This window comes from Nitratireductor indicus C115 (genome assembly GCF_000300515.1).
Classification (GTDB): domain Bacteria; phylum Pseudomonadota; class Alphaproteobacteria; order Rhizobiales; family Rhizobiaceae; genus Nitratireductor; species Nitratireductor indicus.
Window position 1 is genome coordinate 53677 of sequence record NZ_AMSI01000017.1, and the last position, 54765, is coordinate 108441.

At 59.8% G+C, this 54765-nt stretch carries 55 protein-coding genes and 3 pseudogenes (1 of these 58 only partly in view); 37 read left to right on the forward strand and 21 right to left on the reverse strand.

The genetic code is table 11. The annotated features are described in order from the left end of the window. Both NA8A_RS20450 and msrA read left to right on the forward strand, forming a co-directional pair. On the forward strand, nt 1-176 hold the end of the coding sequence (locus NA8A_RS20450) for a succinate dehydrogenase iron-sulfur subunit (RefSeq protein WP_009452306.1). Its footprint begins 607 nt before the window's first position; 176 of the gene's 783 nt are visible here — the last part of the coding sequence; the start codon falls outside the window, past its left edge; its stop codon occupies nt 174-176. A 294-nt stretch (nt 177-470) separates the two neighbouring features. After that, nucleotides 471-1118, forward strand: coding sequence for a peptide-methionine (S)-S-oxide reductase MsrA (msrA, locus tag NA8A_RS20455; RefSeq protein WP_009452307.1), 648 nt, complete (start codon nt 471-473; stop codon nt 1116-1118). A 47-nt stretch (nt 1119-1165) separates the two neighbouring features. Here the strand turns inward: msrA and NA8A_RS20460 are convergent, their stop codons facing one another. From NA8A_RS20460 to NA8A_RS20470, 3 genes are all read right to left on the reverse strand, one after another. After that, nucleotides 1166-2287 carry a Glu/Leu/Phe/Val family dehydrogenase gene (locus NA8A_RS20460; protein WP_009452308.1) on the reverse strand — a complete coding sequence of 374 codons (1122 nt, stop codon included), beginning with the start codon at nt 2285-2287 and terminating at the stop codon, nt 1166-1168. A gap of 129 nt (nt 2288-2416) precedes the next feature. Then, a complete protein-coding gene (locus NA8A_RS20465; protein ID WP_009452309.1) occupies nt 2417-2854 on the reverse strand; it encodes an OsmC family protein in 438 nt (145 codons plus the stop codon). Between the two features lie 124 nt (nt 2855-2978). Next, a complete protein-coding gene (locus tag NA8A_RS20470) occupies nt 2979-4223 on the reverse strand; it encodes a ubiquinone biosynthesis hydroxylase (RefSeq protein ID WP_009452310.1) in 1245 nt (414 codons plus the stop codon). A 158-nt stretch (nt 4224-4381) separates the two neighbouring features. Between NA8A_RS20470 and tesB the strand changes: the two genes are divergently transcribed. From tesB to xth, 6 genes are all read left to right on the forward strand, one after another. Then, complete coding sequence (tesB, locus tag NA8A_RS20475) at nt 4382-5245, forward strand: acyl-CoA thioesterase II (RefSeq protein ID WP_009452312.1); 864 nt, start codon at nt 4382-4384, stop codon at nt 5243-5245. Between the two features lie 219 nt (nt 5246-5464). Beyond that, nucleotides 5465-5803 carry a P-II family nitrogen regulator gene (locus NA8A_RS20480; RefSeq protein WP_009452313.1) on the forward strand — a complete coding sequence of 113 codons (339 nt, stop codon included), beginning with the start codon at nt 5465-5467 and terminating at the stop codon, nt 5801-5803. Between the two features lie 28 nt (nt 5804-5831). After that, nucleotides 5832-7175, forward strand: a complete 1344-nt coding sequence (locus NA8A_RS20485; RefSeq protein ID WP_009452314.1) for an ammonium transporter — start codon at nt 5832-5834, stop codon at nt 7173-7175. Between the two features lie 232 nt (nt 7176-7407). Continuing rightward, nucleotides 7408-9981 (forward strand): DNA translocase FtsK, encoded by a 2574-nt coding sequence (locus NA8A_RS20490; RefSeq protein ID WP_009452315.1) that lies wholly within the window; start codon nt 7408-7410, stop codon nt 9979-9981. 94 nt (nt 9982-10075) lie between these two features. Further along, the gene (locus NA8A_RS20495) at nt 10076-10714 is read left to right on the forward strand and encodes an outer membrane lipoprotein carrier protein LolA (protein WP_009452316.1); all 639 of its coding nucleotides are present in this window, start codon (nt 10076-10078) and stop codon (nt 10712-10714) included. Between the two features lie 140 nt (nt 10715-10854). After that, complete coding sequence (xth, locus tag NA8A_RS20500) at nt 10855-11661, forward strand: exodeoxyribonuclease III (RefSeq protein ID WP_009452317.1); 807 nt, start codon at nt 10855-10857, stop codon at nt 11659-11661. A 41-nt stretch (nt 11662-11702) separates the two neighbouring features. Here xth and NA8A_RS20505 read toward each other — a convergent pair whose 3' ends face one another. Together NA8A_RS20505 and NA8A_RS20510 are read right to left on the reverse strand one after the other, a co-directional pair. Continuing rightward, a complete protein-coding gene (locus tag NA8A_RS20505; protein ID WP_009452318.1) occupies nt 11703-12158 on the reverse strand; it encodes a cyclic nucleotide-binding domain-containing protein in 456 nt (151 codons plus the stop codon). Between the two features lie 54 nt (nt 12159-12212). Next, entirely contained in the window at nt 12213-12896 is a 684-nt protein-coding gene (locus NA8A_RS20510; RefSeq protein WP_009452319.1) for a response regulator transcription factor, read from the reverse strand. A 155-nt stretch (nt 12897-13051) separates the two neighbouring features. Between NA8A_RS20510 and NA8A_RS20515 the strand changes: the two genes are divergently transcribed. Continuing rightward, the gene (locus NA8A_RS20515) at nt 13052-13600 is read left to right on the forward strand and encodes a L,D-transpeptidase family protein (RefSeq protein WP_009452320.1); all 549 of its coding nucleotides are present in this window, start codon (nt 13052-13054) and stop codon (nt 13598-13600) included. 18 nt (nt 13601-13618) lie between these two features. Here NA8A_RS20515 and NA8A_RS20520 read toward each other — a convergent pair whose 3' ends face one another. Then, on the reverse strand, nt 13619-14185 hold the full coding sequence (locus NA8A_RS20520) for a peroxidase-related enzyme (protein ID WP_009452321.1): 567 nt from the start codon (nt 14183-14185) through the stop codon (nt 13619-13621). A 124-nt stretch (nt 14186-14309) separates the two neighbouring features. Here NA8A_RS20520 and NA8A_RS20525 point away from each other — a divergent pair, with 124 nt between their 5' ends. Both NA8A_RS20525 and NA8A_RS20530 read left to right on the forward strand, forming a co-directional pair. Next, a complete protein-coding gene (locus NA8A_RS20525; RefSeq protein ID WP_009452322.1) occupies nt 14310-19106 on the forward strand; it encodes an NAD-glutamate dehydrogenase in 4797 nt (1598 codons plus the stop codon). A 155-nt stretch (nt 19107-19261) separates the two neighbouring features. Further along, nucleotides 19262-20704 carry an MFS transporter gene (locus tag NA8A_RS20530; protein WP_009452323.1) on the forward strand — a complete coding sequence of 481 codons (1443 nt, stop codon included), beginning with the start codon at nt 19262-19264 and terminating at the stop codon, nt 20702-20704. A 114-nt stretch (nt 20705-20818) separates the two neighbouring features. Here the strand turns inward: NA8A_RS20530 and NA8A_RS20535 are convergent, their stop codons facing one another. Then, on the reverse strand, nt 20819-22165 hold the full coding sequence (locus NA8A_RS20535) for a DUF2254 domain-containing protein (protein ID WP_009452324.1): 1347 nt from the start codon (nt 22163-22165) through the stop codon (nt 20819-20821). A gap of 164 nt (nt 22166-22329) precedes the next feature. Here NA8A_RS20535 and NA8A_RS20540 point away from each other — a divergent pair, with 164 nt between their 5' ends. Genes NA8A_RS20540 through NA8A_RS20550 form a run of 3 tightly spaced genes read left to right on the forward strand, consistent with a single transcriptional unit; the run spans nt 22330 to nt 23946 of the window. Next, the gene (locus tag NA8A_RS20540; protein WP_009452325.1) at nt 22330-22848 is read left to right on the forward strand and encodes a MarR family transcriptional regulator; all 519 of its coding nucleotides are present in this window, start codon (nt 22330-22332) and stop codon (nt 22846-22848) included. Continuing rightward, complete coding sequence (locus tag NA8A_RS20545; RefSeq protein WP_009452326.1) at nt 22845-23606, forward strand: DNA alkylation repair protein; 762 nt, start codon at nt 22845-22847, stop codon at nt 23604-23606. The genes NA8A_RS20540 and NA8A_RS20545 overlap by 4 nt, the downstream gene beginning before the upstream one ends. A gap of 1 nt (nt 23607) precedes the next feature. Then, complete coding sequence (locus tag NA8A_RS20550; RefSeq protein WP_009452328.1) at nt 23608-23946, forward strand: DUF6616 family protein; 339 nt, start codon at nt 23608-23610, stop codon at nt 23944-23946. Between the two features lie 5 nt (nt 23947-23951). Here NA8A_RS20550 and NA8A_RS20555 read toward each other — a convergent pair whose 3' ends face one another. After that, nucleotides 23952-24812, reverse strand: a complete 861-nt coding sequence (locus NA8A_RS20555) for a DMT family transporter (protein ID WP_009452329.1) — start codon at nt 24810-24812, stop codon at nt 23952-23954. A gap of 190 nt (nt 24813-25002) precedes the next feature. On the opposite strand from NA8A_RS20555, the gene NA8A_RS20560 reads away from it, so the two are divergent. After that, nucleotides 25003-26433: an aminotransferase-like domain-containing protein gene (locus NA8A_RS20560; protein WP_009452331.1), complete on the forward strand. Its 1431-nt coding sequence runs from the start codon at nt 25003-25005 to the stop codon at nt 26431-26433. Nucleotides 26434-26507: 74 nt separating this feature from the next. Here NA8A_RS20560 and NA8A_RS20565 read toward each other — a convergent pair whose 3' ends face one another. Then, nucleotides 26508-27095, reverse strand: coding sequence for a YdeI/OmpD-associated family protein (locus NA8A_RS20565; RefSeq protein ID WP_009452332.1), 588 nt, complete (start codon nt 27093-27095; stop codon nt 26508-26510). 192 nt (nt 27096-27287) lie between these two features. Between NA8A_RS20565 and NA8A_RS20570 the strand changes: the two genes are divergently transcribed. From NA8A_RS20570 to NA8A_RS20590, 5 genes are all read left to right on the forward strand, one after another. Continuing rightward, on the forward strand, nt 27288-27908 hold the full coding sequence (locus tag NA8A_RS20570; RefSeq protein ID WP_040673244.1) for a DsbA family oxidoreductase: 621 nt from the start codon (nt 27288-27290) through the stop codon (nt 27906-27908). A gap of 1 nt (nt 27909) precedes the next feature. Beyond that, nucleotides 27910-28230 (forward strand): DMT family transporter, encoded by a 321-nt coding sequence (locus tag NA8A_RS20575; protein WP_009452334.1) that lies wholly within the window; start codon nt 27910-27912, stop codon nt 28228-28230. A gap of 48 nt (nt 28231-28278) precedes the next feature. Further along, nucleotides 28279-28653, forward strand: coding sequence for a DMT family transporter (locus tag NA8A_RS20580; RefSeq protein WP_009452335.1), 375 nt, complete (start codon nt 28279-28281; stop codon nt 28651-28653). Beyond that, the gene (locus NA8A_RS20585; protein WP_009452336.1) at nt 28650-29165 is read left to right on the forward strand and encodes a nucleoside deaminase; all 516 of its coding nucleotides are present in this window, start codon (nt 28650-28652) and stop codon (nt 29163-29165) included. The genes NA8A_RS20580 and NA8A_RS20585 overlap by 4 nt, the downstream gene beginning before the upstream one ends. A 66-nt stretch (nt 29166-29231) precedes the next feature. Next, nucleotides 29232-29645, forward strand: coding sequence for a MarR family winged helix-turn-helix transcriptional regulator (locus NA8A_RS20590; RefSeq protein WP_177203387.1), 414 nt, complete (start codon nt 29232-29234; stop codon nt 29643-29645). A gap of 23 nt (nt 29646-29668) precedes the next feature. On the opposite strand, the gene NA8A_RS20595 is transcribed toward NA8A_RS20590, so the two are convergent. Continuing rightward, nucleotides 29669-30595 carry a DMT family transporter gene (locus tag NA8A_RS20595; protein ID WP_009452338.1) on the reverse strand — a complete coding sequence of 309 codons (927 nt, stop codon included), beginning with the start codon at nt 30593-30595 and terminating at the stop codon, nt 29669-29671. 241 nt (nt 30596-30836) lie between these two features. Between NA8A_RS20595 and NA8A_RS20600 the strand changes: the two genes are divergently transcribed. Then, a complete protein-coding gene (locus tag NA8A_RS20600) occupies nt 30837-31727 on the forward strand; it encodes a LysR family transcriptional regulator (RefSeq protein ID WP_177203386.1) in 891 nt (296 codons plus the stop codon). A 104-nt stretch (nt 31728-31831) separates the two neighbouring features. On the opposite strand, the gene NA8A_RS20605 is transcribed toward NA8A_RS20600, so the two are convergent. Then, nucleotides 31832-32605: a helix-turn-helix transcriptional regulator gene (locus NA8A_RS20605; RefSeq protein WP_009452340.1), complete on the reverse strand. Its 774-nt coding sequence runs from the start codon at nt 32603-32605 to the stop codon at nt 31832-31834. 84 nt (nt 32606-32689) lie between these two features. Between NA8A_RS20605 and NA8A_RS20610 the strand changes: the two genes are divergently transcribed. Then, a complete protein-coding gene (locus NA8A_RS20610) occupies nt 32690-33394 on the forward strand; it encodes an SAM-dependent methyltransferase (RefSeq protein WP_009452341.1) in 705 nt (234 codons plus the stop codon). Between the two features lie 49 nt (nt 33395-33443). Here the strand turns inward: NA8A_RS20610 and NA8A_RS20615 are convergent, their stop codons facing one another. Together NA8A_RS20615 and NA8A_RS20620 are read right to left on the reverse strand one after the other, a co-directional pair. Further along, a complete protein-coding gene (locus NA8A_RS20615) occupies nt 33444-33728 on the reverse strand; it encodes a YciI family protein (RefSeq protein WP_009452342.1) in 285 nt (94 codons plus the stop codon). A 10-nt stretch (nt 33729-33738) separates the two neighbouring features. Then, a complete protein-coding gene (locus NA8A_RS20620) occupies nt 33739-34338 on the reverse strand; it encodes a TetR/AcrR family transcriptional regulator (RefSeq protein ID WP_009452343.1) in 600 nt (199 codons plus the stop codon). Between the two features lie 243 nt (nt 34339-34581). Between NA8A_RS20620 and NA8A_RS20625 the strand changes: the two genes are divergently transcribed. Together NA8A_RS20625 and NA8A_RS20630 are read left to right on the forward strand one after the other, a co-directional pair. Then, nucleotides 34582-35367 carry a helix-turn-helix transcriptional regulator gene (locus tag NA8A_RS20625; protein WP_009452344.1) on the forward strand — a complete coding sequence of 262 codons (786 nt, stop codon included), beginning with the start codon at nt 34582-34584 and terminating at the stop codon, nt 35365-35367. Nucleotides 35368-35495: 128 nt separating this feature from the next. Continuing rightward, nucleotides 35496-36035 (forward strand): YbhB/YbcL family Raf kinase inhibitor-like protein, encoded by a 540-nt coding sequence (locus NA8A_RS20630; protein ID WP_009452345.1) that lies wholly within the window; start codon nt 35496-35498, stop codon nt 36033-36035. Between the two features lie 154 nt (nt 36036-36189). Here the strand turns inward: NA8A_RS20630 and NA8A_RS20635 are convergent, their stop codons facing one another. Continuing rightward, nucleotides 36190-37476: an MFS transporter gene (locus NA8A_RS20635; RefSeq protein WP_338086171.1), complete on the reverse strand. Its 1287-nt coding sequence runs from the start codon at nt 37474-37476 to the stop codon at nt 36190-36192. A gap of 41 nt (nt 37477-37517) precedes the next feature. Here NA8A_RS20635 and NA8A_RS20640 point away from each other — a divergent pair, with 41 nt between their 5' ends. The 11 genes and pseudogenes from NA8A_RS20640 (at nt 37518) to NA8A_RS25580 (ending at nt 44466) form a co-directional block, all read left to right on the forward strand. Further along, the gene (locus NA8A_RS20640; RefSeq protein ID WP_040673247.1) at nt 37518-37949 is read left to right on the forward strand and encodes a helix-turn-helix domain-containing protein; all 432 of its coding nucleotides are present in this window, start codon (nt 37518-37520) and stop codon (nt 37947-37949) included. Nucleotides 37950-38455: 506 nt separating this feature from the next. Further along, a pseudogene (locus NA8A_RS25725) lies at nt 38456-38644 on the forward strand (helix-turn-helix domain-containing protein); the annotation flags it as partial. A gap of 272 nt (nt 38645-38916) precedes the next feature. Continuing rightward, on the forward strand, nt 38917-39426 hold the full coding sequence (locus NA8A_RS25555; protein WP_240532830.1) for a hypothetical protein: 510 nt from the start codon (nt 38917-38919) through the stop codon (nt 39424-39426). A gap of 232 nt (nt 39427-39658) precedes the next feature. Beyond that, on the forward strand, nt 39659-40036 hold the full coding sequence (locus NA8A_RS20650) for a MobC family plasmid mobilization relaxosome protein (RefSeq protein ID WP_009452349.1): 378 nt from the start codon (nt 39659-39661) through the stop codon (nt 40034-40036). A gap of 278 nt (nt 40037-40314) precedes the next feature. Then, nucleotides 40315-40455, forward strand: a pseudogene (locus NA8A_RS25760) (hypothetical protein); the annotation flags it as partial. A 532-nt stretch (nt 40456-40987) separates the two neighbouring features. Then, nucleotides 40988-41281: a hypothetical protein gene (locus NA8A_RS25565; protein ID WP_009452351.1), complete on the forward strand. Its 294-nt coding sequence runs from the start codon at nt 40988-40990 to the stop codon at nt 41279-41281. A 51-nt stretch (nt 41282-41332) separates the two neighbouring features. Continuing rightward, on the forward strand, nt 41333-41692 hold the full coding sequence (locus NA8A_RS25570; protein WP_240532831.1) for a hypothetical protein: 360 nt from the start codon (nt 41333-41335) through the stop codon (nt 41690-41692). Between the two features lie 163 nt (nt 41693-41855). Then, entirely contained in the window at nt 41856-42422 is a 567-nt protein-coding gene (locus tag NA8A_RS25575) for a hypothetical protein (protein WP_009452353.1), read from the forward strand. Next, entirely contained in the window at nt 42359-43714 is a 1356-nt protein-coding gene (locus NA8A_RS20670) for a type IV secretory system conjugative DNA transfer family protein (protein WP_074896695.1), read from the forward strand. The genes NA8A_RS25575 and NA8A_RS20670 overlap by 64 nt, the downstream gene beginning before the upstream one ends. Before the next feature lie 96 nt (nt 43715-43810). Next, nucleotides 43811-44290: a hypothetical protein gene (locus tag NA8A_RS20675; RefSeq protein WP_009452355.1), complete on the forward strand. Its 480-nt coding sequence runs from the start codon at nt 43811-43813 to the stop codon at nt 44288-44290. Next, on the forward strand, nt 44287-44466 hold the full coding sequence (locus tag NA8A_RS25580; protein ID WP_009452356.1) for a type II toxin-antitoxin system RelE/ParE family toxin: 180 nt from the start codon (nt 44287-44289) through the stop codon (nt 44464-44466). Before NA8A_RS20675 ends, NA8A_RS25580 begins: the two co-directional genes overlap by 4 nt. 164 nt (nt 44467-44630) lie before the next feature. Here NA8A_RS25580 and NA8A_RS20685 read toward each other — a convergent pair whose 3' ends face one another. Genes NA8A_RS20685 through NA8A_RS20710 form a run of 6 tightly spaced genes read right to left on the reverse strand, consistent with a single transcriptional unit; the run spans nt 44631 to nt 52623 of the window. Next, on the reverse strand, nt 44631-46640 hold the full coding sequence (locus tag NA8A_RS20685) for a class I tRNA ligase family protein (RefSeq protein WP_074896692.1): 2010 nt from the start codon (nt 46638-46640) through the stop codon (nt 44631-44633). Beyond that, nucleotides 46633-47745, reverse strand: a complete 1113-nt coding sequence (locus NA8A_RS20690; RefSeq protein WP_009452358.1) for a saccharopine dehydrogenase family protein — start codon at nt 47743-47745, stop codon at nt 46633-46635. The genes NA8A_RS20685 and NA8A_RS20690 overlap by 8 nt, the downstream gene beginning before the upstream one ends. Beyond that, nucleotides 47742-48953 carry an MFS transporter gene (locus NA8A_RS20695; RefSeq protein WP_009452359.1) on the reverse strand — a complete coding sequence of 404 codons (1212 nt, stop codon included), beginning with the start codon at nt 48951-48953 and terminating at the stop codon, nt 47742-47744. Before NA8A_RS20695 ends, NA8A_RS20690 begins: the two co-directional genes overlap by 4 nt. Further along, the gene (locus NA8A_RS20700; RefSeq protein ID WP_051018043.1) at nt 48950-50266 is read right to left on the reverse strand and encodes a lysine N(6)-hydroxylase/L-ornithine N(5)-oxygenase family protein; all 1317 of its coding nucleotides are present in this window, start codon (nt 50264-50266) and stop codon (nt 48950-48952) included. The genes NA8A_RS20695 and NA8A_RS20700 overlap by 4 nt, the downstream gene beginning before the upstream one ends. 34 nt (nt 50267-50300) lie before the next feature. Continuing rightward, the gene (locus NA8A_RS20705; RefSeq protein ID WP_009452361.1) at nt 50301-51278 is read right to left on the reverse strand and encodes a Fe(II)-2OG oxygenase family protein; all 978 of its coding nucleotides are present in this window, start codon (nt 51276-51278) and stop codon (nt 50301-50303) included. Beyond that, nucleotides 51271-52623: a KamA family radical SAM protein gene (locus NA8A_RS20710; protein WP_009452362.1), complete on the reverse strand. Its 1353-nt coding sequence runs from the start codon at nt 52621-52623 to the stop codon at nt 51271-51273. Before NA8A_RS20710 ends, NA8A_RS20705 begins: the two co-directional genes overlap by 8 nt. 83 nt (nt 52624-52706) lie before the next feature. On the opposite strand from NA8A_RS20710, the gene pdxR reads away from it, so the two are divergent. Together pdxR and NA8A_RS25585 are read left to right on the forward strand one after the other, a co-directional pair. Then, entirely contained in the window at nt 52707-54239 is a 1533-nt protein-coding gene (gene pdxR, locus NA8A_RS24770) for a MocR-like pyridoxine biosynthesis transcription factor PdxR (protein ID WP_009452364.1), read from the forward strand. Next, a pseudogene (locus tag NA8A_RS25585) lies at nt 54139-54426 on the forward strand (hypothetical protein); the annotation flags it as partial. The gene pdxR and the pseudogene NA8A_RS25585, both read left to right, overlap by 101 nt. Before the next feature lie 24 nt (nt 54427-54450). Here the strand turns inward: NA8A_RS25585 and NA8A_RS20720 are convergent. Continuing rightward, nucleotides 54451-54714: a hypothetical protein gene (locus NA8A_RS20720; protein ID WP_009452366.1), complete on the reverse strand. Its 264-nt coding sequence runs from the start codon at nt 54712-54714 to the stop codon at nt 54451-54453. Nucleotides 54715-54765: the final 51 nt, after the last annotated feature.

Here is a 54765-nt window from a genome sequence, read left to right on the forward strand (position 1 = left end):
GGCTGATCGACTCCCGCGATGAGGCGACGGGCGAGCGGCTCGATAATCTGGAAGATCCCTTCCGGCTGTATCGCTGCCACACGATCATGAACTGCACGCAGGCATGTCCGAAGGGTCTGAACCCTGCCAAGGCAATCGCCAACATCAAGAAGATGATGGTCGAACGCCGCATCTAGAGCATTTTGCAGTCAGGTGGAATCACCTGACGTCTGCGTAAATGCGGAAAACAAAGAGATAGTTCGGTTCAGGGTTTTCCTGAAACGGTGAACCGATCTAGAATGGTGCTACCTGCCGCTCTTCACTGGGCGGCAGGTCCCGGTTCCATATCATGCCAACCATCCGCAGCCGGGCAGCCGGCTGCGCGGCCTTTCTCTCTGCTTCGACAAGTTCTCCTCACGCAAGCGTGTAGCGGCTTGATTTGAATTTGCCGACCGTCGCGGTAGGTCTTGCGAGCAACGGGAGAGACCTAAATGCGACGTATTATTTCCCCGGCCTTTCTGGCCGCCGCCTTTCTTGCCTTCGCAGGATTTCCGCAGTCCGCGTCTGCCGCCAAGCAGACGGCGATTTTCGCCGGCGGGTGCTTCTGGTGTGTCGAGGCGGATTTCGACAAGGTACCCGGCGTGCTTGACACGATCTCGGGCTATGCCGGTGGCAAGACGGAGAACCCCACCTACCGGAACTATTCTTCCGGAGGCCATCGGGAGGTGGTGAAGATCGATTTCGACGACACGAAGGTCAGCTACGACCGTCTGCTTGAAATCTTTTTCCGCTCGGTCGATCCCACGGATGCCGGCGGCCAATTCTGTGATCGCGGCGAATCCTACACCACGGCTGTCTACGCGCTCGACGACGCCCAGAAAGCAGCGGCTGAAAAGGCCAAGGTGGAGGCCAATGCAGCACTTGGCGGCAAGGTCGTGACACCGATCCTCGGCAAGGTGCCCTTCTGGCCGGCGGAGGATTACCATCAGAACTATTACAAGGGCGAGAATCGGACTCTCACCCGCTTTGGCTATGTAAAGCAGTCGGATGCCTATCATGGCTATCGCGAGGGCTGCGGGCGCGATGTGCGTGTGAAGCAGGTCTGGGGGAATGCTGCCTATACGGGCATCAATAAATAGTTTGTCCGGCCTCCCCCGTCCGGGAGAAGACCGGAGCATGCTTCGGATCAAGTAGTCCGTGCTGCGGCGATGCGCTCGTCGGCGATTTCAGCCGCAACGTCGTTGGTAGGGCGTCGGTCTGCCTCGGCTCGCTGAAAAATTCCGGTCAGCGTTTCGGGAATGCGGGCAACCTCCTCCATCGTCGCGGCGCGGTCGTAACCGCCGGGAGACAGTTCCGCCGCGACATTCAGCAGGCCGCCGGCATTGATCACATAGTCAGGCGCATAGAGAATGCCGCGCTCCATGAGAAGGCGGGCGTCCTCGTGGCGCGCGAGCTGGTTGTTGGCGGCGCCGGCCACGATCCCGGCATGCAGGGAGGGAATGGTTTCGGCGGAAAGTACGCCGCCCAGGGCGCATGGCGCGAAAACATCGGCAGGCGCCGACAGGATTTCACCGGGAGCGACGGAGGTGGCATGGAAGCTGCGGCATGCCTCTTCCACGCGAGCGGTGTCGATATCCGTCACGAAGAGCTTTGCGCCCTCGGCGTAGAGTTTCTCGCACAATGTCCAGCCGACGGACCCAAGGCCCTGAACGGCGATAGTCACACCTTCCAATGCGTTCACACCGCGATGACGGAGCGCCGCCTTGAGGCCGAGGAACACCCCGTGCGCGGTGACGGAGGAGGGATTGCCGCTGCCGCCCAGCGTGGTGCCGGTCACATTGTCGGTGCGTGCACGCAGGAAATCGGCGTCGGCGAGTGTGAAGCCGACATCCTCGGCCGTGTAATATTGACCGGAAAGCGCGGCCAGCATTTCCGCATAGGCCTCAAGCAGGGCGGGTGTTTTTTCTTTCTTGGCATCGCCGATGATGACCGCCTTGCCGCCGCCGAAATGCATGCCCGCGACGGCAGCCTTGTAGGTCATGCCGCGAGACAGGCGCAGGACGTCCGTCAAAGCCGCCTCGAAGCTCTCGTGCGGCCACATGCGCGTGCCACCGAGAGCGGGGCCAAGGGCGGTGTTGTGAATGGCGACGATGGCATTCAGCTCACGCGCTTCGTCGCGGCCGTGCCAGACATGTTCATGATGATCGAACGCTTCGAGGTGCGCCGCATCCGCCGTAATGTCGGTGATGGTCAGTGTTGAACCTTGCAGCGTGTCTTTGAGGATTCTCGGGGTGTGTGCGTGCAGCATGTCATTCCTCCCGAACGACTTGTTTCGTAAGGAGATTTTAGCCGCATCAACCGGTTTTTGGTTGCGAAGTGCATGCCTGGCGCGACCTTCCGTTGCGCCAGGCGCGGGCATTTCATCGCAAATCTGTCGTCAGCCGTATTTGGCGTCCAGCGTCACCTCGATGGCCCCCAGCGCCTTCGAGACGGGGCATGAGGCTTTCGCCTTCTCGGCGATCTCGATGAATTTCGCTTCGTCGAGGCCGGGAACATTGCCTACCAGGGTCAGGGCGCTTTTCGTGATCTCGAAGCCTCCGCCGGCTGCCGGCTGCAAGGTGACATCGGCGCGCACGTCGAGCTTTTCGGCCGGCGTGTCGTTTCCAGCGAGCATATGGGAAAGCTGCATGGCGAAGCAGCCCGCATGGGCGCCCGCGATCAGCTCCTCGGGATTGGTGCCGGTCTTTCCGCTCTCATCCTCGAAGCGGGCCTTGAAGCCGAGAGGCAGGCCCGAAAGAGCGCCGCTCTGGGTGTCGAGAGAGCCCGCGCCTTCGACCAGCGACCCCTTCCAGACAACATTCGCATGCCGTTTCATTGCCATGGTCTTCTCCTTCTGATGATCGAAATCCGTTTCTGGCGTGGCATGTGTTCTTCCGTCTGTCGTTCTGCCTTCCACATTGATGTGAAAGTCAGATGATGCCACCTGACTGCATCATGCTTCAGATCGCCTCGCCGCGCAGCAGGCGGGGTGTCCCAGCAGTCAGCCCCGAGGCCTGCTTGATGAAGTAACGTTTCATGGCCGGCATTCGTTCAACCAGACCCAGGCCAAAATCGCGGAGTGCGCGAACTGGTGTGATGTCGTTCGAGAACAGCCGGTTCAAAACATCGGTCGTCACGCCCATCTGCACCGTGTCGAAACGGCGCCAGCGCTCGTAGCGCTGCAACACGTTGAGCGCGCCTATATCCTCGCCCAGGCGGTCAGCCTCAACCAGCACCTCTGCAAGGGCTGCGGCATCGCGGAAGCCCAGATTGAGGCCTTGGCCCGCGATCGGGTGAATGCCGTGGGCGGCGTCGCCCGCCAGCGCGAAGCGCGGTTTCACGAAGTCGCGCGCCAGCGTCAGGCCGAGCGGCCAGGCCCGGCGGGGACCGTCGACGCGGATTTCGCCGAGCTTCAGGCCGAAGCGCAACTCCAGTTCCTGTTCGAAGATCAGATCGTCTTCCTTTACCAGCCGTTCGGCATCCGCCGTGCGTTCCGTCCAGACGATGGAAGAGCGGTTTCCCTTGAGGGGCAGCGTCGCGAAGGGGCCGGCGGGCAGAAAGTGTTCTTCGGCGCGGCCATTGTGGGGGCGCTCATGCGCGACGGTGCACACGATGCCGGACTGACCGTAATCCCAATGCACGGTCTTGATACCAGCCATATCACGCAGGCGTGAGCGAACGCCGTCCGCGGCGATCAGCAGCCGGGCCGTGCAGGTCGATCCGTCGGCGAGGCGGGCTTCGACATGTCCGCCAAGATCGGCGAAGCCCTCCACGGCAACGCCCTCGATAATCTCGATACCGCATTCGGCTGCGCGGGTTCTGAGTGCGCCGTTCAGCACCCGGTTCATCACCATATGCGCGAAGGGCTCGCCTTCCTCCGCCTCGCCGCCGAAGGTGAGGAAGGCCGGGCGAACGGGATCGGAAGTGCGCGAGTCGGTAATGATCATCTCCGTGATCGGCTGGGCTTCCGGCTCGATTTCCTTCCAGCAGTCAAGGCGCTGCAGCATGCGGCATGCGGCGGCCGCGATGGCCGATGCGCGCCCATCGCGCTGCCAGACGCCTTCGGGCGCGGCATCGACGAGGGCGACCTTGAGGCCGGGCTGGGCACGGCAAATGGAGACCGCCGTTGCAAGGCCGACATAACCGGCCCCCGCAATCAGTATATCCACGGTCCGTCGGGTTTCGCTTTTCGTGCGCCTGGCCATTGCCGTCTGCTCCACTTTTCATCCGTTTCCCGCATTTCTGCAAAGATGGCGGATAGCTGCCTTGCAGAAAGATTGCGGGGTCGCTGCCTTGACTTGAAGCCAACCTTCATCTTGGAAACCTTCAGCAACCATATTATCGGCGCCGGAGGGGCAATTTCATGTCGGCCATGCAGGACCTGCTTGCCATACTCGATCTTGAGCAACTCGAACACAATCTGTTTCGTGGTCGCAGCCCGCAATCGGCCTGGCAGCGGGTTTTCGGCGGACAGGTGATCGGCCAGGCGCTGGTGGCGGCGCAGCGGACCGTTGCAACGGAACGCCATGTGCACTCGCTGCATTGCTATTTCATGCGTCCCGGCGACCCCACGGTGCCCATCATCTATGAGGTGGATCGCATCCGCGATGGCGGTAGCTTCACCACAAGGCGGGTGGTGGCTATCCAGCATGGGCATGCGATCTTTTCGCTGTCCGCTTCGTTTCAACGCGAGGAGCCGGGTCTCGACCACCAGATTCCAATGCCTGAAGATGTCACGCCGCCCGACCACCTGCGTACGCAGCGCGAGTTTCTGCAGGAGCTGGGCGACCAGGTTCCGGAAAGCATTCGTCGCTACTGGGCGCGTGAACGGCCCATCGAGGTTCGTCCCGTCATGATCGAACACTATACGAGCCGCGAGAAGCTGCCTCCGAGACAGGATGTCTGGATCCGGACAACGGGACCGGTGCCCGAAAACCGGGCGCTGCAAGCGGCCGTTCTTGCCTATCTCTCCGACATGACGTTGCTCGATACGTCGACCTTCGCCCATGGGCGCTCCGGTTTCGACCCCGATATCCAGATGGCGAGCCTTGATCACGCCATGTGGTTTCACCGCCCGCACAAGCTCGACGACTGGCTCCTCTACACCCAGGACAGCCCTTCCGCGCAGGGTGCCCGCGGCTTCTCGCGTGGCAGTCTCTATGGGCGCGATGGAACCCTCATTGCATCGGTGGCGCAGGAGGGACTCGTGAGGGTGCGTACAAAATAGGCAAATCGTATTTTTTGCATATTTATTGTGCATTTCAATGCCGGGCCATGCCCGGCATTTTTGTTCGGCGTAAAATTTTTTTCTTTTAAATCAGTATTTTGAGCTGCGCTTTGCGCAACTGGCACGGCATTTGATTCTCCTTTGCAGTCGCGGTCCGCCTGCGGGTGACCGGCGATGCAGGCAACCCGCGGGACCCCGCAAAAACAAAGGTGAACTGCCATGAAAATCGTGATGGCTATCGTCAAGCCCTTCAAACTGGAAGCCGTGCGCGAAGCGCTCACCAGCCTCGGCATCCAGGGCCTTACCGTGACGGAGGTGAAGGGCTACGGACGACAGAAAGGGCATACCGAGATTTATCGCGGCGCCGAATATGCCGTGACCTTCCTCCCCAAGGTGAAGATCGAAGTCGCCGTCGACGACGATCTGGTCGACCAGACGGTCGAGGCCATCGCCGAAGCCGCCCGTACCGGGCAGATCGGCGACGGGAAGATCTTTGTCCATGCGCTCGACCGGGCGGTGCGTATCCGCACCGGCGAAACCGGCGTCGAAGCGCTCTAGGCGGCACGCAAATCCGATGGAGAAACCCATGAACTACCGTATTCTGACAAGCGCCGCGCGTCCGCTGGCGCTGGGCGGCCTTGCCCTTGCCGCCCTTACCTTTCCCGCGCTTGCCCAGGAGACCGCGGAAGCGGCTCCCGAGTTCGCCACGGCCGCTGACACGGCCTTCATCTTCAACACGCTCTTGTTTCTGATCGGCGGCTTCCTGGTCATGTGGATGGCGGCGGGCTTCGCCATGCTCGAGGCCGGCATGGTGCGCACCAAGAACGTGTCTATGCAGCTTTTGAAGAACGTGGTGCTCTATGCCATCGCTGGCATCATGTACTGGCTGATCGGCTATGGCCTCATGTATGTCGATGTCTCGGGCTATATCGGCTCCTTCACCAGTTACAGCTGGCCCGCAGCCGGCACGGCCAATGAAGGCGATTATTCGGTGGCCTCCGACTGGTTCTTCCAGATGGTGTTCGTCGCCACGGCCGCCTCGATCGTCTCCGGTACCCTTGCCGAGCGCATCAAGCTTTGGCCCTTCCTGGCCTTCGTGGTGGTTCTGACCGGCTTCATCTATCCGATTGCCGGTTCGTGGAAGTGGGGTGGCGGCTGGCTCGATGCCATGGGCTTCCAGGATTTCGCCGGCTCGACACTCGTGCATTCGGTCGGTGGCTGGGCGGCCCTGGCCGGCGCCATCCTGCTTGGCGCCCGTAATGGCAAGTTCAACAGCGACGGCAAGGTGAACCCGATCCCGGGCTCCAACATGGCGCTCGCAACGCTCGGCACCTTCATCCTGTGGCTCGGCTGGTTCGGCTTCAACGGCGCATCGCAGCTTGCCATGGGCTCCAATTCCGACGTGTCCGACATCAGCCGCATCTTCGCCAACACGAACCTTGCGGCTGCCGGCGGCGTGGTCGCCGCGCTGATCCTGACGCAGATCCTCTACAAGAAGGTCGACATCACCTTCGTGCTCAACGGCGCGCTGGCCGGCCTGGTCTCGATCACCGCCGAGCCGCTGACCCCGAGCCCGCTGATGGCCATCATCATCGGTGCAATCGGCGGCATCATCGTCGTGTTCGCCGTGCCGATGCTCGACAAGCTGAAGATCGACGACGTGGTGGGCGCCATTCCGGTTCACCTGATCGCCGGTATCTGGGGCACGCTTGCCGTGCCGCTGACCAACAGCGACGCCAGCTTCGGCGTCCAGTTCATCGGCATCGTCGCCTATGCGGTCTTCACGCTGGTTGCTTCGCTCATCGTGTGGGCGATCCTCAAGGCGACCATTGGCCTGCGCGTCAGCGCCGAAGACGAGATGAACGGCCTCGACCTCGCGGAAGTCGGTGTCGAAGCCTATCCGGAGTTCATCGCCGTTCACGGCCGTTGAACCTTTGCGGCCAGAGAGCCGCGCACAGAATGTCCTCCCAGGACTTACCCCGGCAATCGGCGCATTTGCGCCGGTTGCCCTCCTGAAAGGGGCCCGGTTCACGCCGGGCCTCTTTTTTGTTGGGCGCAAGGCGGCATGGTTAATGCCGTCTTAACCTTCCGCTGGCTAGTTTCAGGCCTGATAATGAGGCGACCGCTGTGTTGCCGCAAACGCGCGAGCGGAGAGAATGCGCATGAGTTCCGGGTCTTCCGTATTTCCTGCCATGGGTGACAATGCTTACGGGCTGCAGGGCTTTCTGCGCCGACAGGCGGCCCGGTTCGGTGGACTGGCGCTTCTGGCTTTCGTGGCCTTCGCCATCGCAAGCCTTGCCACCTGGAACGTGGCCGATCCCAGCTTCAGCCATGCGACCGACAATCCCGTGACCAATGCCATGGGCTATCCCGGTGCAGTCTTTTCCGACCTCGCCATGCAGTTTTATGGCCTTGCCGCCGTTGTGGGGCTTGTGCCTGCGGTGGCCTGGGGCGTTCTCCTGATGATCGGGCGACAGCTCGACCGGCCGCTCAAGCGTGCCGGCGCGTGGTTCATTGGCGCAATCTTTTCGGCGGCGGTTGTCGGCGCTTTTGCGCCGCCGACAACGTGGCCTTTGCCGACGGGGCTGGGCGGTGTGTTCGGCGACATGATCCTGTCCCTGCCCGCCAAGTTCATCGGCGATTATCCCGGCGGCTTTGTCGGCTTCCTGATTGCAGCCGTACTGTGCTTGCCGGCTGGCTGGATGCTGCTTTTCGGCGCGGGCATCCTCTCGCGGCCGGATGGCGATGTTTTTGCCGCTCCGGAGGAGGACGATACGCCGTTCGACGATCTTGACGAAGACGAGGGCGAGAGCGGCATGTCGGTCGTCCTCGGCTATATGGCGCATTGGTGGCTTTCACTGGCGGCGTTCTTCCGGCGCAATCTCGGCGGTCGTTCGCGGGAGCGCGAGCGCTATGTCCATGATGAGCCGCTCGACCTCGATGAAGATCCACCCTTCGACGATTTCGATGTGGCGCCGCGCCGGCAGATGCATGTGGAGCCCGATTTCGACGAGGACGATGTTCCCATGGAGCGCGGTCCGATGGTGGAGACGGAGCGGGCTGCCCCTCAGGCTCGCGGTTATGCGCAACCTGCCCCGCAGGCCGGTGATGCTCCCGTTCAGGACAAGCGCGTGGACAATCCCGCGCCGCGACCGGTTGAAGGCGCGCGCGTGCGTCGCGAGGCGCAGGCTTCCTTCCTCGACAACGGCACATTTGAACTGCCGCAGCTTCACCTGCTCGCGGAGCCGAAGGCTTCCACGCGCGATCCGCTTCTCTCCAAGGAAGCGCTGGAGCAGAATGCGCGCCTTCTCGAAGGCGTTCTGGAAGATTTCGGCGTCAAGGGCGAGATCATCCATGTGCGGCCGGGCCCAGTCGTCACGCTGTACGAGCTCGAACCGGCGCCGGGCATCAAGTCTTCGCGCGTCATCGGACTTGCCGACGATATCGCGCGCTCCATGAGCGCCATCGCTGCCCGCGTCGCGGTTGTACCCGGTCGCAATGCGATCGGTATCGAACTGCCGAACTCGACACGTGAGACTGTTTATCTGCGCGAGCTTCTGGCCAGCCGCGATTTCGAAACGAGCAAGGCATGGCTGGCGCTTTCGCTGGGCAAGACCATCAACGGCGAAGCCGTGATTGCGGATCTCGCAAAGATGCCTCACCTGCTCGTTGCAGGCACCACGGGTTCGGGCAAGTCGGTCGCCATCAACACGATGATCCTGTCACTGCTTTATCGCATGTCGCCGGAGCAATGCCGCCTCATCATGATCGACCCGAAGATGCTCGAACTGTCGATCTATGACGGTATTCCGCATCTCCTCACCCCGGTGGTGACTGACCCGAAGAAGGCGGTCGTGGCGCTCAAATGGACCGTGCGGGAAATGGAAGACCGCTACCGCAAGATGTCCAAGGTGGGCGTGCGCAACATCGAGGGCTTCAACCAGCGCGTGGTCGCGGCCAAGAAGAATGGCGAGACGATCACCCGCACGGTGCAGACAGGCTTCGACCGCGAGACGGGCGAGGCGATCTACGAGAGCGAACATCTCGACCTTGATCCGATGCCGTTCATCGTCGTCATCATCGACGAGATGGCCGACCTGATGATGGTGGCCGGCAAGGACATCGAGGGGGCGGTGCAGCGCCTTGCGCAGATGGCGCGTGCGGCGGGCATCCATGTCATCATGGCCACGCAAAGACCCTCGGTGGATGTCATTACCGGCACGATCAAAGCAAACTTCCCGACCCGTATCTCCTTCCAGGTGACGTCCAAGATCGACAGCCGCACCATTCTCGGTGAGCAGGGCGCAGAGCAGCTTTTGGGCATGGGCGACATGCTCTATATGGCTGGCGGCGGGCGTATTCAGCGCGTGCATGGCCCCTTTGTCTCCGACGGCGAGGTGGAGAGCATCGTCAATCATCTCAAGCGTCAGGGTGTGCCGGATTATCTGGATGCCGTCACTGAGGACGACGAGGACGAGGATGGCGGCTCCGGCAGTGGCAGCGGGGGCGGCGGGGCCGGCAATATGGGCGATTCGGACGATCCCTACGACCAGGCGGTTGCGGTGGTTCTGCGCGACGGCAAGGCCTCAACGAGCTATATCCAGCGGCGTCTTGGCATCGGCTATAATCGTGCCGCCTCGATCATCGAGCGGATGGAAGAGGAAGGCATTGTCGGCCCGGCCAACCATGCCGGAAAGCGCGAAATTCTGGTGCCCACCGAGCAGGACGAGGTTTAGAGCGTTTTCCGCAAGCGGACCGCGTTTGTCCAGGCAGCCAAATTTAAGCCCAACTGGACGGTTATCCGAGGGGCAAATGTGGAGACTTGATACCATGATTCATCGGATAGCCGCCTATCGCAGACGGCCGGCAGCCATTCTTGCAGCGGCGTTTCTCGGTTTTGCGGCCGCGCTCACGCCATCCATGGCAGCGGCACCGGAAAGCGCTGAGCGCATTGCTTCGCATTTTTCGAGCGTGCGCACCATGATGGGCGAGTTCGTGCAGTTCGGTCCACGCGGAGAGCAGACGGGTGGCAAGTTCTACATCCAGAGGCCTGGCAGGATTCGCTTCGATTATGAGGAGCCATCCGGCTTCCGGGTGACATCCGATGGCGATTCGGTCGTGCTGTTCAACAAGAAGCTCAACACTGCCGATCTTTACCCGCTGTCGAAAACACCGCTGAAGCTTCTGCTCGACGAGCGAATCGATCTTTCGGGCAACAAGGTGCAGACGGTGAAGGAGGACAGCGACCTCACCACGGTCAAGCTGGTCGACAAGTCCGTGTTCGGAAATGCGACCATCACGATGATGTTCGATTCCAAGACCTATGAACTGCGTCAGTGGACCATCACGGACGCGCAAGGCAAGGACACGACGGTGATGATCTTCAACGTCAAGCAGGGCGTGACCTTCGATCCGAGCGTGTTCAAGATCGATTACCGCCGCGTCGAGGAGATCAACCGCAGAAAATAGCGGTTTGCGCATATCCTACGCTTTCAGATGGCGCCGGGCTGTGGACAGCCCGGCGTTTTCGTCTCAGCCGGGCCGCCGTGCTTGTGTTCAAGGCGGGGAGAGGGCAGTTTTGCTTCCCGATCAGGAGCCCGGTCCGTCTCATGCCCTTCACAATCGCCACCTGGAACATCAATTCCGTCCGGCTGCGCATGCCTCTCGTGCAGCTGTTCCTGGAGCGGCACCAGCCCGATGTGCTGTGCCTGCAGGAAACCAAATGCCAGGACGACCAGTTTCCCTCCGCAGCCTTCCGCAAGCTTGGCTATGAACATATGGCGATCCATGGCCAGAAGGGCTATCACGGTGTGGCTACCGTTTCACGCCGTCCGCTTGAACTCGTCGAAAAGCGTGAATTCTGCCGCATGGGCGATAGCCGGCATGTCTCGGTTGCTGTGGACGCGGGAGTGCGCAAGGTGCTTCTGCACAATTTCTACGTTCCTGCTGGCGGCGACGAGCCGGATCCCGAGATCAACCCCAAGTTCCGTCACAAGCTCGACTTTCTGGCCGAAATGCATTCAGTGCAGGCCGAAGAGGACGATACGATGGGAAGCGTCCTTGTCGGCGACCTGAACATTGCTCCGCTCGAGACGGATGTCTGGTCGCACAAACAACTCCTCAAGGTCGTCAGCCATACCCCCGTCGAGACGGAGGGGCTGGAGCGCCTGCGCCAGGAGGGCGGCTGGGTGGATCTGATGCGGCAGATCATCCCGCCGGAGGAAAAGATTTTCACCTGGTGGAGCTATCGGGCGCGCGACTGGGATGTCTCCGATCGCGGACGCCGGCTCGACCATATCTGGTCGTCGCCCAACCTGTCGCCGGCGCTCAGGAGCATCGAGGTGCTGCGCGAGGCGCGTGGCTGGGAGCGCCCGTCCGACCATGTACCGGTGATTGCCGGCTTCGATTTCGGATAGAGTTGTGGCGGCGCCAAGCCAAAAAATGCTCCGGCGAGGCCCTATCTGATCAGCCGCGAAGCCGTTGCTTCCATGCGAGCGATCATCGCCTGAAGGTTCTTCGAAATACGCCGGTGCAACAGCACTGCCGTTTCGGGGAATTCTTCGAGAATGCGATGGAAGGTGGAGCGGCTCAGGCGCACGAGACGGGTTTCGCTTTCGGTCATCGCACTGGTGAGGCGGCGCCCCTCCGTGATGAGGGCGAGTTCGCCAAGGATTTCGCCCGGTCCGAGCTTGTCGACGACCTGCCGTCGCTCTTCCTGTTCGCTGAACAGGACCACGCTGCCCGAAGCGATGATGAAGGCACAATCGGCAGGAGCCCCTTCCGCATAGATATCGCGTCCGGCTCCGAGTGTCATGCTCTCGGCGCCGAAGGCTATCAGGCGCAACTGCTCCCGCGTGAACCCTTCAAAAAGACCCACGCCGGACAGAACGCGTATGTCATCGTCCAGCGCCATTTGCGTCGTCCCCGACCCGTTCCCTCACATCCCTGCGCGCCGTCATGGCGCCCCTCAGGGAACGAGCTTGTAACCACCGCTTTCTGTCACAAGAATTTCAGCTTTGGAAGGATCGCGTTCGATCTTTTGCCGGAGGCGGTAGACATGCGTCTCGAGCGTGTGGGTGGTGACGCCCGAATTATACCCCCAGACCTCCTCCAGGAGCACGTCGCGGGTGACGACCTTCTGCTCGGCGCGATAGAGGTATTTGATGATGGCCGCTTCCTTTTCCGTCAGGCGAATCTTGCCGCCGCGCTCGTCGATCAGAAGTTTCTGGGACGGCTTGAACGTGTAGGGGCCGACGCTGAAGGTAGCGTCCTCGCTCTGTTCGTGCTGACGCAGCTGGGCGCGGATGCGGGCCAGGAGAACGGCAAAGCGGAACGGCTTCGTGACGTAATCGTTGGCGCCCGCTTCCAGCCCAAGGATCGTGTCCGAATCAGTGTCCTGCGCGGTCAGCATGATGATCGGTGCCCGATAGCCGCCCTTGCGCAGGAGTTTCACCGCCTCGCGCCCATCCATGTCCGGCAAGCCGACATCCATGATGAGTATGTCGACGATCGCGTTGCGCGCCGTCTGGATACCCTTGGTTGCAGTGGCTTCCTGCAGGATGTCGAATTCCTCGTACAGCGCAAGCTGCTCCACAAGCGTGGCGCGGAGGTCTTCGTCATCATCGACGATGAGAATGGTGCGTGACGTCATGCTTCAGTCCACTATCCAGGAACTCGGAGTTCGTTCGAATGGAAATGCCGGATTGACCATTCCAGCTTTATGCGGAACGTGACAGTGCGAAAAGACCATGGCGAACATTTGTTCCACAGGGCAACAGATAAGCCAAGAGGCGGGGATTTCGAGACATGAGTGAAAAAGCCGGCAAAATAATCGGGCTGATCGAGGTGCGGCGCAGGCCCGGGCGGCCGAGCCAGGGGCTCGTCAATGCCGGCGGGCTCGTGTTTCGTTGCGCCCTGGGGCGGGGTGGGACGACGATGCTGAAGCGCGAGGGGGATGGGGCCACGCCCGTCTGCGAGATGCGTCTGCTCTACGGGTATTTCCGTGGAGACCGGGCCCCTTGCGGCCCTCCGCCGTCACGGTTTGCCATCCGTGCCATTGCTTCTTCGGATGGTTGGTGCGACGCGCCGGGGGACCGGAACTACAACCGACCGGTGAAGCTGCCTTATCCGGCAAGCTGCGAGGAGATGCGCCGTCAGGACAGGCTTTATGACATATGCATGGTCAGCGACTGGAACATGAGGCCCGCCATTCGGGGGCGTGGAAGCGCCATTTTTTTCCACATCGCAAAACCCGGTTTTCCACCGACAGCGGGCTGTATCGCCATCGAACCGCGCGCCATGGCCCGTCTCCTGCCGCTGATCGGGCCGCAGACCCGAATCAGGGTGTATCGCTGAAGCTGCCTTCGCCGGACCTCAACGCGCCATGGCGTGATACTCGTGGTTCGGATGCATGTCGACGGCGGCGGCGAGACGGTTCGACATGTTGAAGAAAGCGGCGACCGCCGCGATGTCCCAGATGTCGCGCTCGGAAAAACCGGCATCGCGCAGTGCCTGGCGGTCTGCCTCCTCGATCCTGGCCGGTGTCTCGGTCAGCTTTACCGCAAAGTCGAGCATGGCCTTCTGGCGCGGATCGAGCCTTGCCGCGCGATAGTTCATCACCATCAGCTCACCCAGTTCCGGGTCGCCGGAAAGCTGGCGCACGGCCGCCCCATGCGCGGCGAGACAATAGAAACAGTGGTTCACGCTTGACACCGCAACGGCGATCATCTCGCGTTCGAGCTTGGTGAGACCCGAATCCGCGAGCATCAGGTCATTGTACATTGCGGTGAAGGCGTTGAGCTTATTCTCGTCGAATGCATAGGCCAGAAGCACATTCGGGACGAGACCGAGTTTTTCGCGACATTTGTCGAAATAGGCCTCGGTTTTCTCGCTGAGACCCTCCAAAGGGGGCAAATGAAGCGCTGTGACGGGCTTTGACATGGCTTGGATACCCTTTCGAGAGGAATAACGGTGTATTCAGCCTGCACGGAGCAATGACGGGTCGTCAAATTGCTTTCGTCTGCATACGATAGTCATGGCCGGTCAACCAACAGGGATTTTTCGAATGGTCGCCAAGGCAAAAACCTCCAAAACCTCTGGAAAAAGCGGGACCAAGGGCAAGGTCGGAGGTGCCGAATGCCTGTATCAACTCATTTTGTCGCGTGCACCGTCGGAGGACCTGAAGTCCTACGATGACGCGGCGCTTCTCAAAACGGCGGAGGTGGCCGCCCGGACGGTGGCTGCACATCTGCCGGGCGAAAGCGTGTTGCGGGTGGACAACGATACCGGCATCGAGCGGCTCGGCCGTCCGGTAACGGTTGTCACCGTTGTCAACGACAACATGCCGTTTCTTTTCGATTCCGTGATGGGAGAGCTCAGCGACAGTGCCGGCGAACCGAGCCTGGTGCTGCATCCGGTTCTCTTCGTCAAACATGAAAAGAAGGGGGCAGCCGAGATCGTCGGAGACGCCTCTTCAGCAAAGCCGTCGGGCGATGTCGACAAGGTCAGCCTCATCCATGTGCATCTGCCGCGCATGTCCGACGACGAATGCAAGGCGCTGGAGAAGCGGCTTGGCAAGGTGCTGAAGCAGGTGCGCGCGACGGTGGCCGACTGGAAGCCCATGCTGGCGCGTCTCGACCAGGAAATCACGGAGCTGCGCTATGCGCCGGTGCCCCTGGAACAGGACGCCGTGGCCGAGGCCATCGCTTTCCTCGAATGGTTGCGCGACGACAATTTCACCTTCCTGGGCATGCGGGAATTCCGCTACACGGGCGGTGAAGAGAACGGAACCCTGGAGCGCGCGGACAAGAAGGGGCTTGGGATTCTGGCAGACCCCGACGTGCTGGTGCTCAGGCGCGGCACGGAAGCGGTGTCGACGACGCCTGAAATTCGTGCATTCCTGCACGGTCCAGACCCCCTGATCGTGACGAAGGCCAATGCCAAGTCGGTGGTGCATCGTCGCGCCTATCTCGATTACATTGGCGTCAAGACCTTCGATGAGAAGGGCAAGCTTACGGGCGAATTGCGCATCGTCGGGCTCTTCACGTCTTCGGCCTACACGCATTCGGTGATGAAGATTCCCTATCTTCGCTCCAAGGCAATGGCGGTTCTCGCCAAGTCGGGCTTTGCGCCGACGGATCATTCCGGCAAGGCGTTGACGAATGTGCTGGAATCCTATCCGCGCGACGAGGTTTTCCAGATCGGCGTTCCGATCCTGCGCAAGCATGCGGAGGCGATCCTGGCGCTTGGCGAGCGGCCGCGCGTGCGCGCGCTCTACCGGGTTGACCAATTCGACCGTTTCGTCTCGGTGATCGTCTTCGTTCCGCGCGACCGCTACGATTCGGCGGCGCGCGTGGCAATCGGCAACTATCTGAAGACCGTGTTCCAGGGGCGCCTGTCCGCCTTTTATCCGGCTTTTCCGGAAGGATCGCTGGCGCGTGTCCATTTCATCATCGGCCGGTCGGGCGGCAAGACGCCACGCGTCGAGCCGGATGTCCTGGAAGAGGGTATCCGCAAGATCGTTCGCACCTGGGACGACGCATTGCAGGAAGCGGCGGAGGAAACCGGGGCGGATCCGCGTTTTGCCCGCATCGCCGCAGCCTTTCCCGAAAGCTACCGGAATGGCTTCTCCGCCGAGACGGCGCTGGTGGATGCCGAGCGCATGGCCGTGCTTTCGCCTGAAAACACGATTGCCATCGACTTCCATCGTCATGAAGACCAGGCCGACAATCAGGCCGCGCTCAAGATTTATCATTACGGCACGCCCGTGCCGCTGACCGAGCGTGTTCCGCTGTTGGAAAACATGGGCTTCCGGGTCATCAGCGAGCGCACCTTCGAGGTGGGCGAGGACGATGACGCGGCTGCGCAGGTCTTCATCCACGACATGGAACTGGAGAATGCCTTCGAAGGGTCGATCGACCTTGCCGATGGCGGTGCATTGTTCGAGGAGATGTTCCTTGCCGTGTGGCGGAACGAACACGACAATGACCGCCTCAATGCGCTGGCCCAGACTGCGCGGCTCAGGGCGAGCGAGATCGCCATTCTGCGCGCCTACAGCCGTTATCTGCAGCAGGCTGGCATTCCGCAGAGCCAGGATTTCATCGCGGCGACGCTGAACCGCTATCCGCATATCGCGCAGAAGCTGTTCTCGCTGTTTGTGACGCGTTTCGATCCGGCCACCGCCAACGGTAAAAAGGCGGGTGAACAAGCGCATGCCATCGAAACGGCGATCGAGGACGATCTGGACAAGGTGCCCAATCTCGATGACGACACGATTGTCCGGCGCTTCCTGAACCTGATCCACTCCACCTTGCGCACCAACCATTATGCGCCGCGTGAGGAGGGGGGCGCTCGCTCGCTGGCTCTGAAGCTGGATTCGCGCTCGATCACGGGGCTGCCGCAGCCGCGTCCATGGCGGGAAATCTTCGTCTACGGTCAGGAGGTCGAGGGGGTTCATCTGCGCTTCGGCCCGGTGGCGCGTGGCGGCCTGCGCTGGTCCGACCGGGCGCAGGACTATCGCACGGAGGTGCTCGGCCTGGTGAAGGCGCAGCAGGTGAAGAATGCCGTCATCGTGCCGGTCGGTGCGAAAGGCGGCTTCTATCCGCGCCAGCTGCCGGCCGGTGGAAACCGGCAGGAGATTTTCGAGGCGGGGCGTTCGGCCTATATCAACTTCGTCTCAAGCCTTCTGTCGCTTACCGACAATCTGGACGGGGACAAGGTTGTGCCGCCTCAGGGTGTCGTGCGCCACGACAAGAACGATCCCTATTTCGTGGTGGCGGCGGACAAGGGCACGGCGACCTTCTCCGATACGGCCAACGCGATCAGCCAGGCACATGGTTTCTGGCTCGACGATGCTTTCGCTTCGGGCGGCTCGGCGGGCTATGACCACAAGAAGATGGGCATCACGGCGCGCGGCGCCTGGGAAGCGGTGAAGCGGCATTTCCGCGAGATGAACCGTGATATCCAGACGGAGCCCTTCACGGCGGTTGGCGTGGGCGACATGTCGGGCGATGTCTTTGGCAATGGCATGCTCCTTTCGACCTGCACCAAACTCGTGGCGGCGTTCGATCATCGGGATATCTTCATCGATCCCGAACCCGATCCCGCCATTGCCTATGCGGAGCGCAAACGGCTGTTCGACCTGCCGCGCTCAAGCTGGCAGGATTACGATCAGTCGAAACTCTCCAAGGGCGGCATCATCGCCTCACGTTCGCAGAAATCGATCACGCTCAGCAAGGCGGCGGCAGAGGCTATCGGCCTCGACAAGACCACAGCCTCGCCGACGGAGATCATGATGGCGATCCTCAAGGCCCAGGTCGATCTTCTGTGGTTCGGCGGCATCGGCACCTATGTGCGGGGCAGTGCCGAATCCAACCAGGATGCCGGCGACCGCGCCAACGATCCGATCCGCGTGACCGCGCGCGAGGTGGGGGCGAAGGTCATCGGCGAGGGTGCCAATCTCGGCATGACGCAACGCGCGCGCATCGAGTTCGGCCTGAAGGGCGGTCACTGCAACTCCGATGCCATCGACAATTCCGGCGGCGTGAACTCCTCCGACGTGGAGGTGAACATCAAGATCGCGCTGGCGGCGGCGATGCGTGGCGGCGGGCTGCAACGGCCTGCGCGCAACAAGCTGCTCGCCGAGATGACGGAGGAAGTGGCCGGGCTGGTGCTTGCCAACAACTACCAGCAGACGCTCGCCATCTCGCAGGTGGAACGCCGCGGCCTGACGGAGTTGCCGCATCAGGCACGCATGATGACGCTGTTCGAGCAGCGCGGCCTTCTCGACCGGGCGGTGGAATATCTGCCGGGGCCGCAGGAACTCGCTGAGCGCGAAAGCCGGGGCGAAGCTCTGACGCGCGCGGAGATCGGCGTGTTGCTCGCCTATGCGAAAATCGTCCTGTTCGACGAGATCGTCGCGAGCCGGGTGCCGGACGAGCCGCATCTGACATCCGATCTTCTGGGGTATTTCCCGGACAAGATGTCGGGGAAATATGGGGCCGAAATCCGCGAACACCGGCTGCGCCGCGAGATCGTTGCGACGGAGCTTGCCAACAATATCATCAATCGGGGTGGTCCGAGCTTCGTCACGAGGTTGCAGGATCTCACCGGTCGCCCATCGGCGGATATCGTGGCGGCCTATACCGTCGTTCGCGAGGGCTTCGAGCTGCCGGCGCTCTATGCGGCAATCGATGCGCTCGACAACAAGATCGACGGTTCGGCTCAGCTTGAGCTCTACCAGATCCTGTGGCGGCTCATCTATTCGGCGACGGCCTGGCAGCTCAAGAACGAGACCGCACATGCTCCGCTCGGCGAACGGGTGGAGCGGTTGCGCGCTGCGCGCGCCGCGCTGGAGCCGAAGATGATGTCGATGCTTCCCGCCGTGATCCGAGAACATGTCTCGACGCGGAAGGGACAGCTCGTCAGCTCCGGGGCGCCAGAAGCGCTGGCGGGCAAGCTCGCCTTCCTGGAGGTCACCGAAATGGTGCCGGATATCGCGCTGGTGGCCGATCGGGCAGGCGCGGATCTGCCCAAGGCGGCCAAGGCGTTCTTCGGCATCATGGAGGCGTTCAGGATCGGGCGCATCGAGGAGGCGGCGAGCGCTCTCGTTCCGACCGACTATTATGACGGTCTGGCGCTGTTCCGCTCCATGGACATGATCAATGCCGCGCGACGGGGAATGGCGCTGGCTGCGCTGTCAGAACATGGCAAGGCCGACGATCCGGCTTCCGCCTGGGTGGATGCGGGGGGCGAGCATGTGATGCGCGTGCGCGACAGGCTCCAGTCTCTGGTGGAAGGCGGTGAAATCACCGTTTCCCGCCTGACGGTCGCCTCCGGCCTGATGAGCGACCTGAGCCTCTGAGGGACGAACTGACACCCACCGCCCCGCGTGACGGGGCGGTGGCGGTTCCCTCAGCTTCCGTGGAATAATTCGCTGGCGAATTGCCGGCGTGTCGCCGCCGCCTTTCCTGAGCGGAAGAGGGCAGTTGCGCCCGATGGAGTGTGAAGGAACGCAAGATGAGCCATGAAGCCGCTGTGCCCGAAAAGGCTTCCGGTCCCGATATCCAGCCGCCGATTTCCGTTCCCCGTCGGGGCATATGGGGCTGGATGCTTTTCGACTGGGCGCAGCAGCCATTTCACACGCTCATCATCACCTTCGTGTTCGCGCCCTATTTCGCTTCCGCCGTTGCGCCGGATGCGGCGCGGGGGCAGGAACTGTGGGGTCTGGCCACGGGCATTGGCGGGCTCGCCATCGCTTTGTCCTCGCCCGTGCTCGGCGCCATCGCCGATGCCACGGGCCCGCGCAAACCGTGGATTTTCTTCTTTTCCGCCCTGGGTATTCTGGCCTGTGCATCCCTGTGGTTTGCAACACCAGGCGGCGAGCATATCACGCTGGTGCTGATCGCGGTGGCGCTGGCGGTCATCGGCATGGAATTCTCGGCGGTCTTCAACAATGCGATGATGCCGGACCTCGTGCCGCGCTCGGAGCTTGGGCGTCTTTCGGGCTCGGCCTGGGGGCTCGGCTATGTGGGCGGGCTGTTATCGCTGATTCTGGTGCTCGGCTTCATGGCTGCCCAACCGGATACAGGCCGCACGTTGCTGGGACTGGAGCCGATCTTCGGGCTCGACGCGGCCATGCGCGAGGGCGACCGGGCCGCAGGGCCGCTGACGGCGTTGTGGTATGCGGTTTTCGTCCTGCCGATGTTTCTTTTCACGCCTGACATTGCGCGCCGGCAAGCGGCAGCGGGCGCGGTGCGCGACGGGCTTGGGCGTCTGCGCCAGACATTGCGCCGCCTGCCGCGTGAGCGCAGCTATTTCAGCTTTCTTGCCGCCTCGATGTTCTACCGGGATGCGCTCAACGCGCTCTATGCCTTCGGGGGCATCTATGCAGCGGGCGTTCTTTCCTGGTCGATCACACAGATTGGCCTGTTTGGCATTCTCGCCAATGTTACCGGCGCCATAGGCGCCTGGCTTGGCGGGCGCATGGACAAGGCATTCGGCCCGAAGGTCGTGGTCAGCCTGTCCATCGTCATTCTGACGCTCTGCTCGCTGCTCGTGATTTCAACCACGCGTGAGGAAATCCTGTTCATGCCGCTGGCGGGCGAGGGGATGCGCAACCTGCCGGATATCGCCTTCTTCGTGGCGGGGGCATTCATCGGGGCTACGGGCGGCTCCATTCAGGCCGCCTCGCGCACGCTTCTGGTTGATCAGGTGCCGCGCGAGCGGGTGACGGAAGCCTTTGGGCTTTATGCGCTCTCCGGCAAGGCGACGAGCTTCATCGGTCCCTTCGCGATCTCGCTGGCGACCGGGTTCTTCGCTTCTTCCGCATTCGGGTTTTCGACGGAAGACGCACAGCGGCTCGGCGTGGCCCCCATTGTGGCCCTGTTCCTGATCGGCCTCGTGCTCCTGCCTTTTGTGAAGAGCTGGCACAAGGAACCGACACCAGGTGATTCCACCTGACTGTAAAATGCGCTGGAGCGGTTCATCGTTTCATGGAAACCCTGAACCGCTCTATCTCTTTGTTTTTCCACATTTGTGCAGACGTCAGGTGATTCCACCTGACTGCAAAATGCTCTAGCCACGCGCCGTGCCCCGTCCGCGCGAGGCGCGTTTTCTGGGCGCGGCGTGGGGTGCGTTGGCAGGCGTCTCGCCAGCCTGTTTCCGCACATTGCGAATGGCTTCGCGCAACCGGGTTTTCTCGCTTTTGAGGACGAGTGCTGCCTCGGCATGCTCCTGGGCGCGCCTGGCTTCAGTGAGTGCGGCGTCGTGAAAGTCGCGGTCGCCCATGCGGCTCAGCGCCAGCAGGGCTTTTTGCAGGCGCAGTTGCACCTCGACCATGGCTGCGCCATCGCGAGCTATGGGCATGAAACCGTCCTCGAACATGTCGCGCGTTTCCAGCATTGGCACATGCACCTGTGGAAAGCGGGGCTCTTCTGGCTTTTCGTGGACGTCGTCGCCTGCCCAAAGGCTCATCAGGCGGACCAGGCGGCCGATGACGTCGATGGCCGTACCCGGGTCGTTGACCGCCGGTGAGAGCGCGCGTGAGGCAATCTCGCTCATTACGGCCAGGCCGAAGCGCGGATCCTGATCGAAACTGCGTTCGCGCGCTATGGTGAAAGCGTTGCGCACATCCTCCAGAGTGTCGCCGTCCTGTTCCGTATTGCGTGCGTTCACGCGCGCCAGCGTCGTATCGGGGTAGACGAATGTGCCGGGGATCGCCGCAAGGAAGATGTCTTTATCGATCTTGCCGGCCAGGCGTGAGAGCGCGGCCATATCGACATGCTGGATGTAGCCGATGGCGTTGGCGCTGACATGCTTCGCCGCGGCGGGAATGGCACGCCTGTCCTTCAACGGGGTGCCGCCGAGATAAGGCAGTTCGAGCCGTGCCTCGATGGCCTGCCGTGTTGCTTCCTCGACGCGATCCGTCGTTTCGCCGACGCGGCCGAGACGGGTCAGATGGTCGATCCAGCGCAGGAGCGACACCACGATGAGCACAATCACCCCTACTGTCACGAAGAACAGGATGACACGACCGCGGTCGCCATAGGCGCCGGTTTTCAAGACGACGATGCCTACGATGCTGAACAGGAACGAACCAATAAAGGTGGACAGGACATTCTGCGTGACGCGGTCTTCCATCAGGAGCTTTGTCGCACGCGGGGTGACATTGCTGGTCGCCGAACCATAGGCGGAGGTCATAACGCTCAGCGAAAAAGTCGTCACGGCCAGCATGCTGGAGGCAATGATGTTGAGAATGCTGTCGACAGCGTCGGCGCCGATACTGCCTGGCAGGCTCCATGGCACGAAGCGTTCGACTACCGCTGCCAGGATCGCCGCGACCACGCCCAGAACGCCGATCAGCGTGGCGCGCACCCAGAGCCGCCGGGTCAGTTGCTTTAACATCCAAAGCCAGCGCGGCATGGTCCCTCCCGCTTGTCGTCAGCCTCACAATGAAGGCTGCTCTTCCGCAGATTGTAAAGAAAAACAAGCTTCTCAGGTTCCCATGCAGGTGGGCGTACAAAATTCACGAACAGAGCCTTGCATCCGCTTGTCAAATAGGGTGTCGCCATATAATAAGGCACCTTATGATAAATCTCGATCAAAAGTATGCTGCGCTTCTCGGCCATGCCGGCGACGATGGGGCGGGTTTCGCGGAGGGGATGCGCCTGTGCTTCGAGGTGCTGGCGCTTGCCTCGGCCATCGATGGCGATTGTGCTGCCCGACTTGGCGTTCATGGGCTTTCGGAAGGCAAGTTCGTTCTTCTGTTTCTGCTGGAGCAGGCTGACGGGGAGCTCTCGCCGCATGAGCTCGCCGAACGCGCAGGCGTAACGCGCGCAACGGTGACGGGCTTGCTGGACGGGCTGGAGCGCGCGGGACTGGTGCGCCGCTGTGCGCATGAGAGCGACCGTCGCAAGCTGATCGTGCAACTGACGCCTAAGGGACGGCAACTGGCGAAGGCATTAACGCTTGAGCATAGCCGCTGGATCGGAACGCTTTTCTCCGACTTCACATCCGAGGAGCGCGCTCTTCTCAGGCGGTTGCTTGGCCGTGCCTATATGCGCACGGACGCCGGGTCCCGCGAGATGGAGGGGCCGAACCCATGAGTGTTCCTGTCGCACGTCGTCAATTGCTGCAATCCGGTCAAATGGAAGCTGCGACATTGCAGGAAATCCTGTCGGTCGATTTTGCCGCACTTCTTGAAGCGGTGCTGCCCGAGCTTGCCCAACAGCAAGCCGATGCGGTGCGGGAGATTGCAAGCCTGGGAATTTCCGCGCGCATGACACGGATGGGAAAGCTGCTTCTGGCTAACCTCAGCGAGGAAGAGATTGCCGGACTCCAGACGCAACGGAGCGATACGGTGCGCGGTTGGGCCTGCTTCATCATCGGCGCAAGGGATATGGGCCTTGCCGCGCGGCTTGCTGCAATCAGGCCGTTTGCCGACGATCCGCATTTCGGTGTGCGCGAATGGGCGTGGCTTGCCGTCAGGACAACCATCGTGCTGGAACTCGACGATGCACTTACGCTTCTGGCGGGCTGGAGCCAGGACCCATCCGAAAGGGTCCGACGCTTTGCGAGTGAGGCCACACGTCCGCGCGGCGTCTGGTGTTCTCACATCGCTTCCTTGAAGCTCAATCCCGAGCCGGGCCGCGCGATACTTGATCCGCTGCGGGACGATCCTTCCACCTATGTGCAGGATTCCGTCGGGAACTGGTTGAATGACGCCGCGAAGTCTCAGCCGGGCTGGGTTCGCGCGCTGGGTGCTGAATGGCTGGCGTCTTCGCCGACGCCTGCAACACAGCGCATTGTGCGCAGGGGGCTGCGTTCCATCGACACGATATCCAAACCCAAAAGGAAACAGTGACGTGAGCTTCACATTGATCGAACTCTATTCGCCCCGCGCAGCATGGCTTTCGCTGGATGCGGAAGGGCGCAACGAGGTCTTCGCCCGTATCGGTGCTGGTATGGGAGGGGTTCTGGCGCTTGGTGTCGAGCCGATTGCCTTCGGAGCGGTGGACAGCGCGGTGCCGCACGCGCCCGACGCATTCTTCTTCGGTGCATGGCGGGCTCCGGATCGTGCTGCGCTCGATGCCCTTGTGGCGGGCATCGCAACCACCGGCTGGCATGACTATTTCGAGACCGTCAATGCCGGTGGGGAAACCGTCGATCTGACGGCGCATCTCGGGCAGCTGGCTGCGGCCTGATTTCCTCAGGCGAACCGGCGCGCCAGCACGACGCAGATCATAACGAGGCCCGTGGCGGCTATCATGCCCAGCGCCACGGGCTCCCCGAGGACGAGGCCGGCCAGTGCCAGTCCCAGAAACGGCTGGAGAAGTTGCAGCTGGCCGACGCTTGCCGTGCCGCCAAGCGCCAATCCCCGATACCAGAAGACGAAACCGACGAGCATGCTGAAGACGGAAACGTAGGCCAGCCCAAGCCAGGCGGGCAGGCCGATGCCCGCCCAGGTGGAGGGCAGCGTGGCCAGCGCGAGAACCAGCATGAAGGGGGCTGCCAGAATGAGCGCCCAGGATATGACCTGCCAGCCGCCGATCCGCCTGGAAAGCGCGGCGCCTTCCGCATAGCCGAGACCGCAGACAAGAACCGCAGCCACCATCAGGAGGCCACCGCTGAGCGAGGTGCTGCCGTCTGAGGAGAGGGCGAAGCCTGCGACAATGACGCTGCCCAGTATGGAGAATACCCAGAACAGGGGCTTTGGCCTTTCGCCGCCGCGAAGCACGCCGAAGATCGCCGTCGCCAGCGGCAGCAGGCCGATGAAGACGATCGAATGTGCGGAAGTGATCCGCTGCAATGCAAGTGCGGTCAAAAGGGGAAAGCCGACGACGACGCCCAGCGAAACGATGGCCAGTGAGGGCAGGTCTCTCCGTTCCGGTTTGCGTTGGCGCAATGCGATGAGCAGTGCGGCGCCGAGCAGTGCGGCGATGGCTGCGCGGGCGGATGTGAGGAAGAGCGGCGAAAACCCCGCAACGGCAACCCGCGTTGCCGGCAACGATCCGCTGAAGATGATGACGCCGAGCAAACCGTTGCCCCAGCCATTTCCCGTATTTGTCATGCGCTTCCCGACAGGTGGTTTCAGTTCACTCGCCTTGCCGCATTCCAGGGCGTCGAGGTGACGCCGTTTCGCTGTAACGCATCAAGCCGCTAGAGGATTGTCGGTTTGTGCTTGGAAGAAACAGGGACAATCCCATACAATTCGGTCAAACTGTATCGGTGTGATACTCAATACGGCTGATGAGGATGCGATGAAGGATCGGGGTGCTTCCCGCACTGAAGCGGTGATGGATGCCATTCGTTCCAGGATTGCGGGCCGGGCCCTGTCCTCCGGCGACCGATTGCCGTCGATCCGCAGCTTCGCGGCGGCGATGCGCGTTTCGCCCTCCACTGTGGTGGAGGCTTATGACCGGCTGGCGGCCGAAGGCCTTATCCGGGCACGGCGCGGCTCAGGCTTCTATGTGGCTTCGTCGGCCCTGCCGCCATTGACGCTCGGTGAAGAAGGGGGAGGCCGTATCCCCGAGGTGGACCCCTTCTGGGTTTCGCGCCAATCGCTGGATGCGGATCCCGATGCGGCAAAGCCCGGTTGCGGCTGGTTGCCGCCATCGTGGATGCCGGAGGCAGCCTTGCGCCGCGCGCTCAGAAATCTTGCCCGAGGCGAAAGCAGCTTGTTGACCGATTATGGAGGAACGCGCGGTGCGGTCGCGCTGCGCCGTCTCCTTCTGGCCCGGCTTGTGGACGAAGGGCTTCAGGTTTCCGGTGAAAATCTCATGCTTACGGGCTCGGGCACGGAAGCGATCGATCTCATCTGCCGCTATGTTCTGAGGCCGGGCGATACGGTCCTTGTGGACGATCCCTGTTATTTCAATTTCCGGGCATTGCTGCGGGCGCACCAGGTTCGTGTCGTTTCCGTGCCCTATACGCCGTCGGGCCCGGATGTGGAACTGTTCGAGGCTGTCCTCGCACAGGAGGGCCCCAGGCTCTACATCACCAATTCGGCGCTGCATAACCCAACCGGGGCGACGCTTTCGCCGCAAACCGCCCATCGGGTTCTCGTGGCCGCTGCGGCCCATGACGTGACAATCGTGGAGGACGATATTTTTGCGGATTTCGAGCCGGAGCCGTCCGTCAGACTGGCGGCGCTGGATGGGTTGAACCGGGTTGTCCGCATTGGCAGCTTTTCCAAAACTCTCTCGGCCTCCATGCGGTGCGGCTACATCGCGGGCGCCATGGAGCATATCGAGACATTGGTCGACCTGCAGGTAGCCACCCGTTTCGGCGGGCCCAGCCCCATGGTGACGGAAGTGATTGCCGATGTGCTGTCGGCGGGAAATTATCGCAAGCATGTGGAGGAGTTGCGCCGCAGATTGACAGGCGCGCGCCGCGCGGTGGGCGACAGGCTGCGGGCGATGGGCATCGAGCCCTGGCTGATGCCGCGCGGCGGATTCTATCTCTGGTGCCGTCTGCCCGAGGGTTGCGATTCCACAGCAATGGCGCGGGCGGCGCTGGCGGAAGGGCTCGTGCTTGCGCCGGGCAATGTGTTCAGCGTTTCGGAGAGCGCCTCGCCCTTCCTGCGCATCAATGTCGCCCAGTGCGCGGATGAGCGTATCTGGGGCATCATGCAGAGATCGCTCAATGCGTGCAGCCAGAGCGAACCGGGAGCCGCAGTCCCGGGACGGTGATATCACCCTTCCCCGAAGCGGTATCATGGTCTGAGGTTTGATTTGTGGGGAATTCAAGTGGGGTGCAAATATCTCTAGCGGTCGTGCATGCCTTTGCCCTGGAGAATGCGCGGTGCGGCTTTCTCGATCCGTGCAATCCGCGTCGCCGGTTGCTTGGCCTGGGAGAAGTGCAGCACATAACCGCGCCGCCGCCCCGGCGTCAGATCTTCGAATGCCTCGCGGAATTCCGGGTCTGCATCCAGCTTGTCGGCAAGTTCTTCCGGGTATTCCAGATCATCCTTTGCAAACTCCACTTTCAGGCCGGCCTTCTCGACCTCTATCGCCCGATCCAGATAGGTTCTCAGCGTGTCTTTCCGTTCGGCGATGGCGGAGGTGCTCGTGAAGCAGATCATGCGCATGGAACGCGAGTTCTCGCCCGGCGCGGTCAAAAGACCTTCGTCATCTTCAAGCAGGGCGCCCTTGAAGAACGCCAGCGCGCAGCTTTCCTTCAATCCCCACAGGGTGGCGACATTGCCGCCTTCGAACGTGTAGCAAGGCGAATTCCATTTGTAGTCTTCGGTGAGGGGGCCTTCGAGAAGGATGGCGCGCAGGGCCGCGAGTTCAGCCCTCCATTTCCCGGCTTCGTCAAAAAAAGCTTCGATCTTCATATCGGGATCGCTCATCCGCCTGCTCCTCATTTGCCTGCCCTCACGCCATTTTCGATTGTCCTGCAGACGACCCGGGCTGTCCACCTGTCGCGCAATCGGCGGTAGATCGAAAGAGCAATTCGTCTTTAATTGCATGCGCATGCAAATATCTTGACGGACGGCGTGTCAATCTATATGTATGCGCATGCAATTAAATGGGATGAATTGATGAACACCGTCACGGTTTATGCCGATTATGTCTGCCCGTATTGCCTGTTGGCGGAGAGCGTTCTTTCCGAAGCAATCGGGCAGCGGGATATCGCCATATCCTGGCGGGCGTTTGAGCTGCGTCCGGAGCCGGTTCCGACGCTGAGGCCGGAAGGCCCCTATTTGCCCGACATCTGGAAGAGATCGGTCTATCCGCTCGCTGCAAGGCTCAATGTTCCGATTACGCTGCCCTCGATCTCGCCCCAGCCCAGAACAGCGCGTGCATTCGAACTCCTGATCATGGCGCAGGATGAAGGACTCGATCACCTCTATTCGATGCGGATCCTGCGGGCGTTCTTTCAGGAAAATCGCGATATCGGCGATCCTGAAGTTCTGATCGAGCTTGCCTCGGATGCGGGGCTCGACCGGCAGGCTGCCCGTCATGTGCTGGAAAGCCGTGCCTATGCGGCGCGCCATGATGAAGCGTTGCGTCACGCCCGCATGGATATGGCGATTACGTCCGTTCCCACGATTGTCGTCGGCAATCGTCTCTTTCGCGGGACGCCTTCACTCGGCGACCTGAACGAGGCGGTCGACTTGCTCCAAAGCCCTAAGGGCGAACCCACACGAAAGGACAGATGAAATGAGCTGGGTCTATCTCGGAATTGCCGTGGTCTTCGAGATCGCGGTTGCACTAAGCGCTGGGAAAGCAAAGGGTTTTACCAGGTTCTGGTGGACCATCGCGACGCTTGCAAGCGGTGCCGTCGCCACCTTTTTTCTCAGTCTGGCGCTCCTCACATTCGATGTCGGGGTGGGATACGCGATCTGGACCTCCGTTGCAGGCGTGGGGATCGTCGTTCTGGGCGCACTTTTCTTCGGGCAGCAACTCAACTGGAAAAAGATAATCGGGATCGTTCTCGTCATCGGCGGCGTGGCTGGCCTGCGCCTGAGTGGGGCAGCCTAGGGCGTCCTACCGATTTTCCGCATCTCTGCTTTTTGAAAGGAACAGAATATGACAGCGACAGATCAGAAGAGCCCGGGCAATGGCCGGGCATGGGCCATGCTGCTTCTTGCCGGTGTATTCGAGATCGGTTACGCGCTGAGCGTTGGCGGCAGTCAGGCGTTCACCGTTCCGAGCTGGTCGATAGCGGCCCTCGTCTTTTTCCTGCTGACGCTCTATTTCCTCAGCGGCGCCCTGCGATCCATCGATGTGGGGATAGGCTATGCGGTGTGGGCCGGCATCGGTTCGGTCGGGGCGGCCGTGTTCGGCAGTGTGCTGCTCGACCAACCGCTCACCATCGCGCAGACCTTCTGGCTGGCGGTGATCATTGCCGGCGTCGTGTGGCTGAAGCTGGCCGACAGCATCAAACTGCAAGGGCGGGCATGATGTCCGCCGATACCGAAATCCCTTACGAGCAATTGATGGAAGAGGTCGTTGCCTCCTCCCTGGACCATGTCCTGCATGGCGGCATTCCCTTCAGCGCCTTTGTCGTCGACAGAGACGGGACCGTTCTGGGGCGAGGGGTCAACCATGTGCGGGAACGTCACGACCCGACCGCGCATGCGGAAGTCGAGGCTATACGAAATGCCTGTCTCACCCATGGGCGAAGCCATCTTGCCGGCGCCACACTTCTGGCTTCGGGGGAGCCCTGTGCCTTGTGCTATATGAGCGCGCATTTTGCGGGGGTCTCGCAAGTTCTGTTTGCCGCAGACCGGCATGAAGCGGCTGGCTTCGGCTTCGATTACAGCGGATCCTACAATCTCCTTGCGCACGATCCGCAGCTATGGCGCGCACCTGCAGCGAGGGCGCTTAAAGTGGCCGGGGCGCTGCGCCCATTCGAGGCATTTCGCGATGGAGCGCGGAGAGGAGAGCCGCTGGGAGGGCGCGTCATCCCTTGAGATGATACTTGCATGAGCATACACGTGGGGAAGACGCCGCCGATATTCGTGGGAGCCATTCCGATCATGTCCAAGAATAGCGACGCCTGGTTCAGGCTGACCCAGATCGTGGCCACCGTGGAAGCCGAGCTCGGGAAGGCTCTGCAGGTTGAGCACGGGCTTGGCCTGTCCGAATATCGCGCCCTTGAGGCCCTTTCGCGCTCCGCGGATTCGGAACTTCGCATGCAGGAGCTGGCGGCGCATCTGCATCTGAACCAGAGCTCGGTATCGCGCATGGCCGAGCGCCTGGAACGCGAGGGGCTTGCCATTCGCGATCTCTGCCCTGACGACAAGCGCGGGGTCTATACGGTTCTCACCGACAAGGGGCGTGCGCGTTTTGAAAATGCGCGGTCGGATTTCGAACGCACGCTGAATGCGGCTCTTGGCGAAGGGGAGTGGGAAGAGCTTCTGTCGGCACGACTTGTCGCCAGGGGCGATTGAACCCGTATCGGTATCTCACGGTACTATGTTGAGGGCTTGGCGCGTCCAGTCGCGTCCTGGTCGATGCCCACATGCTGCTTGCTCCTGACGAGGGCAATGCCCGATGCAATTACAATCGCGAGGCCGACAAACACCCAGACATCCGGCATGTCCGCGAAGACAAGATATCCAAGGACCGCGCCCATTATGATTTCCGTGTAGGTGTATGGCGCTATGATGCTCGCGCGTGCCCCTTCGAAAGACTTGATGATCAACAGGTGGGCGAGCGCGGCCACGATGCCGGTTGCGATCAACAGAAGCCATTGCGCGGGAAGCGGATTGATCCAGTGGGGAACGACCGCGAGAGACGCGATCACACAACCTGCAAGGCCGGTATGATAGACCGACACCACGGCGGGCGTCTTTGTGTCGATAAAGTGTGTCAGTAAAAGGAACAGCGCATAGAAAATGCCTGCAAGCACTCCGGTCAGATAAGCCCAATGCCAATCGACCAGTGTCGGTCTCATGGCGACGAGGATGCCGACAAAGCCCAACAGGACCGCCAACCATTGAAGGGGCGAGACTTTTTCTTTCAGGAAAACGGCGGCCATCAATGTCAGTATGAAGGGCTCGATAAACCACAGGGTGAGAGAGGTGGTCAGGGGAAGATAGTGGATCGTCACATAAAACAAGCCAACGGCGGCAAATAGCGCCGCGCTGCGGGATAAAAGCATTATCGACAGGGGCGGCTTCAGCACACTCGGGCCGTGGACCATTGCGGAGTATGCGCCTGTTGCGATGCAGTGGAAGAAGAAACGCCCCCATACGACCTGGATGAGGGGCAGGCTCAGCGATAGATATTTCGCCATGATGTCGGAGAATGGCAGGACCTGAAGTGCCGCGACGATCGTCAGAATTCCGAGCGCTTCTCCGGAAGGGCGGTTTGCCGTTTTGATGTTGCCGTGAAGCATCTTTATGGTTCTCCGCAGGCTGTGCATCGAACCGAGATGGACCGCCGACCCCGTATGCAATGCTTGTGAAAGGAGCGTAGCGACGAACCCCGTGCGGGAGAAATTCGTAAGGCTGATAAATCTATTCGGCAGGTGAATAGGCCAGGGGCGTCGCCTCCGGTTTGTGTAATGCTGGTTCCATGGCACAATGATCCGCCTATGCGCTCCACCGGGAGCAGATGTGATTGCCGTGGAGGATACGGTGCTCCAGAATATTGAGACCAGCCTGCTCAGGACTTTTGCGACAATCGCGGAGACCCGTAGTTTCACACGCAGCGCGCAGCTTCTTTTCCGCACGCAATCCGCCATCACCATGCAGATGCAGAAGCTTGAAGACGTTCTGGGCTGTAAGCTCACCTACAAATCAGGGCGCACTATTCAGCTTACCAATGAGGGCGAGGCACTTCTGCCTTATGCGCTTGAAATCCTGCGCCTTAACGATGCGGTGCAGTCCGATATCAAGTCCATGAGGCGGCATTCAGAAATCCGGGTCGGCACATCCGACGATTACGCGGTGATCCTTCTGCCGCGCGTATTGGAAGCCTTTACGCTAGAGAATCCGGACATCACCATGACGATTCATTGCTCCAATCGCGATCAGAATATCGAGAAGCTCAAGAAGGGTGAACTGGACATGGTTCTTGCCCCGTCCACTCTGGGAGAGCAGTTGGGAGAGACCCTGCGCCTGGAAAGACTCGTGTGGGCCGGGGCGCCCGAGACCCAGATTGGGCACGATGCGCCGGTTCCGCTGACTGGTTTTCCGGTTGGCTGCATCTGCCGCGATCTCATGATCCAGTCGCTCAATCAGAACAATCGGCAATGGAGATTCGTGTATTCGAGCAACAGCATTGTCTCCATTCACTCAGCCATCCTTTCGGGGCGTGTCGTGTCCGCCGTGGAAGAAAGCACGGTTCCGGCGGGTGCAGATATCATCGACGGCAAGTTTGGCCTCCCATCGTTGCCACAGGTGAAGATCTCCGTTCTCCGCGGCACGGACCGGAGCAATCGCGCCTGCAATCGATTTTACGAACATTTGAAAGCGGGTCTTGGACCGGTCTCCGGGAGAAGCGCTGAAGCGCGGCTGGTGTCGTAGTCTGAAGCGAGCTTGGCGGACTAGCCTGAAATGGCCCGCCTGCAATGTCTCGCCAACTTAGCGGGGCGCCCTTCGAATTAGGAGGCGTCATCTATTTCGGCGCTTCATGGGACTGCACCCTGCGTTCTGGTGTGCACCGGCGGGCAGCCGAATCTTCTTGAGAAGGCCCGGGAAAACGCTGCGGCGCTGCCGAAGCCGACCTTGGCGGCAACGGATTTGACACTGTATCCGGAGCGCAGCTCCGCGCGCCCCAGCGCCAGACGCCAACCATTGAGATAGGCGGCAGGCGGCAGACCGACCGTTCGTTTGAACGCCGCGATGAACTGTCCGCGCGACATCTCCGCCACGGCAGCAAGATCTGCGATCTGCCAGTTTCGTGCAGGGTCGTCGTGCATTGCTACGAGACTTGCATGAAGCCGGGGATGGGCCAGCCCGGCCAGCAGACCGGCATCGACCGTGCCTCTTGCGATTGCCTTGCGGATCGCCAGAACAATGACGATTTCGCACAGGCGCGCCTGAACCGTGCCCCTGCCGCAGCGGGTCACCTCAACCTCGGCCACGATCAGGTCGGAAAGCCCCAGAATTTGCGGCTCATCGGCCAGCTGGAACGACAATTCATCGGGCAGTGCACCAACCAATGGATTGGCGCTGCCGCCAAATTCAACCCTGGCGGCGGCAAACAGACTGGCTCCGTCCGGCAGACTGCAAGTCGATCGCGCCCGGTAGATGAGATGGCTCGGTCGGCCGCGACCGTCTGCATCGAGAATCACGAGGTTCGCAGCTTCCGCCACGTCGCAATGGGTGGCGCTCAGGGGAAAAGCCTTCAGAAACGCGGTCAAACGATCATGCTTTTGCGGGAGGCTTGAATTTTCGATCATGTATTTACTCAATATCCTGATCCAAAATCTCTATCCTGAACGGTAGTGGCACGCCAACCCGTTTGAAAACAAAGACGAGACACCATGACAAAGGATTCCGCCGCCAAGTTCGATGCTTCCCGCGCCGGAGAGTATGCGCGCCAGAGCCGGATCGCCCTGGCGGGTTACGACGCTTGCCATGAGCTTTCCGCTTGCATGCTCTCCGCCAGCCTTGGCGAAGGCAGGCAGGCGCGGGTGCTGGTTGTTGGTGCTGGAGGCACGGCTGGAGAAATCATCGCTGCGGCGCGCCTGGAGCCGGATTGGTCCTTCATTGCAGTGGACCCGTCCGAGCCCATGCTTGATCTTGCGCGCTTGCAGCTCGCCAAGGCCGGGCTTTCCGACCGCGTGGAGAGCATTCTCGGTTCCGTCGCCGATCTGGACGCGACCGCTTCATTCGATGCCGGGATCATGATCGGCGTTTTGCATCATCTGCCCGGCGCCGCCGCCAAACATGATATCCTGTCGCAGATCGCCAAACGGCTGAAGCCGGGCGCACCCCTCGTGCTCGCGGGGAATTACAGGGCTTACGCATCGCAGCCATTGTTCATGGCGGCCTGGGCGACGCGCTGGCGGATGAGCGGTGCGGAGCCGGATGAGGTACACGCCAAGATGGGACGGATCCTGCAAGGTGCGGAGCCGCCCGGATCGGAGGAAGAGGTGGCCTCCCTGCTCACCGAGGCCGGTTTTGAGGAACCTGTCCGTTTTTTTGCGAGCCTGTTCTGGGGCGCCTGGCTCACGCATCGCATGTAGAGGAAGCGCGCGCGGACAGCCCCTCCGGGGGCATCACCATATCCGTCACTCAGCCCTTCAGAAAGGCGAGCCGTTCGTCTGTCCGTCCCGGCGCAATTGCGAGGATTTCTGCGCTGACGATACCCTGGGCAACGAAGGGATCGTCCTTAACCCGTGCCTCGATCTCTTCGGCCGATGCATTGTGCGCAAGGATTGCACCACCCGCCTTCGGCTTCAGGCTTCCAACCAGTAGGAATACGCCGTCGTCGAAACCGCGTCGAATCCAGGCATTGTGCCCATCCATGAATTGCGGCGCTCTGGTCTTGTCGGCAAAGCGGAGGGTAATGACGAACATGATGGCTCCATCAGGCGGGTTTGCGGGAATCGGACGGTGATGCAGGCAGGCACTGGGCTTGCAGCCAATTCTCCATGTCTGCGACCTCTCGGCGGATGAAATCCTCATCCCGAAAGGCGGTCGAAAGCGCCGCGACACCCTGGCTGCGCATCAGGATGTGGAGAGCCAGCGCATCCGCATCGGCTTCCCTTCCCAGAGCGCAGAATTGCCGGGCGAGCCAGTCGCGAAACAGGCTGAACAGAAAGGCCGCATCGCCCCTTGCGGCATGATCGAGTTTTGCCAGTTCGTTGCAAAGCGTGCCGACCGGGCAGCCATGCGCCATGATTTTCGTGCGGTTGGCGACGAGAACGTTGGCGAAGCTGCGGATGCGTTCGGAGGGCGACGGCATGGCCTCCTCCCAGGATTCCAGCATGGCGCGGGTGGCCGAAACGCGCCGGGCGATAACGGCGTCGAGTATCTCGTCCTTGGTCTTGAAGTGGTAATAGAAATTGCCGCGCGACAACCCCACATCGCCGGCTATGTCGGCAAAGGAGGTCGCTTCGAAACCGTTCTCGTAAAAGAGCCGGTCGGCAGCTTCGACGATGTGCCGGCGGGTATCGCTCGCGCCCATATCCATTCTCCCCGGTCCCGGTCTGCATGAGAATGCAGCGCTCATCATGTTCTAGGACAATTGACCTAGCGATGTTTAGGGCAAATGTCCTAGAATGGCAATATGGTAATGCGCAATGTGTTGCCCTGAGCGATGGGCAGATAGGAGGACGGCCAGCACACCGGGCGGTGCCTCATCGTGTTTGACCGCTGCGGCGGTTGGTATATTCGTGTTCGTGGCGCAATGCCTTGCGGAGCCAGCCGGATGACCATCGACAAGACTGCAGGAGAGGTGACCGTGTTCACCATCTCGCAGGCGACAGCCGCCACCTTCGCCGATCTTTACATCGACCAGACATTCCTCTGTTTTGTCCGCTCGGGGACAAAAAGAGTTCTCTGTCCTATCAATGGCGAGCTCATCGCCGGGGAAGGAGACCTACTTGTTTTTCCGTCCGGATCGTTCGTAACGCTGGAGAACAGGCCGCTGCGCAATGCGGCCTACAGGGCGGAAGGCGTCTGCTTCGCGCATGATCTGATTGCTTCGGTTTTCACCGGGCCGGCCCATTTGGAACGGGGAGCGGTGTCGGCGGAGAGAATGACGGGTATTCGCGTCATCCCTGCGGAGTTGCGCAGCAGCGAGAGGATGCTGGCCCAGATCCGGGAAACGATCGCATGCGCAGATATCCCTGCTCCTATTCGGCGCCATCGTTTGCTGGAACCGTTGATCTGGTTGCGTCATCTGGGCGTGGAACTCGACCCGCCGCAGGACAACCGGCCGGTCAGCCGGGTGCGGCGGCTTCTGGAAACCGATCTCACCCATCCCTGGCGGATATCCGAAGTTGCCCGGCATTTCGGCATGAGCGAAGCGACGATGCGCCGCTGGCTTGCCGAATCCGGCCATGCTTTCTCGAAGATATTGCAGAATGCCCGTCTCGAACGGGGATTGGTCCTGCTTCAGACAACGGATGTGCCCATCTCCCGTATCGCTCTGGAATGCGGCTTCAGCACGCATCGCATTTCAGCGATTCATTCAGGAAACGGTTTTCGATAGCGCCGAAGTGTATCAGATCGACTGCTGAATGAGCGATTTTCGATAGTCTTTGATCGTTCCCCGAAGGTGCTGGGCACTCGGTTTGTGTATTCCGAGATTGTCCCTTGTTCAGAAGGAAAGGATCGGACATGCGTATCGTGATCGCTCTTGCCGGCATCGGCGCCATCTTGTCGGCGCTGCCGGCTGTGGCGCAGGATTTTACCCTCACAAGCAGGTCAATTGCCGAGGGCGCTCAGCTCTCCAACGATCAGGTTTTCAAGGGTTTTGGCTGCGAGGGTGGTAACACCTCTCCGCAGCTTGCCTGGGTCAATCCGCCCGAGGGCACAAAGAGTTTCGCCGTGACCGCTTACGACCCCGATGCCCCGACGGGATCGGGCTGGTGGCACTGGAACGTCGTCGACATTCCCGCCTCGGTGAGCGAGCTTCCCTCCGGAGTCAGCGGTTCCATGGACAATGGCGCCACGGAGCTTGCGAACGACTTTGGCGTGAAGGGCTTCGGCGGAGCCTGTCCGCCTGCAGGTGAAGTGCATCGCTACATCTTCACCGTCCATGCCCTCGGCGTCGAGACGCTGGACTTGCCCGCGCATGCAAGTAACGCCCTGGCGGGCTACATGATCAACGCCAACTTGATCGGCACGGCTCACATCACCGCGATTTACACACGCTGAAGAAGCCCCTTGCGGCGCCTTGGCCAAGGCGCCGCGGCCCTTGAAGGCCTGCTTTTATATACTATTGATATCACTTGACTTTTAGTTTTGCAGCCGAGATGGGACGAGGCTGCGGAATGAAGAATTACGTCTGGCCATAGTCCTCGACAAATCATCACTGATGCAGCCTGTTTTTGGCCTTAGTGTCTGGTTGGCTAAGCACTAAGGCGATTGCGACGATGATCAAGGCGCTGGCCGTGAGGAAGGTCAGGCGCATTCCGCTGGTGATCGAGGATGCGTCGGCATGGGCAAAGTCTTCTGTACCGACGCCGAAGGCGAAGATGGCGCCCATAATGGATGCCCCCGCAATAAGGCCGATATTGCGCGACAAGCCGAGCAGCCCCGAAACGGTGCCTCGGTGCGACGCGAGGACATGCTCAAACGCTGCGGTGTTGTTGGCGGCCTGGAAAAGCTGGTAGCCGGGCGTCAGCACGATGAGCGACAGAATGTAGCCGGGGACGCCAATTGTGTTTGGCAAGAACGCCAGAAGAAATGCTCCCAAGGCCAATAGTCCCAGCCCGACGGCAAGCACCGGACGACTGCCCCAAGCGTCTACGAGCCTTCCAGAGGGAAGCCCGCTGAATATAGAGATCACAGGGCCGATTGCCATGGCGAGGCCGGTCTCCGTGGCAGTCAGCCCAAGCCCGAGGCTAAGATAGAAAGGACCGACCACCAGCGTCGTCATCATGACGGCGGCGACGAGGATGTTGATGAGAAGACTGGGTGTGAGCCTTCTGTCCAGCACCGACCAAAGGCTTGTCGACGTGGTATTGCCTGCGCCCTGTTCGCCGGGAAGGATCAATATGGTGAGGATCAGTGCGAAAACCGCCAATGGCACCTGCACCCAGAAGATGCTGCGCCATCCTCCCATTTGGCCTTCCATCTGGATCAGCAGTCCGCCAAGTGATGGGCCGAGTGCGGTTCCAAGCGCGGAGACGGTGCCGAGCAGTCCCATGGCCCGCCCGATATGCGCTTCGTCGACCGTATGGCGCATCAGTGCCATGGCAAACGTCATCAGAAAGGCCGCGCCGATACCCTGAAGGGCGCGCGCTCCGATCAGCAGCCAGAGGCTCGACGCGGCGGCGCTTAACAGTGAGGCGGCGATGAAAAGGGTGAGCCCCATAATAAGCATTGCCTTCAATCCAAAGCGGTCGCCGGCGCGGCCGGCAATGACGACAGAGATTGTCATGGTTCCGAGATAAGCGACGACGACAGCCTGCACTTGCGGAAACGATGCGGAAAACGCTTCGGCCAGCGCCGGCAGTGCGATGTTGGCGATGCTGGTACCGAGCGAAGCCAGCAGCATTGCCAGTGCGAGCGTGGTCGTAATTCCCGCTCGAGTCTTTTTCGATGCCGACGATTGAGCCTGTATCAATGTTTTCCCTCTTGTCTCGATGGTCAATGGCGAGCAGACTGCCATTTCAAGTCAACTTGAGGTCAAGCGTGAAATTTCTCGATATCGGCGAGGTCGCGGCACAAAGCGGGGTCAAGCCTTCGGCGCTGCGCTACTACGAGGAGATTGGCCTGATCTCCTCGGTCTCGCGCCATGGCTTACGCAGGCAGTTCGTATCCGAAGTGCTGTTGCAGCTCAACTTGATCGCGATGGGGAAAACAGCAGGCTTCTCACTAGACGAGATCGCCGGCATGTTTGGCCGGAACGGCATGCCGGACTTGCCGCGGGATGTGCTGCATGCCAAAGCCGACGCGATAGACCGGAAAATCCTCGAACTCAGCGCTTTGCGTGATACGCTCCGCCATGTCGCTGACTGCCCCGCGCCCTCGCATATGGAGTGCCCTACATTCCGACGGCTGGTGAGCCTGGCAGGCACCCCCAGGAAAACGAAAGTGTTCAAAAGAGGCTTTCCGTCTTCTTGACGAAACTCACCAGAGTGCGGCCTCAGCGGATCGTCCGGACAAACATGTGGTTCTTGGGAGGCGGAATTCGGGGACAAGAGACGGAGCATGGGGGGCGCCTGCTGGTCCTTGCCATGCCCCTTGTGGAAGAGTTCGACAAGATGTTCTTCGCTCACAATCCACCCAAGTAACCCTGGTTGGTGAGGAATGGCGTCGGTCCGCCATCGAGCCGACAATGTGGGGTGCAAGGAGGCGGATAGGCTATTATAAGTAGTGCTTGGCGGAGAGGGAGGTAGTCTCCCAGCATAGCAAACTCAAATACTTATCTTTCCCAACCTACAAAAAACCATCTATTGAAAGCATTATAGAATTTCCGGTGATGTCCAACCGGATTTTCCTGCTTTGCTCAGGGAAGACGCACAAAGCCACTCTTGTTGGACAGACCCGCAGTTCCCCTTCCAAAACTGAGTATCACGAGCCGAACCAGGATGCGCAGGGTCTGCCCCTTCTAACTGCGGGATGCTGACATGAGCATCCAGGCCGTTGCGTGGGCGATCCGGCAGCGGGTCGGCTCTCCCACCGGCAAGGTGCTGTTGATGTGCCTTGCCAATTACGCTGACGAGAATGGCGAATGCTGGCCGTCGCAGGCGACGATCTCGGCCGAGGCCGAACTCGGCGAACGCGCCGCGCGCGATTGGCTGAAGACACTTGAGGATCGCGGTTTCATCGAGCGGCAGCGCAGAAACCGTAGCGACGGTTCCCGCACATCCGATTTGATCCGACTGTGCCTCAATCGACCGCTGGAAACTCCTGCTTCCGACCTACCGGCAGAATCTGCCGGTAGGCCAAACCAACCGGCATCTGGTGCCGCGCCTACCGGCAGGAGATGCCGGGCATTGAATCCGTCAGGGAACCATCAAAAGAACCAAACCAGCGCGCGCGAGCGCGCGAGGAGGTCGGGTTTTCGGAATTTTGGGATAGCTGGCCGTTGGAGACGCGGCCGGACAAGCGCGCTTATGCGCAACGTCTGTTCGAGCGCCTGTCGCGTGAAAATCGCGGCAAGGCGATCAAACGTGCATCGGTCTATCGAGCGCAATGGACCGCGTGTGACAAACCCGCCCTCATGATCCCCTATCTGAAGGGCCGGGTGTTCCTCGAATGTGAAGACGCGCCATGCAGCCGAAATGGCATTGCCGCTCGGCCGGACAAAAACCGGTGGGCGATGCGCCAGGCCGTGCCGCAGCTCTTTGTTGCCACTGACCAGGAAGCTCAGATCGGCCAATGGCAGAACTGGCTCGCCTGCAATGAGCTTCCGCCGCTTGAAACGCTCGGCGTCGAAGACCGCCGGAACGGCAAGCCGGGATACCGTCTGCCCAGCTATTGGCCACCGGAGGCCGGGAGCCCGAAGGCGCTCGAATGGACCGCCTATTTTCGGCGCAGGTTGAAGCGCGGCCGACATGAAGCGCCGCACGAACCTGCCGACCGGAGGACGTCATGACGGCCGGCGCGTTTCAGGGAGCAAGGCGACCCGTGTCATACGACACGGAGCCTTGTGAGGGGAGGCAAGCCTCCCCTTCAAACCCCTCCGAAATGCTGCGGCAGGGTGACGATGGCGATCGTCACGGCTCCCATGCGGGAGCGCCGCAGCAAGTGGTGGGCGACCGTGGTGACGGTCGCGCGTCTACTGCCTCCCGGCTGGCATCGACCGCCGATGGCCTGGACGCCGCATCGTGTTCCGCTGCACGCCGGCCGAGAAGTCCGCGCTGCTGGCGAAAGCCGAAGCGTCGGGCGGCAGCAACTCTCATGTGATGCGCGCAGCTCTTGGCCTGGTCGCTGAGAAGCGCCGCCGTCCGGTGCCGAAGGCCGATCCCGCCCTGGTTCGCGAGATCGGCCGCATCGGCGGCAATCTGAACCAGATTGCCCGCTGGCTGAACGCGGCCACGCTTGCCGGTCATTGCCACGACATTGATGCCCTCGTCGTGACGGCCCGTCTCGTCGCTATTGAGAGAGCTATGAGCCGTGCCGCCACTCCTCGCGCATGGGCTACGCCCGAACGCGGTGCGCGTGTGGATGCTTCGACGGATACGAACGAGCCGCCGCCATGCTGATCAAGTTTTTTCGCAACGGTCAGGGTCGCGGCGCAGGTCCGGTCGGCTATCTGGTTGCGCGGGAGGTGCGGGCCTATGACGAAAACCGCAACGTCATGCGCGATGCGGATGGCCGGGCGCTCATGTTCGAGCGCGACCCGCTACCGGAGGTGCTGCGCGGCAATGCCGAGCGCATGGAATCGCTGATCGATTCTTGCCCGCACCAGTGGACCTATCGGGCCGGTGTTCTCTCCTTCACGGCCGAGGATGCTCCCACGGAGCGCCAGCAGCAGATCGCGATGGACGCCTTCGAGGAACTGGCCTTTGCCGGGCTGGAACCAGACCAGCACGAAATCCTCTGGGTGCGCCATACCCATGAGCGGCGGGTGGAACTGCACTTCCTCACGCCACGCATGGAGTTGGAGCGTGGCCGCAGCCTGAACATCGCACCACCCGGCTATCAGCGTGCCTATGACGCCTTGCGCGAGGTTCTGAACAAGGAACAGGGCTGGACCGACCCGAAAGCGCCCGAGCGCGCTCGCGATGTCCGTTCCATCATCGAGGAGGTGCGGCGAGGGGAAGCACGCGAAAAGCTGCATGACTGGCTGCTCGACCGCATCGCCGACGGTGCGGTTCAGGACCGCAGCACGATGGTGGAAACCTTGCGTGATGCCGGTTTCGAGATTCCGCGCACCGGAAAGAACTACCTCACGGTGCGCGATCCCGAAACCGACGAACGGTTCCGGCTGAAGGGAGAGATTTTTCGTGAAGATTGGACGCGAACGGCAACCCTTGAGCGCGCGGTTGGCCGAGAAAATGGAGAGCGAGACCGGACAGGCAGCCGCCTGGCTGGCATCGAACTTGGAGAGCTTCAGGAGCGATTGCGCGGCCATGTCGAAAAACGTGCGCGATACCATCGCCAGCGATATGGAAGCGAGCGTGGACGCTTGCCGCAGCGCGAACCGGAAAGCCTTGAGCGCGATCACGGCCGACCTGCAAATGATCCGGCGGCTGACGCGGTTCGATCCCTGGGCGGTGATGATCTTCCTGGCGCTCGCGATCGGGAGCACCTTCGCCGCGAGTTACTGGTGGGGCCGGACGATGATTCGCGAGGCCATGACCACGAACTATCAGCAGATCGGGCTGAGAACACACTTCACCGAGACCGGCCTGGTGCTGACCTGGGACGAAGCGCGGCTGAGCTTGAGCGAATGCCAGGCGGGCGAGAGATCGGTGCCCTGTCTGATCTTCAGGACGCAGGAATAGAGCGCCGGCAGCAGCATGACGGCCATCCACGACAGACAAGAGGAATTGCAGATGCCGCAGCACGGAACGGCTTCACAGAACCAGCCAGGGAACCAGCAGGACGAACCGGCGCTGACCGGGCTGGAGCGCGAATTGCTCGGCTACGTCGAGCGGTTGACACAGGCTTGCGAAACCTCAGCGACGCAGTGCAACGCCTTGGAGCAACGCTCGACCGCCATGATCGAGACACGGCAGAAAGCCTTGGAAGATGGCGTCAGATTGCTGATCGCTTCACAGACATCGTTGGTAGCGGCGTTGATCGACTTCGTGGAGGCATCGCAGGATTCCGCGACCGTGCGGCGGCACTTGGCCGTGAGCAGGCAGGCATTGACGAGCGCGGGACAGCTCCTGAACGACAGGCCGGTGGAATAGATCGCCGCCATGACGTGGCGGCGGCCGGAAGAAGCTACGCCGTCAGTACCGCTCCCGCCCATTCCCATCAACCGTCCTGCGTCCCCGCAACCCGCGCGATCGGCCTCACGAGAGCCGGGCCGTCGCGGTGATGAGGCGCGGCCGTATTCGAGGAACCATTCCCATGACCAGTCTTTCCGTCACACCGCTTCGCATGATCGTGAGCGTTGGTATGTTGGCGCTTTGCGCCGTGCTGGCCATCGGCCTTCCCAATATCTGGCCCTATCTTTTTCCGGGCACGCAGCTCGCCGCTTTTGCGCTGGGTGCTGCCTTTGTCGCTCTCATCTGGGCGGGTGGGTTGTATGGGCCGGAAAGGGGATTGCTCAAGGCGCTGGGCATTTGCCTAGCGCTGGCAGCGTCCGCTTTCGCCTTGTGGGATTATGTGCACCTGTTTCGCGTCTTCGGTGAGACCATCGGCGCATGGCGAGCGGCCGGCCATTCCGGCATCCGCAGCCTGCGCGAAGGGTTCGGTGTGATCGATACGCTGTCCCTTGGCCAGAAACGCGCTTTTACCACCGCCGCCATTGTCGGCCTGCCGCCGCTTCTCATGCTTATCATCAGCGTCATCATGGCCGTGACTCCGACCAAAAGCAGCCGTGTGGCGAAATCCGGTCCCTGGCAGGCGCAATGGATGGGGGCGGTTGGCATCCGCTACCTGAAGTCTCTTTCCGCGGTCTGCCCCTCGGGCTGAGCAACGGTCATCTGCTACGCTACCAGCCGGACCCGCAACGCGGTTGGCGTGGCGGGCATCATTGCGTGATCGCCGGTACGCGAGCCGGCAAGGGCGTGTCGGCGGTCATTCCCGCCATCATCGACCATGACGGGCCGGTGGTCGTGCTGGACGTGAAGGGAGAAAACTTCGCCATCACCCGCCGCTGGCGGCAGGCCCAGGGCCGGCATGTCGTAGTGTTCAATCCGTTCGGCGTTATCGAAGCACCGTTGGACGGTTTCAATCCGCTTGACTATGTGCGCCACAATCATCTCGTGCGCGACATCGACATCATCGCCGATGGCCTCGTCCGTCCCGAGAGCGGCGCGGGATCGCACTTTGCCGAAATCTCGCGCCAGATCGTCGCGGCGGCGATCGAGGTGATCATCACCACCCATGACGCCGAAGATCGCAACCTGAATGCGGTTGCGGATCTTCTGTTAGGCGCGGAGGTCGAACAGACCTTGCAAGCCTGGGCCAACGATCCCGGCCGCTTTGGTCGCCGTCCGGCACAGGCCGCCGCCACGCTCCTGTCGGCCGGCGACAACGAACGTGGCGGCGTGAAGACCACCATCAAGAAGGCGTTCGAGTGGGCGCGCTTCGACGAGATGCGCAGTTTCCTGCAAAGCTCCACCGCCGCTCTGGATGAATTGCTGGACGACACTATTGATCTCTTCATTGCCGTTCCGCTCGACCAGCTCGACGGTCAGGCCGTGTTCATGCGCCTGCTCGTTAATCTCGTGCTTGGCACGGTGGTGGGCCAGGACGGTCGGCGCACGGCGAACAAGCGCATTCTTCTGGTGCTTGACGAGTTCGTGCGCCTTGGCCGCATGGAAAAGCTCATGAACATCGCCAATGTCGCGGCCGGAGCCGGTATCGAGGCGCTGTTCGTCACCCAGGACAAAGGGCAGATCGAGGCCGTCTATGGCGCGAACGACACCGCCAGCCTGCTTGGCTCCTGTGTCACCACCCGAATCTTCGGCCTTGGCCGCGCCGAAACGAAAACCGCCGAATGGGCAGCACACGCCCTTGGCGATCAGACCGTGCTCACCAAGTCCAAACAGGCAGGAGCGAAGATCGGCGAGCCCGCCCGCATCTCCATCAACGAACACAAGCAGAAGCTCATGGCGGCCGATCAGATACTGGAAATGCCCGCTGACGAAATGCTCTGCCTGATCGGCTCAAAGCCACCGCTGCGCCTCAAGGCTATCGTCTCGCACGCCCATCCGGCGTATCGGAAAAAGCTCGATCCGAACCCGACCATGCGGTCGTGAGCACGGCCGAACACAAACAGGTCAACAGTTTTACTGGAAATCCGAATGCAGTTTCTAAATAATAGCGCATCACTCACTCAAAAAGGTGACGCGTTCATGCCGCAGAGTCATATCCCCCCCGACACTATCGACGGCAAGGCCGTCAAGAGCCTCGTGGATGCCCATGCGATCCAGAGCGCGGTCGTTCTCGGCCAGCCTGGCGGATGGGCGGTGCTGGTGCGCTACGGTGCCAACGAACGCGCCGTATCCGCGCAACGGGCACGCCGCCCGCGCCTGTGGCGAAACTTGAACACGGCCGCCGCCTTCGTGCGCGAGGAACTTGGGGTTTCGCGATTCGAGGTCGATACGGCCGACTATGACCCCGACGCGATTGAACGCAAGCGCCCCGACCAGGCCGAACGGCTTCGCCGGCAGCGCGAGGCGGCCGAGCACGATGCTTGGTTCCGTTCCGAAGTGCGAAGGACGTTGGACGGCATTGCGAGCGGCACGGTCGGCCTCGTGTCAGACGAGGAGCACCGGAAGCGCTGGCAGGAAAAGCGTGCTGAGTTGCTGGCCCGTGCCGGGCGGGCCGGATGAAGCGGCTCGTGTGGTCCGAAGACGCCGAAACCGATCTTGATTCCATCACCGACTATATCGCGCGCGACGATGTAATGGCGGCGATCGGGATGCGCGACGAAATCGAAGGACAGATCGAGCGGCTGCGGGAGTTTCCCCTTTCCGGCCGGGAAGGAAGGATGCCACCCGCGAGCTAGTCGTGGTGCGTGCGCCGTTCATCGTCGTCTACACCGCGAGCGATGCCGTTCAGATCATTCGCGTCCTTCACGGCGCACAGCAATGGCCGTCCGGTCCCCTATGAGTTGGATGAGGATCGCCGTAGTGGAGCAGTTCATTGCGATCACGTCCTTACTACAAATTCTCAATTTAAACCCACATCGGTCGAACCAAGCGATAAATCAATTGTCAGGAAATCGGCCGGGAACCATGTGTCAATGCGCCAAGTTCCCGGGAACTGCGATAGTAGGTACTTTCCAAGGCGCGGTGCGATGGGTTCGACCGCCACAGCAATGGTCACGGTAGCCGCGGCAACCAAACGTGCCTCCGTTCTGAACTGAGATGCAGAGTAAGCATACATCTTGTCCGAACGGGTTTGTGCAGAATGAAGATACCGGGAAAGCCCATCCACCAGAGATTCCATATGCCGGGCCGCTGCTGAGAAATCCAGAACAGACAAATCGAAGCTCTTTTGAATTGCTGCTATGGCCGCCTTTGTCGACATGTACATGCTCACATCATCCCGGCTCCAGGCTCCCGGCATCGGTATCGATTGAGACGTCATGTTTTTCCGCAGAAAAGCCAGCGCTCCTGAAAGGGTGTCAACAATCCGGTCTTGCCAATGATTTGTAAGCCAGCGGTCGAATTCCTGCGGCAAGAAGTCGACCTGCTGCCCCACGGGGCTATTGCGTGCAATGTAGAAGCGGAATGGATCTGCATTTGTTCCATCAATGAACTCATTTACCCAAACTGCATGGTTCCGGGAAGTAGAGAATTTCTCGCCGTTCAGCAGCAAGAATTCATTCATGACGACCATGCGCGGCGCCGATTTGCTTAGCCCGAGGGCAATCATCAGCGCAGGGAACAGAATGAGGCGACCGAATGCATTATCCGCTCCAAAAAGTGCGACCGTTGTCGGAACCTGCTCAGGCCGGAGTTCTTCGAAACAAGACACGCCATAATGACGCGCGCCAAAGGTTTCCAAAGCAAATAGGTAGCGAACGACGCGCTCCAAGACATCGGTGTATTTCTGGTCCTCGAAGCCAGGCCGAGCAACCGCAATTCCTTCAGAGTATGGATTGGAGAGACAAACATCAGGCAAAGGGCCTGCCAACCACTTTTCGATGTAAAGTCGAGCCCGGGTGGGCAAAAGCGCTGAAGCTGTATATTGCCTAATGGCATCACGCAGCAACTCAGTGCGCAGAAACAGCCGCTTCAGCTTTCGCCGGCCAACCGGCTTGCCTTGATGATCAGTAACCTCTCCGAGGTCAGCATCTATGATCGTGGCACCGCAACTCTCGCACTCGGATGTCGCCCCGGCACTGTGGCAATGGGGGCAAACACCCTTGGCCAATGCCTCGATGCGAAATTCCTGCATTTCCTCATCGAAGGGAGCGTCATGTTCGATTTCGGCCAGCAAATTTGCCTCATCCAGGCGTGACAGCAGACGGTGGCAAATCGAATCGAAGGCTTTGGGTTGTTCGCATTCCAGAAACAGGTCGAAATCTATGTTGAGCCGTCCCAGCGATTCCCGGATACTGTCGGCATATCGCCGAGCGACCTCATAGAACTCGCCGCCGTGCTTCTCCGCATTGATCCGTAGATATTGCAGGTGCCCCTGGCAACCTTGCAGGTGCAGCACCTCACGGCCGGCTGAACGCAATGCCCGTGCTGCAAAATCAGCTTGAAGAAATGGCCCACTGGCATGCCCAAGGTGCATTTCGCCGTTCGGAGTAATCATCGGTGGCTGCACTATCACCCGGCTGCAGCCGTCTAAGTTTGCATCCAGCGATCGCTTCGCCGCTTCGGCGAAATATGCAGCATCTGTCCACCAAACAGCATGCATGATGGTGTCTTCTCTGGGGGACTCGATGCGATGAATCTGCAAAGGCTCGACGCGGATGGAGTCTCCTTGATTCAATTCGATTTGATGATCGTCCATCCAAATGCGTAAACTCCCCGAGATCACCGTCCAGAATTCTATATCGTTGTGATTATGGTATTCGGTGATTGAGCCTGCGGGATAGGTAATAAGCCGCACGCTAACCTTGTCTTGTTCTTCAAATGGGTTCATCGCCCCTCTTTGGGTGGCGTCCGGTTTTGCATGAAGCGTTTCACGACGAGCACGGCGTGATTCTGGTAGGATATCAGTCATGGCAACTGTCCTCCTCAAGAATGCGTTGTGTCTGGTGGCTGCCGGTCCAGCAAATGCTGGTTCCGCTACCGTCGGGTCCAAATTGCTGGACAATGTCCTTAAAACTATAAAAGACGGAATCGTTTCGATCTGCCGCCGGAAAAATACATCTCGCCTGATGTTCGATACTCATTCCGGCAACGAGAGCGGCGATGGAACCAAGTGCCGTCGCCCATGCCATAGCTGAAAATCCAGAACAGGGATCAGTCCGCACAATAATCTCGAATTGCCGATGATCCTTCTGGGCTCGCGCAGCCAACAGCACGACGTCTTCGCCCCGTGGTGTGACGGCGGCTGTTTTTTCGTTCGGACTGAGATCAGAAAGTGCAAATGCTGCGAAACCCGGCCAGCGCAGTGTACGCTGGTGCAAGGTCGGAACTGTGCTAAGGCTCGGTTCGCTCAACGTTTCAGGCAACAAAGCGTCGTCATAGCATTCTAGGACCCCAAAGTCGGGAAAGAACACCTGATCTCGGGTGTCAAACCGAGGGCGCTTCACTTCACATCCATTGATGCGCGCGAGGCTTGTTCGGTTGGTGAATGCGCTTTCCGTGGCGAAATTCATTTCATGCCAAGCGGGGGCCGAGGGAATGTGAGGCAGGCCGCCACAATAGGTCTCGATGCAGTCGGGCATGACCATCTTCTTGTGCAAGACCTGAAGCAGCGCTTCCGCCAAGCCCGGCTCAAGCCCGGCTCCGAAATGAATCGGTCGCCTGGTAAAAACTGCCGGGTCGACGTCGGCAGGTCGTCCCACGACCAAAAAACGGATCCCCTGCGATAGGCGTTGATCCAATGGGATAAGCAGAGGATAGGCCTGTACATGGGAAAGTGCGAAAACGACCGCACATTTTTTTGCCGGGGTTTTGGAAAAGAATCGATTCAGCGCGGATAATATTTTTTCAGTGTCATCGGAGATGAATAGCTCAGTTTCACTATTCATTCTTTGCGCACAATAGGGGACGTCCGCCCGATCGATGACCATGGCCCGGTAGCCGCCCAATCGAGCAGTGACAGCCTCAATTGCGGCGCCTACGCGACCACCACCAATGATTGCGATATGCGTCGTCATAAGGTGCGTTGTTTTGAATAGCGCGAGCGATAAAACCCAAACTCGGCCACCACCATGGACATAGCGATCAACCCCGCGATAAAAAAGAGCTGATTATAGCCATGGATCGATACAAGAATGCCGGCGGCCAGCGGGGTGACGTAATACGAGATAAAATATGCCAAGCTGAAAGCAACCAAAAAGAAGCTTCGCGTAGAAATTGTGGCATATTTCACGGTCTCAGCTTGAACGATCGGATAAGAGAGGCCATAGAAAACACCCAACGAGACGGCGGCCATCCCATAAAGAAGGTTCGATGATGGCCCTGCAGCCAAAGCGAACAGGGAAATGCCGAGGCACGCTGTTAAGATGGGCAGGACTATCCGATTGTCCCGCTTAGCAATCCAGCCGCCCAATACAAGGCGTGGCACCATAATTCCGATTGCCCAACACGTGAAAAATACGGAAGAACTCAGTCCGTTCTGCTCGCCGAAAACGACCTGGAAGTTAATGATAATCGTGAATATTGCACTTTGCAGAAGAACCATGAACACAAAAAACAAGGCCGGAGACTGCAGAATTTCTCCGATGCCATCTGTTCGGGATGTTTCGCTTGCTGTTGAAGTGGACAAACCATCAGCCGAACCACCGCCGGTAGCTATCGACGCCATGAACCCCATCAAAGACAGGGCAATTAGCAGGCCGAATAGGTATGAGAAGCTATCGTCGACTGACAGCACCATCTTGCCTATGATCGGTCCCAAGCTGATGCCCAATGTGCTGAAGGCTGCATAGATCATAAAGTTTTGCTGCCGTGTTGTGTCGGATGATGCGGCTGAGACTTTGATAGATCCCAAAGTGAAGTGTGTAATCCAGCCTGCCGAAATCAGTGGAACGCAAACAAAGCCGAGGGCCTTTAGGCTCTCTGGCTGCTGATTCCCATAGAGCAAAAGCGCGTATCCCGACAAAAAAAACATCCCGCTTGCGAGGGCTATTTTCTTCACGCGCACTTTTTTCATTATAAATGGCAAAAATAATATAATAATTATTGCAATAACGGCACTTATAGCCGATGTCGATCCAAAATAAATTTCATCTAATCCATTTCCGATGAAATAAAAAGGGAGTAAGGCTGCCGATCCCATGCAGACGGCATGAAATATTCTCTCTATAATAAGAATTATGAAGATTCTCTGAGGGGTTGACGTATAAACTGCTTGGTCTGTCATACTGCTATCTTTCGGCTGTGCGGCGCGCCTTGCTGGCTAAGCGGGAAGCTTGTGGCGACGCTTTCTTTATCAAGGGTGTAGTATTCCCTGCCCAAGATGGAATTTACGATCTTCGCACTACGCCATGCGCTCAAGCTGAGGTTTTGATCAGCAAGACCAAACTGGCTCACACCGGCATTTTGAAGGAAAAGGCGAGCCTTCTTGGACGTTTTCAGACGCGCGGAAAAATCTTCGTTCAGACAGATTTCACCGCTGGGCAGAAACGTTAGCAAAGTGGCGATGCCGTCCAAAAATGCCGGAGTTTCGTACCTGTATCCCGTCGCGTAAAGGACCTTGTCACAGTCAAATTCTTCGCGGAAATCAGTCAGGGTATTCCGAGTCGTAACGCTGCGACGGCCTTCGTGTCGTTTGGCAACATTCAGAACCTCGCAGCTACATTTGAGATGAACACTCGTGTGAGACTCGGTTTCGATATTGTTGCGGTAGAGCCGCGAATAGAGACTCTCTAGCGTCCGCATGGAAATCCCGTCGCTGGTCATCTTCAGGGATTCGTTGAGCCGAGCGCGAGCTGCTTCTGGCAGGCTGTAGAAGTATTCGGCGAAGGCCGGTGTGTAGATTTCATTAACAAAGGGAGAATCGTCCAGCGGCAGCAACATTGGACGACGGCAAATCCAATGTATCGTTGCTGGTGGAGTGGGAAGGTTCAGTAGATACTCCACAATTTCCGCTGCCGATTGTCCTCCGCCAACCACGCAGATATCCTGCCCCGCGTAACTTGCGGGCGCACGTTCCATGAAGTTCGCCGAGTGATATCGGGTGCGATCCGGATCATCGAAGTTGGGAACGTAAGGTTTCTTGCCGATGCCTACAGAGACGTTGCTCGCAACATATCGCCCCGAGTTGGTCTCCACATGGAACCCATCCGTGCCCATGGTAATCGCGGTCGCTTCTGTATTGAATTCAACGGCTTCGAGCCTGTTGATTGCCCAATTATAATACTTCTCGAACGCTTTTCTGCTAACAGAATATCTGCTCGCAACAAGTGTTCTGTATATGCTGCCCGTTGATTTTAAATATGAGAGAAAAGAATAAGGATTTGTCGGATCGGCCAGAGTTACCAGATCTTTTAGAAAAGAAACCTGCAATTCAGCACCGGGCAGTTGCATTCCGCTGTGCCATGTGAAGCTCGAAGACCGGTCGAGAATAACAGAGCCCGATTGTCCAGCCCCTATCCATAGAGCTATGAGGCTCAGATTTGACGGGCCACAGCCAATGGCCAAAAGGTCTTTCTTAAAGATCGAACTAACACTCATTTTTGCCAAAACCTATTCCGAGAAGTTCAGCTCTTCAGAGATAGTTGATTTCGATACAGGCGCGTTGCAGCCAGCGACGTGCATCAACTGGGGTGGACGGAGCTTGGGACATGATCTGCCCTTTCCGGCCGTGCAACACACCACCATACCTGCCTTTGGCAACGCCGTTGGCGATTAAGAGTCCCGTCCCTGACGTCATCTCAACGCTCCGGACGCATGAGGCTTTGGCCTCGGCAATCGCTGCCTTCAGCACATGGATTGCATCTCGCCCAGCAGGGTCATCTGTGTGAATGCGGTCTTCTTCGTATATCCGAGATATTGTCCAGCCGTTCGCGATGGCATCCAGTACTGGAGTTTCATCTAACGCCCTTGCCTGAAATCCGTCGCCGCTTCGAACGCTGTATATCGGCGCTTTCAGTTGCTCCAAATTCTCGGGCGTAAGCCTGTGCAGAATGTCAGCAACCGGTAGGTATTCGGTGAAAACCCCACTTTGCCCTTGCAGACAGAGCAGTGCCAGAAAACTTGGCGGTGTCTGCAGGAAAACGTTCTCGGCATGAAAGGGCAAGGGTGCCCGCCCCCGTCCAGAAGATTCTTGTTCGAATTTATCCACTGGATAAATCTGCTGAAGGAAATCCGGCTGGTGGCTACTGGGCTCACGTTGCAGTTTTGCTTTCATCAGTGCCGTCAGGCCGGATAGCACCGTTTCGCTGACACGCCCCTTCGCTGCAATATTCTGTTCCAGGCCGCCTAAATCGGGGAGCGGATTGTCCACGGGCACGTCCTTGAGGATCAGAACATCTGGCCCCCGCCCTTCGCTCATAGAGGCCAAAAGTTCGCGCAACTCCGTTGATGCGACCGCTGCAAACTCAGCGCAAAAATCGTCGTGCCCGCATGCTGGATCACGATAGAAATCATGGCTGACGAACTTCTGCGCAAGCGCTTCAAGACCGCGCTTTTCTGTTTCGGAAAACTCGTATTCTGCGCAGATTCTATCGGCAACTATATCAAGCATGAACACCTCCCATAATTCGTTCGGGCGCTGTCCATTGCGGTGCCGCAGGTTCGGTTGGCTTTCCTCGCGCCTCGAAGAAGAATTCTCCACCGCCTAGCGGCCTCAGATCGTCAAGCCAGCTCGCCGTTTCATCAAACTCTGCTAGGAATACGCGGCCGACAAATGTCGGCTCGCGGGCCTGAAGAAACCGCAGCGAGAGCGCCCTTTGCCCGTGCACCTCAACAATGCCGTCAATTACTACCTTTCCAGGATGCGATGACATGACTGGCCCGCGTGCCGTGCGTGACAGCCCGGACACCCGCGATATCGCGCTTGAATAGATTTCATGGGCGCGCCAGAGCGGAACGCGAAAATAGCCGGAAGGTCCGGTGTCGCGCTCGACGAACATGTAATAAGGGTAGATTCCCAAGGCACTGCAGTCGGTCCAGAGTTTGGCCCAGACGACCGGGTCGTCATTGACGTGCTTCAAGAGAGGCGCCTGTGTGCGGATAGTCGCACCTGTTGCGCGAATGGCGTTTATCGCCGCCTTCACCTCTGGGGGCTCGAGTTCTCGCGAATGTGTTAAATGGGCCATGAATGCCAGCGATTTCCCCGAGGCAACAATCTCCTCAAATAGCGATAGCAGGTCCGCGGCGTCCTCACCTGCGAGGAAGCGATGCGGCCAGTAGGTTACAGCTTTGGAACCAAACCGGATCGTTTTTAGGCTTTCGACGGCCAGGAAGGGCTCCACATACCGGCGCAGATTCTTCGAATTCATGATCAGTGGATCGCCACCAGTGATCAGAATATCGGTGATCTCTTGGTGACACCGAAGATAGGATACAGCTTGAGCCGCTTCACGCGCCTGTATTTTCCATGCAGGTTCGCCAACGAATTGGGGCCAACGGAAGCAAAAACTGCAATAAGCATGGCAGGTCTGCCCGGCGCTGGGAAAGAACAAGGCAGTTTCCGCGTATTTATGCTGTATCCCATCGAGAATATCTTCGCCGAGAGTGGGAATATTATCCGTCATTTGGCCAGCCGGATGAGGATTGAGTTCCTCTCGGGTAACTCTCACCGCTTCGCGGAGGTCGGTTGACGTGGCATTCTGTGCCGCTTCAATTCGGGCAAACTGACTCCTTGTCAGCATACCTTCTTGCGGAAAGAGCAGCCGAAACATTGGATCGTCTTCGGGCGCACTCCAGTCGATAAAATTTTCGAGAACATATTCGTTGACGCGAAAAGGAAGAACTTCTGAGGCGACTAAGAAAGTCTTTCGGTAGTCGACACTCAGATTATCCCAGTACCGCAATTCGGTGAGCTTCTTGGCCGTCACTGGTCGGTATTGGGTAATCGATCGCAACATGTTCAACCCATAATAGAACCACTTGAGCGAACAGCTATTATCGACCTAGAAAGTCCGAAAGAACCACACTTGAGGTTTTTGATATGACCACTTTGGAGCGCCGCGGGCCTGCACTGTCACTTCGTCTCAACTTCGACAAGACGAAACCGATTCCGTTATACGAACAGCTTAGAGTGCAGTTGGTCGCCCTTCTGAAAGAGAGGCAACTCCCCCCCGCCCAACGTATGCCGTCCGCCCGCAGTCTGGCGTTAGAAAATGGAGTTTCAAGGACCACCGTTGAGGAGAGTTACAATGCCCTGGTGCAAGAAGGCCTGCTGGTCCGCGTACCAGGATCGGGGACCTATGTCGCACCGGTGCCGGCGGGGCTCCGTTATGCTGTGAAAGGGGTGCAGGTGGGTATCGGTTCCGGTCCTTCTTCCATTCACCACCGAAACTGTGGTGCGCCGATCACATCGCTTGTTGTTGAAACGGAGAAATTTGGGAAGGATTGGAACCTTGCGGCGAAAAATGTACTGCGTAAGTTTCCCAGGCGGTTGCTCGAATATGGTGATCCACTTGGGCAACTAGGCCTGCGCGAGCAAATTGCACATCATTTAGCAAAGCGTCGCGGCATATTGTGCGACCCCGAACAGGTTGTCATCACATCCGGGTCTCAACAGGCGATTTATCTCACTCTAAGCGTTCTACTGCAGGCGCGTGATAGGATCGTCGTGGAAGATCCCTGTTATCAAAACACCGTCGATCTCCTGCGATTCCAGAAACTTGACATTATTCCCGTGCCGGTTGACGAGCACGGGCTCGTTGTTAAGCGTGCACCGCCTGCCCAAGCGGTCTACGTCACGCCGTCCTTTCAATATCCGCTTGGAGTGGAAATGAGCTTGGAGCGACGGCTACAGCTATTGGCTTGGGCCGAGCGGAATGATGCCTGGATCATCGAAGATGATTACGGCAGTGAGTCCATCTATCAAAGTTGCCCAGAAACGTCACTGTTTACTTTGTCAAACTCGCGCCAAGTCATCTATACGGGCTCCTTTAGCCGGACACTCTTCCCTGGGCTGCGTCTCGGGTACATGGTCCTCCCCGCATCAATGGTAGATGCATTCGCCCGCCTGAAGGGCCTTATTGATCGCGAGACATCGGGCTGGAACCAACTCTTGCTTGAAGAGTTTCTGAGAAATGGCAAAATCGATCCCTATATTCGTCGAACTTGGAAAGCTTATGACCGACTGCGGACCGTCTTTATCCAAGCCGCTGAGACACATTTATCCGATAAGCTGGTGATCACAAGGAAGAGTGCGGGGGCATTTGCTACATTTTTTCTGCGTGCGCATTGTAATGATGTCGCTATTGCCAAACACGCAGACGATTCCGGCCTTTTCGTACGTGCTCTTTCCCCATGCTATTTGACCGCACAGCCACGCTACGGATTATTGGTCTACTACCATACGGTCTGCCTTGATACATATGAGCGACAAGTCCGTGGTCTCGCGAGAAGGATTTTACAGTGCGAGGCAGATGCTGGACATGCTCGCCGCTATAGCCCGCAAAGACTATGTGGACCGCCGCAGGAGGCAGGCCCAGGGCATCCAGAAGGCCAAGGCGGCGGGGGCGTATAGAGGAAGGCCCGAGGACACCGAACGCAATGCCGCCCTCATGGACATGCTAAAGCGTGGACAGACATGGGCCAGCATCGTGAAGGCCACAGGGGTCTCCACGTCAACGCTCTCCAGGCTACCGAGGCATCCCTACGTTCCGTCATCGGCCTTATCTGCGGGTATTGTGACCCAGAGGTTGCCCGTATAGGGGTCCTCTCACATTTGCAGGCCGTCAGCTATTGCCCGCTTCCGGCATCAATTCAGCCTTAACCCGTCCCCCTGTTAGGGACACCTCAAGGACTGGCAATAGCCCTGCCTTGAGAGTGGGGACTTCAAAAAGGCTTCCAACATGGAAACCTCCTTTCTGCCCCATTAAGAGAGAGACGAAGAACATATCGTGATCATCGCTCTCAAAATCAAGGCCCGCATCTGACAAAAGTGGGGGAGCAATGTTGGGGGGATCAACTTGCGGCGGAGAGCCGCTAAGCTGTTGCATTATATCGCTTCTGGGGGAGCAAAATAGCTATGGCGGAGAGGGAGGGATTCG

Coding starts and splice junctions, on each gene's coding strand:
- msrA (WP_009452307.1), top strand. CDS start 471: ATGCGACGTATTATTTCCCCGGCCTTTCTGGCCGCCGCCTTTCTTGCC.
- NA8A_RS20460 (WP_009452308.1), bottom strand. CDS start 2,287: ATGCTGCACGCACACACCCCGAGAATCCTCAAAGACACGCTGCAAGGT.
- NA8A_RS20465 (WP_009452309.1), bottom strand. CDS start 2,854: ATGAAACGGCATGCGAATGTTGTCTGGAAGGGGTCGCTGGTCGAAGGC.
- NA8A_RS20470 (WP_009452310.1), bottom strand. CDS start 4,223: ATGGCCAGGCGCACGAAAAGCGAAACCCGACGGACCGTGGATATACTG.
- tesB (WP_009452312.1), top strand. CDS start 4,382: ATGTCGGCCATGCAGGACCTGCTTGCCATACTCGATCTTGAGCAACTC.
- NA8A_RS20480 (WP_009452313.1), top strand. CDS start 5,465: ATGAAAATCGTGATGGCTATCGTCAAGCCCTTCAAACTGGAAGCCGTG.
- NA8A_RS20485 (WP_009452314.1), top strand. CDS start 5,832: ATGAACTACCGTATTCTGACAAGCGCCGCGCGTCCGCTGGCGCTGGGC.
- NA8A_RS20490 (WP_009452315.1), top strand. CDS start 7,408: ATGAGTTCCGGGTCTTCCGTATTTCCTGCCATGGGTGACAATGCTTAC.
- NA8A_RS20495 (WP_009452316.1), top strand. CDS start 10,076: ATGATTCATCGGATAGCCGCCTATCGCAGACGGCCGGCAGCCATTCTT.
- xth (WP_009452317.1), top strand. CDS start 10,855: ATGCCCTTCACAATCGCCACCTGGAACATCAATTCCGTCCGGCTGCGC.
- NA8A_RS20505 (WP_009452318.1), bottom strand. CDS start 12,158: ATGGCGCTGGACGATGACATACGCGTTCTGTCCGGCGTGGGTCTTTTT.
- NA8A_RS20510 (WP_009452319.1), bottom strand. CDS start 12,896: ATGACGTCACGCACCATTCTCATCGTCGATGATGACGAAGACCTCCGC.
- NA8A_RS20515 (WP_009452320.1), top strand. CDS start 13,052: ATGAGTGAAAAAGCCGGCAAAATAATCGGGCTGATCGAGGTGCGGCGC.
- NA8A_RS20520 (WP_009452321.1), bottom strand. CDS start 14,185: ATGTCAAAGCCCGTCACAGCGCTTCATTTGCCCCCTTTGGAGGGTCTC.
- NA8A_RS20525 (WP_009452322.1), top strand. CDS start 14,310: ATGGTCGCCAAGGCAAAAACCTCCAAAACCTCTGGAAAAAGCGGGACC.
- NA8A_RS20530 (WP_009452323.1), top strand. CDS start 19,262: ATGAGCCATGAAGCCGCTGTGCCCGAAAAGGCTTCCGGTCCCGATATC.
- NA8A_RS20535 (WP_009452324.1), bottom strand. CDS start 22,165: ATGCCGCGCTGGCTTTGGATGTTAAAGCAACTGACCCGGCGGCTCTGG.
- NA8A_RS20540 (WP_009452325.1), top strand. CDS start 22,330: ATGATAAATCTCGATCAAAAGTATGCTGCGCTTCTCGGCCATGCCGGC.
- NA8A_RS20545 (WP_009452326.1), top strand. CDS start 22,845: ATGAGTGTTCCTGTCGCACGTCGTCAATTGCTGCAATCCGGTCAAATG.
- NA8A_RS20555 (WP_009452329.1), bottom strand. CDS start 24,812: ATGACAAATACGGGAAATGGCTGGGGCAACGGTTTGCTCGGCGTCATC.
- NA8A_RS20560 (WP_009452331.1), top strand. CDS start 25,003: ATGAAGGATCGGGGTGCTTCCCGCACTGAAGCGGTGATGGATGCCATT.
- NA8A_RS20565 (WP_009452332.1), bottom strand. CDS start 27,095: ATGAGCGATCCCGATATGAAGATCGAAGCTTTTTTTGACGAAGCCGGG.
- NA8A_RS20570 (WP_040673244.1), top strand. CDS start 27,288: ATGAACACCGTCACGGTTTATGCCGATTATGTCTGCCCGTATTGCCTG.
- NA8A_RS20575 (WP_009452334.1), top strand. CDS start 27,910: ATGAGCTGGGTCTATCTCGGAATTGCCGTGGTCTTCGAGATCGCGGTT.
- NA8A_RS20580 (WP_009452335.1), top strand. CDS start 28,279: ATGACAGCGACAGATCAGAAGAGCCCGGGCAATGGCCGGGCATGGGCC.
- NA8A_RS20585 (WP_009452336.1), top strand. CDS start 28,650: ATGATGTCCGCCGATACCGAAATCCCTTACGAGCAATTGATGGAAGAG.
- NA8A_RS20590 (WP_177203387.1), top strand. CDS start 29,232: ATGTCCAAGAATAGCGACGCCTGGTTCAGGCTGACCCAGATCGTGGCC.
- NA8A_RS20595 (WP_009452338.1), bottom strand. CDS start 30,595: ATGCTTCACGGCAACATCAAAACGGCAAACCGCCCTTCCGGAGAAGCG.
- NA8A_RS20605 (WP_009452340.1), bottom strand. CDS start 32,605: ATGATCGAAAATTCAAGCCTCCCGCAAAAGCATGATCGTTTGACCGCG.
- NA8A_RS20610 (WP_009452341.1), top strand. CDS start 32,690: ATGACAAAGGATTCCGCCGCCAAGTTCGATGCTTCCCGCGCCGGAGAG.
- NA8A_RS20615 (WP_009452342.1), bottom strand. CDS start 33,728: ATGTTCGTCATTACCCTCCGCTTTGCCGACAAGACCAGAGCGCCGCAA.
- NA8A_RS20620 (WP_009452343.1), bottom strand. CDS start 34,338: ATGGGCGCGAGCGATACCCGCCGGCACATCGTCGAAGCTGCCGACCGG.
- NA8A_RS20625 (WP_009452344.1), top strand. CDS start 34,582: ATGACCATCGACAAGACTGCAGGAGAGGTGACCGTGTTCACCATCTCG.
- NA8A_RS20630 (WP_009452345.1), top strand. CDS start 35,496: ATGCGTATCGTGATCGCTCTTGCCGGCATCGGCGCCATCTTGTCGGCG.
- NA8A_RS25570 (WP_240532831.1), top strand. CDS start 41,333: ATGCCGCAGCACGGAACGGCTTCACAGAACCAGCCAGGGAACCAGCAG.
- NA8A_RS25575 (WP_009452353.1), top strand. CDS start 41,856: ATGACCAGTCTTTCCGTCACACCGCTTCGCATGATCGTGAGCGTTGGT.
- NA8A_RS20670 (WP_074896695.1), top strand. CDS start 42,359: ATGGATGGGGGCGGTTGGCATCCGCTACCTGAAGTCTCTTTCCGCGGT.
- NA8A_RS20675 (WP_009452355.1), top strand. CDS start 43,811: ATGCCGCAGAGTCATATCCCCCCCGACACTATCGACGGCAAGGCCGTC.
- NA8A_RS25580 (WP_009452356.1), top strand. CDS start 44,287: ATGAAGCGGCTCGTGTGGTCCGAAGACGCCGAAACCGATCTTGATTCC.
- NA8A_RS20685 (WP_074896692.1), bottom strand. CDS start 46,640: ATGACTGATATCCTACCAGAATCACGCCGTGCTCGTCGTGAAACGCTT.
- NA8A_RS20690 (WP_009452358.1), bottom strand. CDS start 47,745: ATGACGACGCATATCGCAATCATTGGTGGTGGTCGCGTAGGCGCCGCA.
- NA8A_RS20695 (WP_009452359.1), bottom strand. CDS start 48,953: ATGACAGACCAAGCAGTTTATACGTCAACCCCTCAGAGAATCTTCATA.
- NA8A_RS20700 (WP_051018043.1), bottom strand. CDS start 50,266: ATGAGTGTTAGTTCGATCTTTAAGAAAGACCTTTTGGCCATTGGCTGT.
- NA8A_RS20705 (WP_009452361.1), bottom strand. CDS start 51,278: ATGCTTGATATAGTTGCCGATAGAATCTGCGCAGAATACGAGTTTTCC.
- NA8A_RS20710 (WP_009452362.1), bottom strand. CDS start 52,623: ATGTTGCGATCGATTACCCAATACCGACCAGTGACGGCCAAGAAGCTC.
- pdxR (WP_009452364.1), top strand. CDS start 52,707: ATGACCACTTTGGAGCGCCGCGGGCCTGCACTGTCACTTCGTCTCAAC.
- NA8A_RS20720 (WP_009452366.1), bottom strand. CDS start 54,714: ATGCAACAGCTTAGCGGCTCTCCGCCGCAAGTTGATCCCCCCAACATT.